Here is a 54515-nt window from a genome sequence, read left to right as displayed (position 1 = left end):
AGGCCGACCTGGTGCGCCGCCAGCTGCCGCGCCTGGCCGAGCAGCTGGATGCGCCCCTGGCGCTGTGCGGCCCGGTGGCGCGGATCCGCCGGGGCGACCTGGAAGGCTCCGGCGTGGAGGTGCTGGGCGACGACCTGCCGAGCGCCATGACCCGCCTGCAGTCCCTGATCCCCGCCTGACGACGGGAGGCCGCCCATGACGCTGACCCTGGTATGGTTTCGCAGCGACCTGCGCGTCCACGACAACACCGCCCTGGCCGAGGCCGCCCGACGCGGCCCGGTGATTGGGGTCTTCCTGCGCTGCCTGACCACCTGGCAGGAACACGGCCACGGCGCCAACAAGCTGGACTTCTGGCGCCGCGGGGTCGAGGCCCTGTCGCACGACCTGGACGGTGTCGGCATCCCCCTGCTGCACCGCGACATCGAGCGCTTCGACGCCGCCCCGGAGACGCTGCTCGCCCTGGCCCGGGAGCTGGGCGCCGACGCCCTGGCCTTCAACCGCGAATACCCCCTGGACGAGACGCGCCGCGACGCGCGGGTGACCGCCGCCTTCGAGGCCGCCGGCCTGAAGGTGCGCGCCCACGATGATGCCGTGGCCTTCGCCCCCGGCGAGCTGCTCACCGGCAAGGGCGATCCCTACAGCGTCTTCACGCCCTTCGCGCGAGCCTGGCACCGCGCCATCACCCCGGAGCGCCTGGCCCTGCGCGAGCCCCCGGCGCCCCAGGCGCGGCCGGCCCGCGCCCCGGACCCGGTGCCGACGCTGCCGCCCCTGACGGACACCCCGGTGGCCGCCGAGCTGTGGCCCGCCGGCGAGGCGGCGGCGGCGGATCGCCTGGAGCGCTTCCTGCGCTTTCGCGGCCGCCACTACGCCGAGCAGCGCGACCTGCCGGCGGTACGCGGCACCAGCGAGCTCTCCCCCTACCTGGCGCTGGGCATGATCTCCCATCGCCAGTGCCTGCAGGCGGCGATGGCCGAGAACGGCGGCGCCCTGGCCGACGGCGACGCCGGCCTTCAGGCCTGGGTCGGCGAGCTGATCTGGCGCGAGTTCTACCAGCACGTGGCCGCGGGCTTCCCCCGGGTATGCCGCCACCGCGCCTTCCAGGCCCACACCGAGGCGCTACCCTGGCGGGACGACGAGGCCGGCTTCCGCGCCTGGTGCAAGGGGCGCACCGGCTATCCCATCGTCGATGCCGCCATGCGCCAGCTGGTCGCCACCGGCTGGATGCACAACCGCCTGCGCATGGTCACCGCCATGTTCCTCTCCAAGCACCTGCTGATCGACTGGCGCCGCGGCGAGGCCTTCTTCCTGCGCCACCTGGTCGACGGCGAGTTCGCCGCCAACAACGGCGGCTGGCAGTGGGCGGCCTCCACCGGCACCGATGCCGCGCCCTACTTCCGCATCTTCAACCCGACCACCCAGTCCCGGCGCTTCGACCCGGACGGGCGCTTCCTGGCCGAGTGGCTGCCCGAGCTGGCCGAGCTGCCGGCCAAGGCCCGCCATGCCCCCGGCCGCGACCTGCTCGGCGGCGCCGACTACCCGGCGCCCATCGTCGAGCACCGGGCCGCCCGCGCCCGGGCGCTCGACGCCTTCAAGGGGCTCGGCGCCTGAGCGAGCCCTCGCCGGCCCAAGCGGGCCGGCGCGCCTTCCCGACCCGCCACGGAGTCCGCCATGCCACGGGATCCCCAGCTGGAGGCCTTCTGCGCCTTCTACAAGAAGCTCGACAAAACCTGTACAAAAAATCTATACGAGATATATACTGAGGACGTGAGGTTCGAGGACCCGCTGCATCGGATTTCGGGCCTGCCGGCGCTCGAGGCGTATTTCGCCGCCTTGTACGAGAACGTGACGGCATGCCGCTTCGACTTCCATGACCGCCAGCGCCAGGACGATATCGCCTTCGTGACCTGGACGATGCGGCTGAGTCATCCGCGGCTGGCGCGGGGCGCGGAGGTCGCCGTGGAGGGCTGCTCGCGACTGGTCTTCGCCGCGGACGGCTCGGGCCGGGTGAGCGCGCATCGCGACTACTTCGATGCCGGCAACCTGCTCTACGAGCGCCTGCCCCTGCTGGGGCCGGTGATCCGACGGATCAAGCGACACGCGGGAGGCTGAAACCGAATCGCCGTCTCCCGCGTAATGGACGGAGGAGAGACCGCCATGTCCCAGGGAGACGCGATGACCGCAAGCGACGCGACCCAGTGCATCTGGCTGACCGGCGCCACCTCCGGCATCGGTCGGGCCCTGGCCGAGCGGCTGCTCGACCGCGGCCACCGGGTGGCGCTCAGCGCGCGCCGCTTCGAGGCCCTCGAGGCCCTGGCCGGCGATCGCGACAACGCCCTGCTGCTGCCGCTGGACGTCACCGACCGGGCGGCGGTGCTCAGCGCCGGCGATCGCCTGGCCGCCCGCTTCGGCCGCCTCGACCTGGCGATCCTCAACGCCGGGACCTGCGAATACCTGGATACCCGGCGCTTCGACAGCGCCCTCTTCGAGCGGGTCTTCGCGCCCAACCTGTTCGGCGCCCTGCACGGCATCGAGGCGGCCCTGCCGCTGCTGCGCCGGGCCCGGGCCGAGGGCCGCCGCCCCCTGCTGGCCGCCACCTCCAGCGCCGCCGCCTACCTGCCGCTGCCCCGCGCCGAGGCCTACGGCGCCTCCAAGGCCGCCCTCAGCCACCTGATGGAGTCGCTGCGGCTCGACCTGGCCGCCGAGGGCATCGACGTCAGCATCATCCACCCGGGGTTCGTGAAGACCCCGCTCACCGACCGCAACGACTTCCCCATGCCGCTGCGGGTCGATGTCGACACCGCCGCCCGGGCGATTCTCGCCGGCCTGGACGCCCATCGCCTGGATATCCACTTCCCGCGGCGCTTCACCCTGGCCCTCAAGCTGCTCGGCAGCCTGCCCCCGGGCCTGCGCTTCCGCCTCGGCCGACGCCTGGCCCGGGCCCCCGAGACCACGGAGACCCCATCATGACGCTGCCCTTCTCGCCCGACGCCCGTTCCGCCCCCCAGCGCATCGCCGTGATCGGCAGCGGCATCGCCGGCATGGCCGCCGGCTGGTACCTGTCCGGTCGCCACGAGGTCACGCTGTTCGAGGCCGACGCCCGGCTCGGCGGCCACACCGCCACCGTGGACGTCGAGCTGGAAGGTGCTGACTACGCCATCGACACCGGCTTCATCGTCTTCAACGACTGGACCTACCCGCACTTCCGCCACCTGCTGGCCGAGCTCGGCGTGGCCAGCCAGCCCACCGAGATGAGCTTCTCGGTCCACGAGACGCGCCGCGACTTCGAGTACAACGGCCACAGCCTGGCCAGCCTGTTCGCCCAGCGCTCGAACCTGCTGCGCCCCCGCTTCCACGGCCTGCTGCGCGACATCCTGCGCTTCAATCGCCAGGCCACCGAGGCGCTGGTCGCCGACCGCCTGCCCGCGTCCCAGACCCTGGGCGACTACCTGGACGCCGGCGGCTACGGCGGCGACTTCCAGCGCCGCTACCTGCTGCCCATGGGCGCGGCCATCTGGTCGGCCAGCATCGACGACCTGCGGGCCTTCCCGGCACGCTTCTTCGTGCGCTTCTTCCACCATCACGGCCTGCTGTCGATCAACGAGCGGCCCCAGTGGTACACCCTGGTGGGCGGCTCGCGGGCCTACATCCCGGCGCTCACCGCGCCCTACGCCGAGCGCCTCCGCCTGGCCACCCCGGTGGCCGGCATCCGCCGCGACGCCGAGGGGGTGCGGGTGCGCAGCGCCGCCGGCGAGGAAGGCTTCGATCAGGTGGTGCTGGCCTGCCATGCCGACCAGGCGCTGGCGCTGCTCGAGGACGCCGACCCGGCGGAACGGGCGATCCTCGGCGCGCTGCCCTACCGGGACAACGAGGTGGTCCTGCATACCGACACCCGGCTGCTGCCCCGCCGGCGCCGCGCCTGGGCGAGCTGGAACTACCGCCTCGACGAGCGCGGCGACGCGGCCCGGGTCTCGGTCACCTACAACATGAACATCCTGCAGCGCCTTCAGGCCCCGCATACCTTCTGCGTGACCCTCAACGACTCGGCGAGCATCGACCCGGCGAAGGTGCTGGGGCGCTTCACCTACGCCCACCCCCAGTTCAGCCTCGCCGGCCAGGCGGCCCAGGCTCGCCACGGCGAGATCTCCGGCCCGCATCGCCGCACCCACTTCTGCGGCGCCTACTGGCGCAACGGCTTCCACGAGGACGGCGTGTGGAGCGCCCTGCGGGTCGCCCGCGCCCTGGGCTGCGAGCCCGGCCGCGCGACCGTCGCGGAGGTGCCGGCATGATCCCGGCCCCGCGCTCGCGCATCTACCGGGGCTGGCTGCGCCACCGGCGCTTCCAGCCCCGCCACCACGCCTTCCGCTATCGGCTGTGGATGGCCTGGCTGGACCTCGACGAGCTGCCGGAGCTGTTCGACGGCGTGCCGGGCTTCAGCGCCCGCCGCCCGGCCCTGATCCGCTACCGTCGCGAGGACTACCTGGCGCCCCACGATCGGCCGCTCAAGGACGCCGTGCGCGCCGAGCTGACCCGCCTGCTGGGCGAGGCCCCCGACGGCCGGATCTGCCTGCTCACCCAGCTGCGCACCCTGGGCGTGGGCTTCAACCCCATCTCGCTGTACTACGCCTACGACGGCCGCGGCGAGCTGCGCGCCCTGCTCGGCGAGGTCGGCAACACCCCCTGGGGCGAGCGCACCACCTACGCCTGCCGGGTGGAACCTCGACGCCACGGCCACCGGGCCGAGTTCGACAAGGCCATGCACGTCTCGCCCTTCAACCCCATGGACATGCGCTATCGCTGGCGCTTCGACACCCCCGGCGAGCACCTGTCGATGCACATGGAGGCCTGGGGCGACGGCGCGCGCCGCCGCGGGGCCCGGCACTTCGACGCCACCCTCAGCCTGAGCGGGCGGCCGGCCACCCGCGGCGTCCTGCTGGCCACCCTGCTGCGCCAGCCCGCCATGGCGATCAAGACCCTGGCCGGCATCCACTTCGAGGCGCTGCGCCTGTGGGCCAAGCGCGTTCCCGTCCACGCCCATCCCCGCCACGAGGAGACATCGCCGTGAACACCCTGCGCACCGCCAATGCCCGCCCGCTGCCGGCCGAGGGCGACCGCCCGTCTCGCTGGCTGAAAGCCCGGCTGCTCGCCCGGCTCGACCGCCTGGAAGGCGGCGAGCTCACCCTGATCGAGGGCCACCAGCGCCATCGCCTGGGGCGCGGGGGGCCGCTCTCGGCCACCGTGATCATCCGCGACGCCAGGACCTGGCGCCGCCTGGCCCTGGGCGGCACCGTGGGGGTCGCCGAGGCCTACATGGACGGCGACTGGGACGTCGACGACCCGGTGGCCCTGGTACGGCTGTTCGCCGCCAACCTGGAGCGGGTCAACGGCGAGCTGGAGCGGGGCTACGCCCGCTTCGGGCGCTGGCTGCTCGACGGCCTGTACCGGCTGCAGCGCAACAGCCTCAAGGGCGCCCGACGCAACATCGCCGCCCACTACGACATCGGCAACGACCTCTTCGCCACCTTCCTGGACCGCCGTCACTGGATGTACTCCAGCGCGGTCTTCCCCCGCGCCGGCGCCAGCCTGGAGGAAGCCTCGACATACAAGCTGGACCTGATGCTCGAGCGCCTGGACGTGCGGCCCCACCACCACCTGCTGGAGATCGGCACCGGCTGGGGCGGGCTGGCCATCCATGCCGCGCGCACCCGCGGCTGCCGGGTCACCACCACCACCATCTCCGACGAGCAGTACGCCTTCGCCGCCCGGCGCCTGGCCGAGGAGGGCCTGGAGGATCGCGTCACCCTGCTCAAGCAGGACTACCGCGAGCTCCAGGGGCGCTACGACCGGCTGATCTCGGTGGAGATGATCGAGGCGGTGGGCCACCACTACCTGGACACCTATCTGGCGACCCTGGACCGGCTGCTCGCCGACGACGGCCTGGCGATGCTGCAGGCCATCACCATCCGCGACCAGCGCTTCGAGGCCGCCAAGCGGGAGATGGACTTCATCAAGCGCTACATCTTCCCCGGGGGCTTCCTGCCCTCGCACCGGGCCATCCTCGACGGCCTGGCCCGGCGGACCTCGCTGAACCTGCTGGACCTCGAGGAGATCGGCCCGCACTACGCCCGCACCCTGCGCGAGTGGCGCCACCGCTTCGAGGCGCGCCTGGATACCGTGCGCAAGCTCGGCTACGACGAGCGCTTCATCCGCATGTGGCGCTACTACCTGTGCTACTGCGAGGGCGGCTTCCTGGAGCGCAGCATCGGCACCGCCCAGCTGCTGCTGGCCAAGCCCGGCGCCCGGCCGGCGCCGCTGACGGGGGCGACGTGACGGCCGGCGCCCTGCGCCTGATCGCCAACCTGGCCGGCTTCCAGCTGGGCTGGCTGGCCTGCGTGCTGGGCGGCAGCCTGGTGGGCCTGGCGGTGGCCGGGGGGATCCTGATGGCCCACCTGCGCTGGCAGGCCCGCCCCGGGGAGTGGCGCTGGCTGGTCGGCTTCGCGGGCCTGGGGCTGACGGTGGACGGCGGCCTGGTCCTGGCCGGCGGCTTCACCTTCCCTGAGGGAGCGCAGCTGGCGCCGCTGCCGCTGTGGCTGTGGCTGCTGTGGCCGCTGTTCGCCACCCTGCTCCACCATTCCCTGGCCTGGCTGTGGCGCCGCCCCTGGCTGGCGGCGGCCGGGGGCGCCACCGGCGCCCCGCTGTCCTACTACGCCGGCGCCCGGCTGGCGGACGTGACGCTGGCTCCCTGGCTGCTGACCGCCGAGGCGCTGGTATGGGCGACGCTGTGCCTGTGGCTAAGCCATCGCCTGGGCGACCGGGCCCGCCTCCCTGGCCGCGCCTGAGGCCAGCTCGCGCCAGCGCCGCTCCAGGGCCTCCACGGTGAGCGGGCGATCGTAGAGGAAGCCCTGGACCAGCTCGCAGCCGCTGTCGCGGAGGAAGTCGCGCTGCGCCCGGGTCTCCACGCCCTCGGCCACCACCTCCAGCTCGAGCCCCCGGGCCATGGCCAGCACCGCCCCGACGATGGCGGCATCCGCGCCATCCTCGGGCAGCGAGCGCACGAAGGCGCGATCCAGCTTGAGCTTGTCCAGCGGCAGGTGCTTGAGGTAGCCCAGCGAGGAGTAGCCGGTGCCGAAGTCGTCGATGGCCACCGGGTGGCCGCGCTGGCGCAGCGCCTCGAGCCGCGGGGCCACGTCGCCGGCCCGCTCGTCGAGCAGCACCGACTCGGTGAGCTCCAGGCCGAGCAGCCTCGCCGGCACGCCGTGGCGCGCCAGGCCGGCGGCCAGGGCCGCCTCCAGGTCGCCCTGGAACAGCTGCATGGCCGAGATGTTGATCCACACCGGCACCTCGGGCATGGACTGCTGCCGCCAGTGGGTCAGCTGCGCCAGGGCCTGGTCGATCACCCAGTTGCCCAGCGACGCCATCAGGCCGTGGCGCTCCGCCAGGGGGATGAAATCGCCGGGCGAGACCATGCCGTCCCGCGGATGGCGCCAGCGCAGCAGCGCCTCGAGCCCGGCCATGGCGCCGTCGTCCAGGCGGTACTGGGGCTGGTAGTGGAGCTCCAGCTGGCCGCCGGTGGCCAGGGCGTTGCGCAGCTCGTTGACCAGCGCCAGCCGCGGGCTGTCCTGGACGTCCAGCGCCGGCCGGAAGCGCAGGCAGAGGTTGCGGCCGTTGCGCTTGGCGGCATACAGCGCCGACTCCAGGCGCTGGAACAGCACCCCCGCATCGCGGCCATCCTCCGGCGCCCGGCAGCTGCCGATGGTCACCCCCAGGCGCAGCGAGTGGCTCTCGATCTCGAAGGGCTCGCCCAGGTGCGCCTGCAGGCCGGCCACCCACTGGTCGTGGTCGTCGAAGGTGGTGGTGCGGATGACCAGGAACTCGTCGCCGCCGAGCCGCCCCACCACGCCGCCGGCCACGTGCCGCGCCAGGCGCTCGCCGACCCGCGCCAGCAGCCGGTCGCCGAGCTCGACGCCCAGGCCGTCGTTGACCTCCTTGAAGCCGTCGATGTCGATCATCGCCATGTCCAGGCTCTCGCCGGCCAGCAGGTGGCGCAGCCGCGAGCCCAGCAGGTCGCCGAGGCGGCGCCGGTTGGGCAGGCCGGTCAGCGGATCCTCGAAGCCGATGCGCCGCAGGTCGCGCTCCCTGGCCTTGCGCAGGGAGATGTCGGAGAACAGGCAGACATAGTGGCGCACCCGCCCCTCGTCGTCGGTCACCGCCTTGGCCTTGAGCCACTCGGGATACTCGTCGCCCTGCTTGCGCCGGTTCCAGATCTCCCCCTCCCAGCGGCCGGTGCTCTGCAGGGTCTGCCAGTAGCGCTCGAAGAAGGCCGTGTCGTGGCGCGGCGCGGAGAGCGAGGAAGCGTTGAGGCCCTGCACCTCCGACTGCTCGTAGCCGGTGATCTGGGTGAAGGCGGGGTTGACCACGAGGATGCGATTGGCGGCATCGGTGACGATCACCCCCTCCTCGGTCATCGCCAGCGCCTCCTGGCCGAGGCGCGCGCGCAGGTGCTCCTGGCGCACCTGGCGCCAGGCGTCCCAGACGCCCAGGCTCGCGATCAGCATGGCCGCCAGGCGCAGGGTGACGCTGGGCAGCCAGACGCTGGCGGACAGGGCCACCAGGGCGACCCACGGCAGGGGTCGGTTGAGCGTAAAGACGGGCCACATGGCATCGGCCTCGGCGCATGAAGATGAATGGGCCCCCGGGAGGGGCGAGACGACCGTGGCTGGGTATATCGGCCAGCCTGCACATAACTGTAACGCCAAGCGGCCCCGGACGGGAGCCGCGACCCCGCCCGGCGTGCATTCGACGGACGCGAACAGTAGACTAGGCAGGGCCGCCTGGGCGGCCGCATGCCGTTCGTTGACGGCAGACCACCATCTCGACACTCGGAACGATTCAGTGACCAAGCAACACTCCTTTGATCGCGAAGCACTGCTGGCATGCAGCCGTGGCGAGCTGTTCGGCCCCGGCAACGCCCAACTGCCGGCACCCAACATGCTGATGCTCGACCGCATCACGCACATCCACGAAGAGGGTGGCGACCACGGCAAGGGCGAACTGATCGCCGAGCTGGATATCCGCCCGGACCTGTGGTTCTTCGACTGCCACTTCCCCGGCGATCCGGTGATGCCGGGCTGTCTCGGCCTGGACGCCATGTGGCAGCTGGTCGGCTTCTACCTGGGCTGGCTGGGCCACCCGGGTCGCGGTCGCGCCCTGGGCTGTGGCGAGGTCAAGTTCTCCGGGCAGATCCTGCCGGATGCCGAGAAGGTCACCTATCGCATCAACATCAAGCGCATCATCACCCGGCGCCTGATCCTGGGCATGGCCGACGGCAACGTGTCCGTCGACGGCCGCGAGATCTACCAGGCCAACGACCTGCGGGTTGGCCTGTTCACCTCCACCGCGAATTTCTGAACAGGAGGCTCCCATGCGACGAGTGGTAGTCACCGGCCTGGGCATCGTGTCCTGCCTGGGCAACGACGCACAACAGGTTCTCGAGGCGCTGCGCACCGGCCGATCAGGCATTCGCTTCAAGGATGACTATGCCGAGCGCGGCTTCCGCAGCCAGGTGGCCGGCGTGGTCGACATCGACCTGGAGGCCCTGGTCGACCGCAAGCTGCGCCGCTTCATGGGCGACGCCGCGGCCTATGCCTATGTCTCCATGGCGCAGGCCATCGAGGACGCCGGGCTGACGCCGGAACAGGTCTCCAGCGAGCGCACCGGCCTGATCGCCGGCTCCGGCGGCGCCTCCAGCGCCAACCAGGTGGAGGCCGCCGACGTGATGCGCGAGAAGGGCCTGCGCCGCGTGGGCCCCTACCGGGTCACCCGCACCATGGGCAGCACCGTCTCCGCCTGCCTGGCCACCCCCTTCCAGATCAAGGGCGTGAACTACTCCATCTCCTCGGCCTGCGCCACCTCGGCGCACTGCATCGGCAGCGCCATGGAGCAGATCCAGATGGGCAAGCAGGACGTGGTCTTCGCCGGCGGCGGCGAGGAGGAGCACTGGACGCTGTCCTGCCTGTTCGACGCCATGGGCGCGCTGTCGACCCAGTACAACGAGACGCCGGACAAGGCCTCCCGCCCCTATGACGAGGGCCGCGACGGCTTCGTCATCGCCGGCGGCGGCGGCATGCTGGTGCTCGAGGACCTGGAGCACGCCCGTGCCCGCGGCGCCAAGATCTACGCCGAGCTGGTGGGCTACGGCGCCACCTCCGACGGCTACGACATGGTGGCCCCGTCCGGCGAGGGCGCGGTGCGCTGCATGCGCCAGGCGCTGGCCACGGTGGACGGCGACGTCGACTACATCAACACCCATGGCACCTCCACGCCGGTGGGGGACGTGGCCGAGCTCAAGGCGGTGCGCGAGGTGTTCGGCGACACCACTCCGGCGATGAGCTCCACCAAGTCGCTGACCGGCCACTCGCTGGGCGCCACCGGCGTGCAGGAGGCCATCTACTCGCTGCTGATGATGGAGCACGGCTTCATCGCCGCCTCCGCCAACGTGGATCAGCTCGACGAGCAGGCCGACGGCTTCGACATCGTCACCGAGACCCGCGACGCCAGTGTCGAGCGGGTGCTGTCCAACAGCTTCGGCTTCGGCGGCACCAACGCCTGCCTGGTGCTGCAGAAGTATCGCGACTGACGCGACCCGGTACCCGGCAGACGAGAGAGGCGCCCCATGGGGCGCCTCTTTTCGTGGTCCTGGTGCATCGCCGCCAGGGGCGGGCTCAGCGGGCCGCCGACTCCCGGGGGCGAGCGGCCTCCGCGGCCTCGGGACGCGGCACCTCGGAGATCTCGGCCAGCCGGGCCTCGATCCAGGCCTCGGTCTCGGCGAGCACCTCCTCGGGGCTGCGACCGACGGTGTCGATGGGCTCGCCCACCTCCAGCACCAGCCGGCCCGGACGCTTGACCCAGTGGCGGCCCGGCCAGCGTTCGCCGGCATTGTGGGCCACCGGCACCACCGGCATCCCGGCGCGGCAGGCGATCACCGCGCCGCTCTTGTTGTAGCGGCGACGCTGCCCCGGCGCCACCCGGGTCCCCTCGGGGAAGATCAGCACCGACAGCCCCTCTTCCAGGCGCCGCTTGCCCTGGGTGAGCACCTGCTTCATGGCCCGGGCCGGCCTGGAGCGATCCAGGGCGATGGGGTGCAGCAGGCGCAGCCCCCAGCCGAAGATCGGGATGCTCAGCAGCTCCTTCTTGAGCACCGTGCACACCGGCGGCTTGAGCAGCTGCAGGTAGACGGTCTCCCATTCGCACTGGTGATTGGCGAGCAGCACGCAGGGCCCGTCGGGCAGGCGCTCGCGCCCGCGGATCTCGTAGCGCACGCCACAGACCAGCCGGAACCAGGCGATGATGAAGTGGTTGTAGAGATTGAGCAGCCGGTAGCGCGAGCGCAGGGGCAGCAGCGGCGCCGGCGGCAGGAAGAGCACGCCGCACACCAGCATGGCCAGGAAGTAGCCGGCATAGAAGACGAGGCTGCGCAGGACGTTCATGTGGCCGGCCCCTCGCCGGCGACGCCGGCGTCATCGTCCCGGGCCAGGCACCAGGCATCCAGCATCCGCCCCACCTCGAGGCGCCAGGGCTTCTGGTGCACGCCGAAGACGTCCAGCACCCGCCGGCAGTTGAGGACCCGGCGCAGCGGCTGGTCGTGATGGTGGCTGAGCGCCTTGGCGCCGCCCAGGACCACCTCCTCGCCGCGCCCCTCCAGCCGGGTGGCCAGCTGGGTGCGCACCATGGACACGAAGGTGTAGGCGCTGACCGGCTCGGTGCCGGCCAGGTGGTAGCTGCCCCAGGCGTCGGCGCCGCAGCCCTGCTGCTGGAGCATGCCGATCAGCGCCATGGCCACGGCATCGGCGGAGGTGGGACAGAAGACCACGTCCGCCTCGGCGCGCAGGTCGCCGCCGTCGACCAGGGTGTCGAGCAGCTCGCCCAGCCAGGCATGGCTGCCCTCCAGGGCGAACAGCGGGCCCAGCCGCACGATCAGGTGGCGAGGCAGCTCGGCGCGGACCCGGTCGCCGGTGGCCACCAGGCGGCGCAGGCCATCGTCCCGCGGTTCGGGGATGACGTGCTCGTCGATGGGGCTCTCGAAGCCGTCCTCGTAGAGCTGGTCGGAGACGCACCAGGCCAGGGGCACGCCCTCCGCCCGGCAGGCCGCCATGCAGGCTTCCACCGCCTCGGCATGGGCGGTGACGGCGGCCGGGTCGGCGGCGAGCGGCCAGGACAGGGGCGGAATGACCAGCGCATCGGGCCGTACCTCGGCCAGGCGCGCCGGGCTCAGCGCCAGCCCGGGCTCGATGACCAGCTCCACGTCACTGCGGCGGTTGGCCTCCCGCGCCAGGGCGAGGCTCAGGCAGTGTCCGGCATCCAGGATCAGCAGCTTCACGGCGATTCCTCGCGACGGGCCGGTGGCCGATTCAGAACGGGATCTCGTCGTCGAAGTCGTCGAAGCTGCCCGGATCCGGCGCCCCGAAGTTGCCGCCCTGCTGCTGGCCGCCGCCCTGGTTGGGCGCGGGCTGAGGCGCCGGGCGCGGCTGGCCGCCACCCTGCTGCGGGCCGCCGAAGCCGCCGCCCTGCTGGGGCTGGCCGCCCTGGGGCTGACCATAGTTGCCGCCCTGCTGCGGACCGCCGAAACCGCCGCCCTGGGGCTGGCCACCGAAGCCGCCACCCTGCTGCTGGCCACCGAAGTTGCCGCCCTGCTGCTGGCCGCCGAAGCCGCCGCCCATGTCGCCGCCGCCGCGGGAGTCGAGCATCTGCATGTCGTTGGCGACGATCTCGGTGGTGTACTTGTCCTGGCCGTTCTGGTCCTGCCACTTGCGGGTCTGCAGGCGGCCCTCGACGTAGACCCGCGAGCCCTTGCGCAGGTACTGCTGGGAGATCTCGGCCAGCTTGTTGAACATCACCACCCGGTGCCACTCGGTGCGCTCCTGGCGCTGGCCGCTCTGTCGGTCGGTCCAGGTGTCGGTGGTCGCCAGGTTGAGGTTGGCCACCGCGGTGCCCGAGGGAGTGAAGCGCACCTCGGGATCCTGGCCGAGGTTGCCGATGAGAATGACCTTGTTGACGCCACGGGCCATGGTTGACTCCTTGATCGTGAGAGGGGCCGGCGGGCGGGGCAGCCTGGCAAGGCCTGCGCCCGGGCCCGGCGCGCCCGGATAACGGTGTAGGGTTGTGCGCCGGGTCGCCCCGACGCCCGGAATCCCGCCACTATACGCGAGATCCCGTCGTCTCGTCGCCGACTCGCCCCGGGGCGAGTGTGGCATGCCCGGCGCACGACGGCACGCCGGGCCGTCGGCTCAGCGCGAGCCGGTCAGCCGCGACAGCGCCTCGCTGTCGAGCCGCTCGCGGTCGACCTTGAGATAGGCCAGGCGCTCCTCCGGCACCACCATCACGTCCTCGACGCCGGCCACGGCGGCGAAGCGCGCCATCAGGGTGTCCAGGGCATCGTCCCGCTGGTCCTCGGCGAGGGGGACCACCTCGCTGGACAGGTGGCGGGGCGGGGTCATGCCGAGCATCAGCGCGAACCAGGCCAGTCCCAGGACGGCGGCGCCGAAGAAGACCGCGGACAGCCCGAGGTGTTGGGACAGGGCGCCCCCCAGCACGCCGCCGAGGAAGGCGCCGAGGAACTGGCTGGTGGAATAGAGCCCCATGGCGGTGCCCTTGGCCCCGGCCGGCGCCAGCTTGCTGATCATCGACGGCAGCGTCGCTTCGAGCAGGTTGAAGGCGGTGAAGAAGGCGAACAGCCAGGCCATCAGCGGCGCCAGCCCCGCCCCGGTGGCACCCAGCCCGACCAGGCTGACGACGATCGCGGCGATGGCCCCGAGGCACATCAGCTTCATCCGGCGGCGCTTCTCGGCGACGATCACCAGCGGCACCATGGCCAGGAAGGACAGCCCCATCACCGCCAGGTAGACCAGGCCGTGGCGCGCCTCGGCGATGCCCGCGTCGACCAGGCGGAAGGGCACGGCGGTGAAGATCGCCATCAGGATCAGGTGCAGGCCGAAGATCGAGGCGTCCAGCCGCCACAGGTCCATGCGCCCCAGGATCGCCCTGAGCTGGCCGCGATCCAGGCCGACGTCGCGATGGCCGCGCCGCCGGGGGGCCGGCGGCACCAGCTTCCACAGCACGACCAGCCCCACGCCGGCCAGGGCGGCGGTGAACCAGAACACGCCGGACAGCCCGAGGCTCGCCGAGACCAGCGGCCCCAGCACCATGGCCACGGCGAAGGCCACGCCGATCGACAACCCGATGGTGGCCATGGCGGCGGTGCGCACCTGCTCGCGTGTCTGATCGGCCAGCAGCGCCATGATCGCGGCCGCCACGGCGCCGCTGCCCTGCAGGCAGCGGCCCAGGATCACCCCGCCGATGCTGTCGGCCTGGGCCGCCACCACGCTGCCGGCCAGGAACAGCGCGAGCCCGCCGGCGATCACCGGCTTGCGGCCGATGCGATCGGAGACCAGCCCGAAGGGGATCTGCAGGGCGGCCTGGGTCAGGCCGTAGATCCCCAGCGCCAGCCCCACCAGCAGCGGCGTGGTGCCGGCGAGGTGATCGGCCTGGAGGGCCAGCACGGGCAACACCATGAACAGCCCGAGCATGCGGGTGGCGTAGAGCCCCGCCAGGCCGACGATGGCCCGCCGCTCGGACGCTAACAGCAATCTGGCCTTGGACATAACGCTTCCGGAAGTCGCAGGAAGGGGCATGCGCCCCGAGGTGGACCGCACATTCTAGCGCCTCGCGCTGTCACAGGAAACGCCGCGCCCGGCGCGACTTTTGCCGGGGCCGCGCCCGGGCTCGTATAATCGCGTTTTTGCCGCGGCCCGCGAGGTGGGAATGGACAGGATTCTGGTCAGGGGTGCCCGCACCCACAACCTCAAGCAGATCGACGTCGAACTGCCCCGGGACAGGCTGATCGTGGTCACCGGCCTGTCGGGCTCGGGCAAGTCCTCGCTGGCCTTCGACACCCTCTACGCCGAGGGCCAGCGGCGCTATGTGGAGTCGCTGTCCACCTATGCCCGGCAGTTCCTGTCGATGATGGAGAAGCCCGACGTGGACCACATCGAGGGCCTGTCGCCGGCGATCTCCATCGAGCAGAAGTCCACCTCCCACAACCCCCGCTCCACCGTCGGCACCATCACCGAGATCTACGACTACTTGCGCCTGCTCTACGCCCGGGCCGGCACCCCGCGTTGCCCCGAGCACGGCGAGGACCTCGAGGCGCAGACCATCTCGCAGATGGTCGACCAGGTGCTGGCCCTGCCCGAGGGCAGCAAGCTGATGCTGCTGGCCCCGGTGGTCAAGGGACGCAAGGGCGAGCACCTGCAGCTGCTGGCCGAGCTGCGCGCCCAGGGCTTCGTGCGCGCCATGGTCGACGGCCAGGTGCTGGAGCTCGACGACATCGCCCCGCTGGACAAGAACCGTAAGCACGACATCAGCGTGGTGGTGGACCGCATCAAGGTCCGCGAGGGCCTGGCCCAGCGCCTGGCGGAGTCCTTCGAGACCGCCCTGGGCCTGGCCGACGGCACCGCGGTGATCCACTTCATGGACGGCGAGGCCGAGGACCTCGCCTTCTCGTCGCGCTTCGCCTGCCCGGTGTGCGGCTACTCCATCGCCGAGCTCGAGCCGCGGATGTTCTCCTTCAACAACCCCGCCGGCGCCTGCGGCACCTGCGACGGCCTGGGCGTCCAGCAGTACTTCGACCCGGACAAGCTGATCAGCCATCCCGAGCTGTCCCTGGCCGAGGGGGTGATCAAGGGCTGGGACCGGCGCAGCGTCTACTACTTCAACCAGCTGCGGGCGGTGGCGGAGCACTACCGCTTCACCCTGGAGACCCCCTGGCAGGACCTGGCCCGCCACGAGCGCGACATCATCCTGCACGGCAGCGGCGACGACGCCATCGCCTTCGCCTACGTCAACGACCGCGGCCGCAAGGTGACCCGCGAGCATCCCTTCGAAGGCGTGCTGCCCAACATGCAGCGGCGCTACCGGGAGACCGAGTCCAGCTCGGTGCGCGAGGAGCTGGCCCGCCACATCGCCGTCCAGCCCTGCCCGACCTGCCAGGGCTCGCGGCTGCGCAAGGAGTCGCGGCACGTCTATATCGACGACCGCACCCTGCCCGAGGTGGTGCACCTGCCGATCGGCGAGGGACTGGCCTACTTCCGGGCCCTGACGCTGCCCGGTCGCAAGGGCGAGATCGCCGAGAAGATCCTCAACGAGATTCGCGCGCGCCTCGAGTTCCTGGTCAACGTCGGGCTCGACTACCTCAACCTGGAGCGCAGCGCCGAGACCCTGTCCGGCGGCGAGGCCCAGCGCATCCGCCTGGCCAGCCAGATCGGCGCCGGCCTGGTGGGGGTGATGTACATCCTCGACGAGCCCTCCATCGGCCTGCACCAGCGCGACAACGACCGCCTGCTCAAGACCCTCGAGCACCTGCGCGACCTGGGCAACACCGTGATCGTGGTGGAACACGACGAGGACGCCATCCGCGCCGCCGACCACGTGCTGGACATCGGCCCCGGGGCCGGGGTCCACGGCGGCCGGGTGGTGGCCCAGGGCCCCCCCGCGCAGATCATGGCCACGCCGGACTCGCTGACCGGCCAGTACCTGGCCGGCGAGCGGCGCATCGAGGTACCGCCCTGGCGGATCCCCGGCAACCCGGAGAAGCAGGTGGTGCTCTCCGGCGCCCGGGGCAACAACCTCCAGGACGTCACCCTGACCCTGCCGCTGGGCCTCTTCGTGTGCGTCACCGGGGTCTCCGGCTCGGGCAAGTCGACGCTGATCAACGCGACCCTGATGCCGATCGCCGCCCGCGAGCTCAACCGCGCCACCGCGCTGAGCCCGGCGGCCCACGACGACATCGAGGGCCTCGAGCACCTGGACAAGGTGATCGACATCGACCAGAGCCCCATCGGCCGCACCCCGCGCTCCAATCCGGCCACCTACACCGGCATCTTCACGCCGATCCGCGAGCTGTTCGCCGGCACCCAGGAGGCGCGCTCCCGGGGCTACAAGCCGGGGCGCTTCTCGTTCAACGTCAAGGGCGGACGCTGCGAAGCCTGCCAGGGCGAGGGCATGATCAAGGTGGAGATGCACTTCCTGCCGGACATCTACGTGCCCTGCGACGTCTGCAAGGGCAAGCGCTACAACCGCGAGACCCTGGAGGTGCAGTACAAGGGCAAGGGCATCGACGAGGTGCTGGAGATGACCGTCGAGGAGGCGCTCGAGTTCTTCGCCCCGGTGCCGGCCATCGCCCGGCGCCTGCAGACCCTGATGGACGTGGGGCTGTCCTACATCCGCCTGGGCCAGAGCGCCACCACCCTGTCCGGGGGCGAGGCCCAACGGGTCAAGCTGGCCCGCGAGCTGGCCAAGCGCGACACCGGCAAGACCCTCTACATCCTCGACGAGCCCACCACCGGTCTGCACTTCGAGGACATCCGCCAGCTGCTGACCGTGCTGCACCGGCTGCGCGACCACGGCAACACCATCGTGGTCATCGAGCACAACCTGGACGTGATCAAGACCGCCGACTGGCTGATCGACCTGGGCCCGGAGGGCGGCTCCGGGGGCGGGCGGATCATCGCCGAGGGCACCCCGGAGCAGGTCGCCCGCCAGGAGGACTCCCATACCGGGCGCTTCCTCAAGCCGCTGCTCGAGCGCCAGGCCCATCCCGCCGAGCCGGCCTAGCCGCCGCCTCGCCCGCGCATGACGATGCCGCCGCCCCGAGGGGCGGCGGCGTCGTTGCGGCAGGGCGAAGGCGACCCTAGAACAGCTGGCCGGGCAGCCAGAGGGCGATCTGGGGGAAGGCCACGATCAGGCCCAGGCCGATCACCTGCAGCACCACGAAGGGCAGCGCCGAACGGTAGATGTCGACGATGGTGATGTGCGAGGGCGCCACCGAGCGCATGTAGAAGAGGTTGTAGCCGAACGGCGGCGTCAGGTAGGCCGACTGCATGCTGAGGATGAACAGCACCGCGAACCAGGTGGTGTCGAAGCCTAGCTCGCTGACGATCGGCACGTAGAGCGGCACGGTGATGAAGATGATCGCGAAGTCGTCGAGGAACATGCCCAGCAGGAAGTAGCTGACCAGCATCACGATGATCACCGCATAGGGCGACAGCGCATAGTCCTCGATCAGGTCGCTGACCACCATGCCGGCGCCCAGGCCCACATAGATCTTGCTGAAGAAGACCGCGGCGATGGCGATCCACAGCAGCATGCCGGTGATCTTGGTGGTGGAGAGCATCGCGTAGCGCAGCAGCTTCCAGTTGGCCCGGCCGCGCAGGGCGGCGATCAGCAGCGCGCCGGCGGCGCCGATGGCCGAGGCCTCCGAGGGCGAGGTGATCCCGCCGATGATGCAGCCCAGCACGGTGACCACCAGGATGCCCGGGGCGATGATGTAACGCAGCGCCTTGAGCCGGTCGACCAGGCCGTAGCGCTCCTCGGGCGGCGCGGGCGGCCCCATCTCGGGGCGGAAGCGGCAGCGCACCAGGATATAGAGGATGTAGATGCCGGCCAGCATCAGCCCCGGCACCAGGCCCGCGGCGAACAGCTTGCCGACGGAGTCCCGGGACAGGAAGGCGTAGATGATCATCAGCACGCTGGGCGGGATCAGGAAGCCCAGCGCCCCGCCGGCCATGATGGTGCCGGTCACCAGGCGCTTGTCGTAGCCGCGCTTGAGCATCGCCGGCAGGGCGATGATCCCCAGGCTGACCGTGGCCGCGCCGGAGACCCCGGCCATGGCGGCGATCAGCGCGCACACCAGCACCGTGCCGACGCCCAGGCCGCCGGGCACCCCGCCCATCAGCTTGTGGATCATCTCGAAGAGGTCGTCGGTGATGCCGGAGCGCTCCAGCACCAGACCCATGAAGATGAACAGCGGCAGGGACACCAGCAAGAAGTTGTCCATGGCGCCGTAGGCCGACGCCAGCAGCAGGTCGAGCCCGCCGGGCCCGAACATCAGGTAGGCGCTGCCCATGCCCGAGATCATCAGGGCGAAGGTCAGGGGCGCGCCCATGGCCATCAGCACCAGCATGGAGGCGAACATGATGGCGGTTATCGTCAGAGGCTCCAATCCAGCCATAAGGGGAAACCTTGTCGGGACATGTCTCGCATGTCGTGGGTAGCGGCGCCGGCCCGCGCCCGGCGGGCGCGACGCCGTCGGGGCGGGTCAGTGGTCGTCGCGCGGATCCTGGTAGGCGACGCCGAACAGCCGCAGCAGGGCGCGCACCAGCTCCGCCAGGGTCTGCAGCATCAGCAGGCCCACCCCGAGGGGAATGGTCGACTTGATGGGATAGAGGGGCGGCTGCCAGACGCTCATGTTGGAGAACTCCCCGGTACGCCAGGACTCGTAGGCGAAGTCCACCGCCAGGCGGAAGAACACCGCCAGCACCACCAGCGCCAGGCCGTACACCACCAGGTCGCAGAAGGCCTTGAGGCGGGGCGGCATCAGCCCGTAGATCACCTCGCTGCGCACATGGCCGTGATGGCGCAGCGTGTAGCTGCCGGCCAGGATGCACAGGGCGCCGTAGAACATGGTGGACAGCTCGTGCCCCCAGATGGTGGGCGAGTTCAGGAAGTAGCGGGAGACGATCTCGAACAGCAGCACGCCGATCAGCGCCAGCGTCAGCCAGGAGACGACCCGCCCGACCGCGTCGGACAGGCCATCCTGGGCCACCAGATAGCGGCTCACCTTGTTCACTACAGACGCCCCTGTTCCTTGGCATTCTCGACCAGGATCTCGATGGCCCGGGCGTTACGCTCGGACTTGTCGGCCTCCTCCTGCCAGACGACCTGGGCCGCCTCGGTCAGGCGCCGGGAATCCTCCTCGGGCAGCGAGGCGAACTCGAACATCTCGCCCTCCTCGATGATCCGCTGGTTGCCCTCCTCGAGCCAGGCGTGGATATCGCGGGCGTACTGGTCCACGGCGTCGCGCAGGATGTCGCGGTGCTCTTCGGACAGCCCCTCCCAGGTGGACTCGTTGACGATGGCGGTCTCGGTCCAGCCGGGATTGAGCATGTTCAGGAAGGTGTAGTGGTCGGCGGCCTCGTTGAGCTTGAGCTGCTCGTACTCCACGGGCCCGCCGTAGATGGCGCCGTCGATCACCCCGGTGGACAGCCCGACGTAGAGCTCCTGGGCGGGCAGGTAGACGGTGGGGATGTCGAAGGCCTGCAGCACCCGGGCCATCTGACCGGTGGCGCGGATCTTCATCGACTGCAGGTCCTCCAGGCTGGAGACCGGCTCCTTGGTCAGCAGGTCGTAGTTGCTGCCGTAGCCATGGCCGAGCAGCACCACATCCTTCTCGGCGTAGGCGTCTTCGAGCAGCTCGTTGAGCCCCTGGTCCTCGAAGATGGCCCGTGCCTCCTCGGTGCTGGTCCAGGCCCCCGGCAGGCCGGCCTCGATGTTGCCCAGGTCGACCTGACCCGGCCAGTAGCTGCCGACGCCGTAGGCGACGTCGATGGAGCCGCGGGACACAGCATCGACGAACTGGTCGCTGTCCACCAGCTCGCCGCCACGGAAGTAGTGGATGCGCAGTTCGCCGTCGCTGGCTTCGCGCACCTGGTCCTGCATCTTCTCGGCTATCTCGTCCATCTCGGTGCCGTAGAAGGTGTGGAAGCGAATCCGGGTGGTGTCGGCCAGGGTCGCGGAACTGGCGACCAGCGCGGCCAGGGAGGCGAACACGGCGGCCTTGGAGGGAGACATCATCTTCATGGAAACCTCACGTCATGCACTTTGTAGGTTGTATTTGCACACGCAACATCTCGGTGCCACTCGACCCTGCATGCGATACACGGCCGGCGAGCGGTCCCGGAGGGGTGCCGCCCGACCGATACGTTGAGTAAATCACACGGATGTTCATCATTCCATGATTTAGCGTAGAACTTTGGTTGATTTTCGATTTTTTGTTTGTTTGTCGACTAAGGGTTGCGCCAGGTCAAGTGGGTGAGGGGCGAGGTGCAAGGTGCAAGGCGCGAGGGGCGAGGGGCGAGGGGCGAGGGGCGAGGGGCGAGGGGCGAGGGGCATACGAGCCTGTGCCGCAGATGACAGGCTGCAAGGGCTTCGCTAGCAGCTTGCAGCTGGACGGAGGCCAGGATCTTCCTTGCTCCTTGAGCCTCGTTCCTCGTGCCTGAAACAAAAAAACCGGCTCCCGCGGGGGGAGCCGGTTCGTGTCGGACCAGAGGTCGCGCGCGAGGATCAGTCCTCGGCGGCTTCCTCGACGACCGGACGGTCGACCAGTTCGACGTAGGCCATGGGGGCGTTGTCGCCGGTGCGGTAGCCGCACTTCAGCACGCGGACGTAACCGCCCGGACGCTCGGCGTAACGCGGACCCAGCTCGTTGAAGAGCTTGCCGACCGCTTCCTTGGAGCGGGTACGGCTGAAGGCCAGGCGACGATTGGCGACGCTGTCCTGCTTGGCCAGGGTGATCAGCGGCTCGATATGACGACGCAGCTCCTTGGCCTTGGGCAGGGTTGTCTTGATCACTTCGTGCTCGACCAGCGACACGCACATGTTCTTGAACATGGCCTGGCGGTGCGAGCTGGTACGATTCAGGTGACGACCACTCTTACGATGACGCATGGTTGTGATTCCTTACCAAACTGGGACTCGAGTCGACGCTCACGCGGAGGCCTTGTCGTCCTTCAGGCTTGCCGGCGGCCAGTTTTCCAGCCGCATGCCCAGGGACAGACCGCGGGCGGCCAACACGTCCTTGATCTCATTCAGGGACTTCTTGCCGAGGTTCGGGGTCTTCAGCAGCTCCACCTCGGTGCGCTGGATCAGGTCCCCGATGTAGTAGATGTTCTCGGCCTTCAGGCAGTTGGCGCTGCGGACGGTCAACTCGAGATCGTCTACGGGGCGCAGCAGGATCGGATCGATATGATCCTCTTCCTCCTCCACTTCCTGTTCCTTGTCGGCTTCCAGGTCGACGAAGGCGGCCAGCTGCTCCTGCAGGATGGTCGCGCTGCGACGGATCGCCTCTTCCGGATCCAGGGTGCCGTCGGTTTCCAGGTTGAGGATCAGCTTATCGAGGTCGGTGCGCTGTTCGACACGCGCGGCCTCGACGGAGTAGGAAACGCGACGCACGGGGCTGAAGGTCGCATCCAGCTGCAGGCGGCCGATGGCACGAGACTCGTCGTCGGCCTCGCTGCGGACGTCGGCCGGCTCGTAGCCGCGGCCACGGGCGATCTTGAGCTGCATCTTCAGCTCGGCGCCCTCGTTGACGTGCGCGATGACGTGCTCGGGGTTGACGATCTCGACGTCGTGGTCGAGAGCGATGTCACCCGCGGTCACGACGGCCGGGCCCTGCTTGTTCAGCGAGAGCACCGCCTCGTCGCGGCTGTGCATCTTGATCGCCACGTCCTTGAGGTTCAGGAGGATTTCGATGACATCTTCCTGGACGCCCTCGATCGCGCTGTACTCGTGGTCGACACCGGCGATCTCGGCTTCCACCACGGCGCAGCCGGGCATGGACGAGAGCAGGATGCGACGCAGAGCATTGCCCAGAGTGTGGCCGAAGCCCCGCTCGAAGGGCTCGAGCACGATCTTCGCGTGATGTGCGCTGATCTCTTCGACCTTGATGTCGCGAGGACGGAGAAACTCTGTCACTGAACGCTGCATGATGAATACCTTTCAGGCTGCCAAACGGATACTCGGTTCTGACGGCCGCTCCCCGGCGACGGGGAGCGGCGCGGCCTGGCCGCTGATTACTTCGAGTACAGCTCGACGATCAGTTGCTCATTGATGTCGGCAGACAGGTCACCGCGTTCAGGCAGAGCCTTGAAAGTGCCTTCCATCTTCTTGGCATCGGTCTCGACCCAGGCCACATCGCCACGGTTGGCGGCGATGCTCAGGGCGTTCTGGATGCGCGCCTGGTTCTTGGCCTTCTCGCGAACGGAGACCACGTCACCCGGCTTGACCTGATAGGACGCCACGTTGACGGTCTTGCCGTTGACGGCGATGGCCTTGTGGCTGACCAGCTGACGCGCCTCGGAACGCGTGGCGCCGAAGCCCATGCGGTAGACGACGTTGTCCAGTCGGGATTCGAGAAGCTGCAGCAACAGCTCGCCGGTCGCGCCCTTCAGGCGGGCCGCTTCCTTGTAGTAGTTGCGGAACTGCTTCTCGAGCACGCCGTACATGCGGCGCACTTTCTGCTTCTCGCGAAGCTGCAAGCCGTAGTCGGAAATCCGCTGACGGCGCTGGCCGTGCACACCCGGGATCTGCTCGGATTTGCACTTCTTCTCGAAGGGAGTGACACCGCTCTTCAGGAAGAGGTCGGTACCTTCACGACGAGACAGTTTGCACTTCGGTCCAATGTAACGAGCCATGAATCTGTCTCCTTAAACGCGGCGTTTCTTCGGCGGACGGCAGCCATTGTGGGGAATGGGCGTCGCGTCGGTGATGCTCTGCACGCGGAAGCCGGCGGCATTCAGTGCACGCACGGCGGATTCACGGCCCGGACCGGGGCCCTTGACCAGCACGTCGACGTTTTTCACACCATACTCGGCTGCAGCGGTCGCTGCACGCTCGCTTGCCACTTGAGCAGCGAACGGGGTGCTCTTGCGAGAACCACGAAAACCCGAACCACCGGCAGTCGCCCAGGAGAGGGCGTTGCCCTGGCGGTCTGTGATCGTAATGATCGTGTTGTTAAAAGAGGCGTGGATATGCGCGACGGCATCCACTACCTGCTTTTTAACCTTCTTACGGTTGCTACGCGGGTTAGCCATGTTGATGTCAATTCCTGTCGTTACGCAGTACGTGCGTGTTATTTGCGAATCGGCTTACGCGGGCCCTTGCGGGTACGCGCATTGGTCTTGGTCCGCTGACCGTTCAGCGGCAGACCACGACGATGACGCAGACCACGGTAGCAACCCAGGTCCATGAGACGCTTGATGTTCAGCGTCACATCACGACGAAGATCGCCTTCTACGGTGTACTTACCGACTTCGGAACGCAGGGTGTCCACTTCCTCAGAGGACAGCTCCTGGATCTTGGTGGTCGGCGCAATGCCGGCCGCGACACAGATTTCCTGAGCGCGAGTGCGGCCAATCCCGAAGATATAGGTCAGCGAGATCGCCGCATGCTTGTTGTCCGGGATATTGACGCCTGCTATACGGGCCATCAGCTTACTCCGAAATTTGAGCGGCTTGCTCGATTGGTCATCTACAAAAGGCGCAACAGCATACCCCTTTACCCGCCTCGGGGCAAGGGGCATGCCGGCACCCGGTTTAGTGCGGCGTCAGGGGATCAGCCCTGGCGCTGCTTGTGCCGCGGCTCGCTGCAGATGACGCGGACGGCGCCATTGCGACGAATGATCTTGCAGTTACGGCACATTTTCTTCACGGAAGCTCGAACTTTCATCGTTCTCTCCAAATCGGCCTGCGGCGCCGTCAGCGCATGATGCCGCCGCTACCGTAGCCTTTCAGGTTGGACTTCTTCATCACCGACTCGTACTGGTGCGACATGAGGTGCGACTGCACCTGGGCCATGAAGTCCATGATGACCACCACCACGATCAGCAGCGAGGTCCCGCCGAAGAAGAACGGCACGTTCCAGGCCACGATCAGGAACTGGGGCATCAGGGAAACCGCAGTGATGTAGAGGGCGCCGAACAGGGTCAGACGGGTCATGACCTTGTCGACGTAGCGAGCGGTCTGTTCACCGGGACGGATGCCCGGCAGGAAGGCGCCCGACTTCTTGAGGTTGTCGGCGACGTCCTTGGGATTGAAGACCAGCGCTGTGTAAAAGAAGCAGAAGAATACCACCGCCGCCGCGAAAAGCAAGATGTACAGCGGCTGGCCCGGGCCCAGGGCCTGGGACGCCCGCTGCAGCCACTCCATGCCGTCGCCGGCGCCGACCCACTGACCCAGCGAGGCCGGGAACAGCAGGATGCTGGAGGCGAAGATCGCCGGAATCACGCCCGCCATGTTGACCTTCAGCGGCAGGTAGCTGCTCTGGCCGGCATACATCTTGTTGCCGACCTGGCGACGCGGATAGTTCACCGTGATGCGACGCTGGCCGCGCTCGATGAACACCACGAAGGCCACGGTGGCGATGCCCAGGATGGACAGGGCCAGCAGCGGCAGCACGTTCCAGGCTCCCTCGTTGCGGGCCAGCTCGAAGGCCTGACCCACGGCGCCCGGCAGCCCGGCGACGATGCCCGAGAAGATCAGCAGCGAGATGCCGTTGCCGATGCCCTTCTCGGTGATCTGCTCGCCGAGCCACATCAGGAACACCGCCCCGCACACGAAGGTGACGATGGCGGTGAAGTAGAAGCTGAAATCGGCCGTGTAGGCGATACCCTGGCTGGCCAGGCCCACCGACATGCCGGTGGCCTGGACCAGGGCCAGGAGCACGGTGCCGTAGCGCGTGTACTGGCTGATCTTGCGGCGGCCGGCCTCACCTTCCTTCTTCAGCTGCTCGAGCTGCGGCGAGACGGCGGTCAGCAGCTGCATGATGATCGACGCCGAGATGTAGGGCATGATGCCCAGGGCGAGGATGCTCATGCGTTCCAGGGCACCGCCCGAGAACATGTTGAACATGCCCAGGATGGTGCCCTGCTGCTCCCTGAACAAGGCAGCAAGCTGGTCAGGATTGATACCGGGAACGGGGATGTGGGCACCGATGCGGTAGACCACGATGGCGAGGAGCACGAAGCGCAGACGCGCCCAGAGTTCACCCAGACCGCTGCCCATCGCCGGCATGTTTCCTGACTTGGCCATTTAGTCCTCTACCTTGCCGCCGGCGGCCTCGATCGCGGCCCGGGCACCCTTGGTGACCTTGAGACCGCGGACGGTGACCGCCTTGTTCAGTTCGCCGGAAAGGATCACCTTGGCATGCTGCGTGGCGTCCTTGAGCACGTTGGCCTGCTTGAGGCTCTCCAGGGTGACCTCGTCGCCCTCGACGCGACCCAGCTCGGCCAGGCGCACCTCTTCGGAGACCAGCGACTTCGCGGAGGTGAAGCCGAACTTCGGCAGCCGACGCTGCAGGGGCATCTGACCGCCCTCGAAGCCGGGCTTCACGCTGCCGCCGCTGCGCGACTTGAGGCCCTTGTGGCCGCGGCCGCCGGTCTTGCCCAGACCGGAGCCGATGCCACGACCGACGCGCTTCTCGGCGTGCTTGGAGCCCGGTGCCGGGCTCAGGCTATTGAGTTTCATGGATTACTCTCCCTCAACACGCACAAGGTAGTTGACCTTGTGGATCATGCCGCGGACGGCAGGGGTGTCTTCCAGTTCGACCGTGTGACCGATGCGGCGCAGGCCGAGGCCCTTCATGGTGGCCTTGTGCTTGGCCAGCACGCCGATGGTGCTGCGGGTCTGGGTAACCTTGATCGTTGCTGCCATGGTACTCACCCCGTGATCGCTTCGACAGGCAGGCCACGCTTGGCGGCCACGTCTTCCGGCGACTGCAGGGAGGCCAGACCGTTGACGGTCGCCCGCACCACGTTCACCGGGTTGGTGGAGCCATAGCACTTGGCCAGGACGTCGTGGACGCCGGCCAGCTCCAGCACGGAGCGCATGGCACCGCCGGCGATGATGCCGGTACCCTCGGAGGCGGGCTGCATGTACACCTTGGAGGCGCCGTGACGGGCCTTCACCGGGTACTGCAGGGTACCACCCTTGAGGTTGACCTTGACCATGTTGCGGCGCGCCTGGTCCATGGCCTTCTGGATCGCCACCGGCACCTCGCGGGCCTTGCCGCGGCCGAAGCCGACACGACCGTTACCGTCGCCCACGACGGTCAGGGCGGTGAAGCCGAAGATCCGGCCACCCTTGACCACCTTGGCGACACGGTTGACCTGCACGAGCTTTTCCTGCAGATCGCCGCTTTGCTGTTCGTTCTTCGCCATCGTAAAACCCTTTAGAATTCCAGGCCGCCTTCACGAGCGGCGTCGGCCAGGGCCTTGACACGACCGTGGTACTTGAAACCGGCACGATCGAAGGCCACCTGGGTGATGCCAGCCTGCTTGGCGCGTTCGGCAATCAGCTCGCCCACCTTGGTGGCGGCGTCGACGTTGCCGGTCGCACCCTCGCGCAGGGCCTTGTCCAGCGTGGAAGCGCTGGCCAGGACCTTGCCACCATCCGGCGAGATGATCTGCGCGTAGATGTGGCGCGGGGTACGGTTCACGCACAGGCGATACACGCCCAGCTCGCGGATCTTGGCGCGAGCGCGGCGGGCACGACGGAGACGAGATTCTTTCTTCGCGTTCATAACCCTGCCTTACTTCTTCTTGGCTTCTTTGCGGCGGACATGCTCGTCGCCGTACCGGATACCCTTGCCCTTGTAGGGCTCGGGCGGACGGAAGGCGCGGATTTCCGCGGCAACCTGGCCGAGCTTCTGCTTGTCAGCGCTCTTCAGCACGACGGTGGTGTTCTTCGGCGTTTCCGCCGTGACACCCTCGGGCAGTTCGTAGTCGACCGGGTGGGAGAAGCCCAGTGTCAGGTTCAGCGTCTGGCCCTTGGCCTGGGCGCGATAACCGACGCCATTGATTTCGAGGGTCTTGGTGAAGCCCTCGGAGACACCGGTGACCAGGTTCTGAACCAGGGCACGGGTGGTGCCGACCATCGCCCAGCTCTTGGCGGTCTCGCTCGGCTGGAAGGTCAGCTGACCCTCCTCCTCGGCGACGACCACGTCGGGGTGCACGGTCATGGACAGCGAGCCCTGGCCGCCCTTGACGGACAGCTGGTCGCCGTCGAGCTTGAACTCGACGCCGGCGGGCAGTTTAACCGGATATTTGGCTACGCGGGACATTCCAGACTCCTAGAATACGGTGCAGATGACTTCACCACCGACACCGGCCTGGCGAGCCGCGCGGTCGGTCATCACACCCTTGGAGGTGGTGACGATCGCGATACCCAGGCCCTCGGCAACCTTGGGCAGGGTGTCCTTGCCCTTGTAGCTGCGCAGTGACGGCTTGGAAGCCCGCTGCAGATGCTCGATGACCGGCTTGCCTTCGAAGTACTTGAGGGTCACGGTCAGCTCGGGCTTGGCCGATTCGCTGACGGCATAGTCGGTGACATAGCCCTCTTCCTTCAGCACGCGGGCCACCTCGACCTTGAGCTTGGAGGACGGCATGGACACCGCCTCCTTGGTGGCCATCTGCGCATTGCGGATACGGGTGAACATATCCGCCAGAGTGTCTTGCATGCTCATTTACGTTGCGCTCCTGATGATTCTACGTGGCGTTACCAGCTGGACTTCTTGAGTCCGGGCACGTCGCCACGCATGGCGGCTTCACGCAGCTTGTTGCGGCCGAGGCCGAACTTGTTGTAGTAGCCGTGCGGACGGCCGGTGACGCGGCAGCGGTTGCGCTGACGCACCGGGCTGGAGTCACGCGGCAGCTGCTGCAGCTTGAGCTGCGCGTCGAAGCGCTCTTCGTCGGAAGCGTTCACGTCCTGGATGATCGCCTTGAGCTCGGCACGCTTGGCGGAGTACTTCTCCACCAGCTTCGCGCGCTTCGCTTCACGCTCTACCATGCTTTTCTTTGCCATGATCCCACCCTTATTTCTTGAACGGGAAGTTCAGCGCGCCAAGCAGCGCACGACCTTCTTCATCGGTGTTGGCGGTGGTGGTGATGGTGACATCCAGACCACGGATCCGATCGATCTTATCATACTCGATCTCCGGGAAGATGATCTGCTCACGCACCCCCATGGAGTAGTTGCCACGACCGTCGAAGGACTTCGGGTTGAGACCACGGAAGTCACGAACGCGGGGGATCGCGATATTCACCAGGCGATCGAGGAAGTCCCACATGCGCTCGGAGCGCAGGGTCACCTTGATCCCGATCGGCCAGCCTTCACGCACCTTGAAGCCCGCGATGGACTTGCGTGCCTTGGTCACCAGCGGCTTCTGACCGGAGAGCTTCTCCAGGTCGCCGATGGCGTTGTCGATCAGCTTCTTGTCGCTGATCGCGTCGCCGATGCCCATGTTCAGGGTCACCTTGGTGATCCGGGGCACCTGCATCACGTTGGCGTAGCTGAACTGCTCTTGGAGTTGAGCCACCACCTCGTTCTGATAACGTTCTTTCAAGTTCGCCATTTTGCTACCCGACTCGCGTTAGGCGTCGATCTGCGCTTGCGTCGACTTGTAGATACGTACCTTGGTACCGTCTTCCTGAACCTGGAAGCCGACGCGATCCGCCTTTCCGGTCTCCTGGTTGAAGATGGCCACGTTGGACGCGTGAATCGGAGCCTCGCGCTCGACGATACCGCCCTGATTACCCGCCATGGGGTTGGGCTTGGTGTGACGCTTGATCATGTTCACACCGGACACGATGTAGCGGTCGTCCTTGAGGACGCGCTTCACGGTGCCGCGCTTGCCCTTGTCCTTGCCGGCGATGACGACGACTTCGTCGTCACGTTTGATCTTTTGCATATCCGCCTCGCTCCTTACAGCACTTCAGGCGCCAAGGAAATGATCTTCATGAACTTCTCGGTACGAAGCTCACGGGTCACCGGACCGAAGATCCGGGTACCGACCGGCTGGTCGTTGGTGTTGTTCAACAGAACCGCCGCATTTCCATCGAAGCGGATCAGCGAACCGTCGTTACGACGGACGCCGCTGCGGGTGCGAACCACCACCGCCTTGAGGACCTGGCCCTTCTTGACCTTGCCACGCGGGATGGCTTCCTTCACCGTGACCTTGATGATGTCGCCGACGCGGGCGTAGCGACGGTGAGAACCGCCCAGCACCTTGATGCACTGCACCCGGCGCGCCCCGCTGTTGTCCGCGACATCCAGCATTGTCTGAGTCTGAATCATCGGTTTTCTCCAAACCTAATCTGACTGCACTGGTTGGACTGGCGTGAGCCGGTCAACCCTTGGCCTGTTCGACGACGTCGACCAGGGACCAGGCCTTCTTCTTGGACAGCGGACGGCATTCCTCGATGGAGACCGTGTCGCCGATCCGGGCCTGGTTCGCCTCGTCATGGGCGTGCAGCTTGGTGGAGCGCTTTACGTACTTGCCGTAGATCGGGTGGCGCTCACGACGCTCGATCATCACGACGATGGACTTGTCCATCTTGTCGCTCACCACCTTGCCGGTGAGCGTACGGGCTTTCTTTTCTTCGGCCATCTCAGACACCTGCCTTCTCGTTGAGCACAGTCTTCACGCGGGCGATATCCCGACGAACCTGCTTGAGCAGATGCGTCTGGCTGAGCTGACCGGTGGCCTTCTGCATGCGCAGGTTGAACTGCTCACGGAGGAGTTCGAAGAGCTGCTCCTGGAGCTGCTCGGCGGACTGTTCACGAATTTCCTGGGCTTTCATCACATCACCGTCCGTTTCACAAAGGTGGTGGAGACCGGGAACTTCTGGGCAGCCAGGGCGAATGCCTCGCGAGCCAGCTCCTCGGAAACGCCTTCGATCTCGTAGAGGACGCGGCCGGGCTGGATCTGCGCGACCCAGTACTCGACGGAGCCCTTACCCTTACCCATCCGGACTTCCAGCGGCTTCTTGGAGATCGGCTTGTCCGGGAAGACGCGGATCCAGATCTTGCCGCCACGCTTGACGTGACGGGTGATGGCACGACGGCCGGCCTCGATCTGGCGGGCGGTGACGCGGCCACGGCCGGTGGCCTTGAGGCCATACTCGCCGAAGCTCACCTTGCTGCCGCGATGCGCCAGGCCACGATTGCGGCCCTTCTGCACCTTGCGGAACTTCAAACGCTTGGGTTGTAACATCGACTCGCTCTCCCCTTACCTGGAACCTTTCTTCTTGGAGGGCGCACCTTGCGACTGCTTGGCCTTGGCGCGGACCTCCTCGATGCCCCCGAGGATTTCACCCTTGAAGACCCAGACCTTGACACCGATGATGCCGTAGGTGGTCTTGGCCTCGTAGGTGGCGTAGTCGATGTCCGCACGCAGGGTGTGCAGCGGAACGCGACCCTCGCGGTACCACTCGGTACGGGCGATCTCGGCGCCGCCGAGGCGACCGGAGAGCTGCACCTTGATACCGCCGGCGCCCAGGCGCATGGCGTTCTGGACGGCGCGCTTCATGGCGCGACGGAACATCACGCGGCGCTCGAGCTGGCCGGCGATGTTCTGCGCGACGAGCTGGGCGTCCAGCTCCGGCTTGCGCACTTCCTCGATGTTGACGTGCACCGGCACGCCCATCATCTGAGTGACGTCGCGACGCAGCTTGTCGACGTCCTCGCCCTTCTTGCCGATCACGATGCCCGGACGGGCGGTGTGAATGGTGATTCGGGCGTTGTTGGCCGGACGCTCGATGGTGATCTTGCTCACGGAGGCGTTCTTCAGACGCTCTTCCAGGAAGCGACGCACCTCGAGGTCGTTGTTCAGCTTGTCGGCATAGGCGCCGCGCTCGGCATACCAGACCGAGCCGTGGTCCTTGACGATACCCAGGCGGATGCCTGTCGGATTGACTTTCTGACCCATCTGGTCGACTCCTACTTCTCGGCTACCTTGACGGTGATGTGGCAGGTGCGCTTCAGAATGCGATCCGCACGGCCCTTGGCGCGCGGACGGATGCGCTTGAGCGTCATGCCCTCATCGACGCAGATGGTCGAGACACGCAGCTCGTCGATATCCATGCCGTTGTTTTCTTCCGCGTTTGCGATGGCGGACTGGAGCACCTTCTTGACCAGCTTGGAGGCCTTCTTCGGGGAGAAGGTCAGCAGGTCGAGTGCATCGGCGACCGGCTTACCGCGCACCTGGTCAGCCACCAAACGGGCCTTCTGGGCGGATAAACGAGCGCCACGCAGCTTTGCTGTGACTTCCATCTCTAATCCTCTCTCGGCTTACCGTTTGGCTTTCTTGTCCGCCGCATGACCGCGATAGGTGCGGGTGGCAGCGAATTCGCCCAGCTTGTGGCCAACCATTTCCTCGGAGACGTGCACCGGGACGTGCTGGCGACCGTTATGGACTGCAATGGTGAGCCCGACCATGTTGGGCAGGATCATGGAACGACGCGACCAGGTCTTGATCGGTTTGCGGTCGTTCTTCTCCACTGCAGTCTCAACCTTCTTCAGCAGATGAAGGTCGATAAAGGGACCTTTCTTCAGTGAACGTGGCACAGCCGTTACCTCTTGATGTCTTGGCTTGGGATCTTACTTCCGGGCCTTGCGGCGACGGACGATCAGCTTGTCGGTGCGCTTGTTCTTGCGGGTCTTGTGGCCCTTGGTGGGCATACCCCACGGAGACACCGGGTGACGACCACCGCTGGTGCGGCCTTCACCACCACCGTGCGGGTGATCCACCGGGTTCATGGCCACGCCGCGAACCGTCGGGCGCACGCCTCTCCAGCGCTTCGCACCGGCCTTGCCAAGCTGACGCAGGCTGTGCTCGGAGTTGCTCACCTCACCCAGGGTCGCGCGGCACTCGGCCAGCACCTTGCGCATCTCGCCGGAGCGCAGACGCAGGGTGGCGTAGTTGCCTTCGCGGGCGACCAACTGGGCGCTGGTGCCGGCGCTGCGTGCGAGCTGGGCGCCCTTGCCGGGCTTGAGCTCGATGCAGTGCACGGTGGAACCCAGCGGGATGTTGCGCAGCGGCAGGGCATTGCCCTTCTTGATCGCTGCGTTCACGCCGGACTCGAGACGGTCGCCGGCCTTCACACCGCGCGGGGCGATGATGTAGCGGCGCTCGCCGTCCAGGTACTTCAGCAGCGCGATGTGAGCGCTGCGGTTCGGGTCATGCTCCAGGCGCTCGACGACGGCGGGAACGCCATCCTTGGTGCGCTTGAAGTCGATGATCCGGTAGTGGTTGCGATGACCACCGCCGACGTGGCGGGTGGTGATGCGACCCTTGTTGTTGCGGCCACCGGACTTGGACTGCTTCTCGAGCAGCGGCGCGTAGGCGCGGCCCTTGTACAGTTCCTCGCCGACGATCTTGATGACGTGGCGACGACCGGCGGAAGTAGGTTTAGTCTTGACGATTGCCATGATCCGTGCTCCTGCCCTTATTCGGCGCCAGAGAAGTCTTCAAGCGTCTCGCCGGCGGCCAGGGTGACGTACGCCTTGCGATAGCCCTTGCGCTGACCGGTGCCATGCGCGGTGCGCTTGGTCTTGCCCTTCACGTTCAGCACCTGAACGCGATCGACCTTCTTGCCGAACAGCTCCTGAACGGCGACCTTGATCTCGGGCTTGGTTGCGTCGCTCGCCACCTTGAACACGTACTGGTTGCGCTCGGCGGCCATGGCGGCCTTCTCGGTCACGTGCGGACCCAGCAGCACCTTGAATACACGTTCCTGGTTCATGCCAGCTTCTCCTCGAATTTGCGCAGGGCGGAGACGGTGGCCAGCACCTTGTCGAAGGCGACCAGGCTCACCGGATCGGCGGCGGCCACGTCCACGACATCCACGTTGGGGATGTTGCGGGCGGCGAGGTACAGGTTCTCGTCGACCTCTTCGGTGACGATCAGCACCTTCTCCAGACCCAGCTCATCGAGCTTGGCGACCAGCTGCTTGGTCTTGGGGGTCTCGACGGCGAAGGCATCCACGGCCACCAGACGCTCCTGACGCACCAGCTCGGAGAGGATGGAGCGCATGGCCGCCCGGTACATCTTGCGGTTGACCTTCTGGGCGTGGTCCTGCGGGCTGGCCGCGAAGGTCACGCCGCCGGCACGCCAGATCGGCGAGCGGATGGTGCCGGCGCGGGCACGACCGGTGCCCTTCTGGCGCCACGGCTTCTTGCCGCCGCCCCGCACGTCGGAACGGTTCTTCTGGGCGCGGGTGCCCTGGCGACCACCGGCCAGATAGGCGGTGACGACCTGGTGCACGAGCGCTTCGTTGAATTCTTTGCCAAAGGTAGCGTCGGCGACTTCGACGGTGCCGCCAGCACCTGCAAGATTCAGATTCATCGGTAAATTCCCCTTCAGCCTGCTTTGACGGCGCTGCGCACGATGACATCACTGCCGGTGGCACCGGGCACGGCACCCTTGACCAGCAGCAGGTTGCGCTCGGCGTCGACACGGACGACTTCCAGGCTCTGGACGGTGCAACGCTCGTTGCCGAGCTGACCGGCCATCTTCTTGCCCTTGAACACGCGGCCCGGCGTCTGGCACATGCCGATGGAACCCGGCGCGCGGTGGGCCAGGGAGTTACCGTGGCTGTTGTCCTGGGTGCGGAAGTTCCAGCGCTTCACGGCGCCCTGGAAACCCTTGCCCTTGGAGGTACCGGTCACGTCGATGCGCTGACCAGCTTCGAAGAGGGATACGGTGAGTTCGCCGCCCACTTCCGGAGCCTCGACGCCTTCGTCCAGGCGGAACTCCATCAGCGAACGACCGGCCTCGATACCGGCCTTGGCGAATTGACCGGCTTCGGCCTTGGAGAGGTGCTTGGCCTTGCGGGAACCGGTGGTCACCTGAACCGCGGCGTAGCCGTCGGACTCGACGGACTTCACGCGAGTGACGCGGTTGGGCTCAACCTCGATCACGGTCACGGGCACGGAGGCGCCGTCTTCGGTAAAGACGCGGGTCATCCCGGCCTTCTTACCGACCAAACCGATAGTCATTACTACGTCTCCTATAGTGTACGGGGCTATCACCCGCTATGGCTGCCCTTTCCAGAGCATTCCACTAGCACGTTGTGTGGCGCCATCCCGGCGCGGCGGCTGCTGGACACCTTCCTCTGGAGCGGGCGAACGCTGGGCCGCGAGTGTCTAGTGTGGTATCAGTCGAGCTTGATCTGCACGTCCACGCCGGCGGCGAGGTCGAGCTTCATCAGGGCATCAACGGTCTTCTCGGTGGGCTCGACGATATCGAGCACCCGCTTGTGCGTACGAATCTCGTACTGATCACGAGCGTCCTTGTTGACGTGCGGGGAAACCAGCACGGTGTAGCGCTCGCGATTGGTCGGCAGAGGGATCGGACCCCGCACCTGGGCGCCGGTACGCTTGGCGGTATCCACGATCTCCGCAGCGGACTGGTCGATCAGGCGGTGGTCGAAGGCCTTCAACCGAATGCGAATCTTCTGGTTCTGCATTTGCCCTAAACTCCAATGGATCTTGACGGCGCGAGCCGTCAACCCACGCATTCAAAGGATGCGCATTATAGGCGCGCCGCCGACGAGAGTCAAACCCCTCGCGACGGTGCGCAGAAAGGGGGCTCCGCGAGGAGCCCCCTTCGATCAGTCGATCAGCGCGATGCTCAATCGATGATCTTGGCCACGACGCCGGCGCCGACGGTACGACCGCCTTCGCGAACGGCGAAGCGCAGACCGTCGTCCATGGCGACCGGGGCGATCAGGCTGACGACCATCTTGACGTTGTCGCCCGGCATGACCATCTCGACGCCTTCCGGCAGCTCGCAGGTACCGGTGATGTCGGTGGTCCGGAAGTAGAACTGCGGACGATAGCCCTTGAAGAACGGAGTGTGACGACCACCCTCGTCCTTGGACAGCACGTACACCTCGGCCTCGAACTTGGTGTGCGGGGTGATGGTGCCCGGCTTGGCCAGGACCTGGCCACGCTCGACGTCGTCACGCTTGGTGCCGCGCAGCAGGGCGCCGATGTTCTCGCCGGCACGACCTTCGTCGAGCAGCTTGCGGAACATCTCGACACCGGTGACGGTGGTCTTGGTGGTGTCCTTGATGCCGACGATCTCGACTTCCTCGCCGGCCTTGATGATGCCGCGCTCGACACGACCGGTGACCACGGTACCGCGACCGGAGATGGAGAACACGTCCTCGATCGGCATCAGGAACGGCTGATCGATGGCACGCTCCGGCTCCGGGATGTAGGCGTCCAGGGCCTTGATCAGGTTGGCAACGGCGGTGGTGCCCATGCCGTTGTCGTCCTTGCCTTCCAGGGCCATCAGGGCGGAACCGGTGATGATCGGGCAGTCGTCGCCCGGGAAGTCGTACTCGTTCAGGAGTTCGCGGACTTCCATCTCGACCAGCTCGAGCAGCTCCTCGTCGTCGACCATGTCGGCCTTGTTCAGGAACACGACGATGTACGGCACGCCGACCTGGCGAGACAGCAGGATGTGCTCCCGAGTCTGCGGCATGGGGCCGTCGGCGGCGGAGCAGACCAGGATGGCACCGTCCATCTGGGCCGCACCGGTGATCATGTTCTTGACGTAGTCGGCGTGACCCGGGCAGTCGACGTGAGCGTAGTGACGCTCCTCGGACTGGTACTCGACGTGAGCGGTGGCGATGGTGATGCCGCGCTCACGCTCTTCCGGGGCGTTGTCGATGGAGTCGAACGCACGGGCGTCGCCACCGAAGACTTCCGCGGACACGCGAGTGAGGGCTGCAGTCAGCGTGGTCTTACCGTGGTCGACGTGACCGATGGTACCGACGTTGACGTGCGTTTTGGAACGTTCGAATTTTTCCTTAGCCACTGCTATGACCTCTTTACGTTAGCTAACGGTTAACCGTTCTGGTTGATGACGGCTTCAACGACGCTGGACGGCGCCTCTTCGTAATCCGCAAACTCCATGGTGTAGCTTGCGCGGCCCTGGGTCTGAGAGCGCAGATCGGTCGCGTAACCGAACATCTCAGCCAGCGGAACGGTGGCGCGGATGACCTTGCCCGCGGGCGAGTCGTCCATGCCCTGGACCAGACCGCGACGGCGGTTCAGGTCGCCCATGACATCCCCCATGAACTCCTCGGGAGTCACGACCTCGACCTTCATCACCGGCTCGAGCAACACGGCCTTGGCCTTGGGTGCGCCTTCCTTGATCGCCATGGAAGAGGCGACCTTGAACGCGGTCTCGTTCGAGTCCACGTCATGGTAGGAACCGTCGAACAGCGTAACCTTGACGTCAATCATCGGGTAGCCCGCGATGACACCGTTCTGGAGCTGCTCATAGGCCCCCTTCTCGACGGCCGGCACGTATTCCTTGGGAACCACGCCGCCGACGATTTCGGACGCGAATTTGAAGTGCATGTCTTCATCTTCGCCCTTGTCTTCGGCCGTCAGCGGTTCGATGCGCATGACGACGTGGCCGTACTGGCCGCGACCACCGGACTGGCGGACGAACTTGCCTTCCTGCTCGACGCTCTTGCGGATGGTCTCGCGGTAGGCGACCTGGGGCTTGCCGATGTTGGCCTCGACCTTGAACTCGCGACGCAGGCGGTCGACGATGATGTCCAGGTGCAGCTCGCCCATGCCGGAGATGATGGTCTGGCCGGTCTCCTCGTCGGTCTTGACCTGGAAGGACGGATCCTCCTGGGCCAGCTTGCCGAGGGCCACGCCCATCTTCTCCTGGTCGGCCTTGGACTTCGGCTCCACGGCCACGGAGATCACCGGGTCCGGGAACTCCATGCGCTCCAGCACGATCTTGTCGGTCAGGTCGCACAGGGTGTCGCCGGTGGTGACGTCCTTCAGGCCGATACAGGCGGCGATGTCGCCGGCCAGCACTTCCTTGATCTCCTCGCGGGAGTTGGAGTGCATCTGGACGATACGGCCGACGCGCTCCTTCTTCTGCTTGACGGAGTTGTAGACGCTGTCACCGGACTTCAGCACGCCGGAGTAGACGCGGATGAAGGTCAGGGTGCCGACGAAGGGGTCGGTGGCGATCTTGAACGCCAGGGCAGCGAAGGGCGCCTTGTCATCCGCCTCGCGGGTGGCGATGGTGCCGTCCTTGTCGTCCAGCTCACCCTCGATGGCCTTGACCTCGGTGGGTGACGGCATGTACTCGATGACGCCATCGAGCACGGCCTGGACGCCCTTGTTTTTGAACGCGGAGCCACAGGTGACCAGCACGATCTCGTTGTCGAGGGTGCGGCGACGCAGACCGGCCTTGATCTCCTCCTCGGACAGGTCCCCTTCCTCGAGGTACTTGTCCATCAGCTCTTCGGAGGCCTCGGCGGCGGACTCGACCATGTGCTCGCGATACTCCTCGGCCTTGGCCTGGAGATCGGCGGGGATGTCGACCAGGTCGTAGTTCATCCCGAAGTTGTCCTCGTCCCACTGGATGGCCTTCATCCGAATGAGATCGATGACACCCTTGAACTCGTCCTCGGCGCCCCAGTTGATCTGGATCGGCACCACGTTGGCGCCCAGCTTGTCCTTGAGCTGGTCGAGGACCATGAAGTAGTCGGCGCCGGCGCGGTCCATCTTGTTGACGAACACCATGCGCGGCACTTCGTACTTGTTGGCCTGGCGCCAGACGGTCTCGGTCTGGGGCTGCACGCCGGAGCTGCCGCAGAGCACCACGACGGCACCGTCGAGCACCCGCAGGGAACGCTCCACCTCGATGGTGAAGTCGACGTGCCCCGGGGTGTCGATGATGTTGATGCGGTGCTCATCGAACTGCTTGTTCATGCCCTGCCAGAAGCAGGTGGTCGCCGCGGAGGTGATCGTGATGCCACGCTCCTGCTCCTGCTGCATCCAGTCCATGGTGGCGGCGCCCTCATGGACCTCGCCGACCTTGTGGGAGAGGCCGGTATAGAACAGGATACGCTCGGTAGTGGTTGTCTTACCGGCGTCGACGTGGGCCACGATACCGATATTGCGGTAACGCTTGAGCGGAGTCTTGCGAGCCACGATGTAACTCCCGTTGGTTGGCGATTCGGGTTAGAAGCGGTAGTGAGAGAAGGCCTTGTTGGCCTCTGCCATGCGATGCACGTCTTCACGCTTCTTGACGGCCGAACCCTTGCCTTCGGCGGCATCCAGCATCTCACCAGACAGACGCTGCACCATGGTCTTCTCACCGCGACGACGAGCGGCGTCGACCAGCCAGCGCATGGCGAGCGCCTGACGGCGGGACGGACGCACCTCGACCGGCACCTGATAGGTCGCACCGCCGACGCGGCGGGACTTGACCTCGACCATGGGCTGGATGGCTTCCAGCGCCTTGTCGAAGATCTCCAGCGGCTCTTCCTTGGAACGCTCGGCAACCCTGTCCAGCGCACCATAGACAATGCGCTCGGCTACGGACTTCTTGCCGCTGATCATCAGGTGGTTCATGAACTTCGCCAGGCGCTCGGATCCGAACTTGGGATCCGGGAGAATCTCGCGCTTGGCCGCAACTCTTCTTCTAGGCATGATAAGCCCTCTTCCGAAGGGTCCTTCAGGTAAAACCGAGACGCGCCCGAGGCGGCTCGACCTTACTCTTATCAGACCGTGTCAATGTCGATGTTCTGTGGCGATCGTCGCCGGTACTGCGCGGGCGCTTAGGCCTTCGGGCGCTTGGTACCGTACTTGGAACGACCCTGCTTACGGTTCTGGACGCCGGAGGTGTCCAGGGCGCCGCGAACGGTGTGGTAGCGGACACCCGGAAGGTCCTTCACCCGGCCGCCGCGGATCAGGACCACGGAGTGCTCCTGGAGGTTGTGGCCTTCACCGCCGATGTAGGAAGACACCTCGTAGCCGTTGGTCAGGCGCACACGGCAGACCTTCCGCAGGGCCGAGTTCGGCTTCTTCGGGGTGGTGGTGTAGACGCGGGTGCAGACGCCGCGCTTCTGCGGGCAGGCCTGCAGCGCCGGCACGTCGCTCTTGGCGGCCTGGCGCTTGCGCGGCTTGCGCACGAGCTGATTGATCGTTGCCATTTATCGCTCCGAAAATGGGTTGCCTTGTGCGGAGGCGAGTAGCCGTTCGCCTCCTGTCTTGCGTTCCTTTCCCAGTGGCGCGGGCGCACCCGCCCCACTGTTAAAGGCTGCGCATTCTAATGGCTGACGCCGCCGACCGTCAAGCACGGCGCCCCGGAGGGCGCCGGTTGGCCGACGTTGGCGTCAGATCTCGTCGTCGTCCGAGTCCAGCGCGGTGAGCTGGGCGCCCAGCTCCTGCTCGACCTCCTGGGCCGACGGCTGGAGCAGCCGGTCGGCGTCCTCGCGCTTGCGGCGACGCTCGGCGTGATGGGTCAGGCCGGTACCGGCCGGGATCAGGCGTCCCACCACCACGTTCTCCTTCAGGCCGCGCAGGTAGTCGCGCTTGCCGGTGACCGCCGCCTCGGTCAGCACCCGTGTGGTCTCCTGGAAGGAGGCCGCGGAGATGAACGACTCGGTGGCCAGGCTGGCCTTGGTGATGCCCAGCAGCAGGCGCTGGTACTTGGCCGGGAACTTGTCCTCGTTGGCCAGGCGGGCGTTCTCCTCGAGCACCCGCACCAGCTCGACCTGATCGCCGGGGATGAACTCGGAGTCGCCGGCATCGGTGATCTCCACCTTGCGCAGCATCTGACGCACGATCACTTCGATGTGCTTGTCGTTGATGCCCACGCCCTGCAGCCGGTAGACGTCCTGCACCTCGGCGACGATGTACTTGGCCAGCTCGGCGATGCCCAGCAGGCGCAGGATGTCGTGCGGGTTGCTCGGGCCGTCGGAGATCACCTCGCCCTTCTCGACGGTCTCGCCCTCGAACACCGCGATCTGCCGCCACTTCGGGATCAGCATCTCGACCGGATCGCCGTCCTCCGGGGTGATCGTCAGGCGACGCTTGCCCTTGGTCTCCTTGCCGAAGCTGATGGTGCCGCTGACCTCGGCCAGGATCGCCGGCTCCTTGGGCTTGCGGGCCTCGAAGAGGTCCGCGACCCGCGGCAGACCGCCGGTGATGTCCTTGTTGCCGGTGGCCTCCACCGGGATCCGCGCCACGACCTCGCCGACGCCGATGCTGGCCCCGTTGTCGACGGTGACGATGGCCTTGCCGGGCAGCAGGTACTGCACCGGGGTGTCGGAGCCGGACACGGTCACCGGCTTGCCGGCCGCGTCGGCCAGCAGGATCATCGGGCGCTTGTCGCGGCCGGCCATGGGCCGGGCCGCCGACTCGATGACCTCGATGGAGGACAGGCCGGTCATCTCGTCCACGCTGCGGTGGATGGTGACGCCCTCGTCCATGTCGGCGTACTGCACCTGGCCCTCGGCCTCGGCGATGATCGGGTGGGTGTGCGGATCCCACTTGGCCACGGTCTGGCCGGCGTCCACCGCGTCGCCGTCCTTGACGGACAGCTCGGCACCGTAGGGCAGCTTGTAGTACTCGCGCTCGCGGCCGTGCTCGTCGGCGACGGCCAGGGCGCTGGAGCGGGAGACCACCACCAGCTTGCCGTCGCCGCGCTCGACGTGCTTGATGTTGTGCAGGCGCACCTTGCCGCCGTGCTTGACCTGGACGCTGTCCACCGCGGAGGCCCGGGAGGCCGCGCCGCCGATGTGGAAGGTCCGCATGGTCAGCTGGGTGCCCGGCTCGCCGATCGACTGGGCGGCGATGACGCCCACCGACTCGCCGACGTTGACCTGGTGACCACGCGCCAGGTCGCGGCCATAGCAGGACGAGCAGACGCCGTGGCTGGTCTCGCAGCTGATGGTCGAGCGCACCACGATCTCGTCGACGCCCATGGTGTCGAGCTCGGCGCACCAGGCCTCGTCGAGCAGGGTGCCGCGGGGGATCAGCACTTCCTCGCTCTCGGGGTCGACCACGTCCTGGGCCACCACCCGGCCGAGCACGCGCTGCGCCAGGGAGACGATGATGTCGCCGCCCTCGATGACCGGGTGCAGGGTCAGGCCGTTCTCGGTGCCGCAATCGGCCTCGGTGACCACCATGTCCTGGGCGACGTCGACCAGGCGGCGGGTCAGGTAACCGGAGTTGGCGGTCTTCAGTGCGGTGTCCGCCAGGCCCTTACGCGCGCCGTGGGTCGAGATGAAGTACTGGAGGACGTTCAGGCCCTCACGGAAGTTGGCGACGATCGGCGTCTCGATGATCGAGCCGTCCGGCTTGGCCATCAGGCCGCGCATGCCGGCCAGCTGACGGATCTGCGCCGCGCTGCCCCGGGCGCCGGAGTCGGCCATGATGAAGACGCTGTTGAAGGAGTCCTGCTCGACCGTGTTGCCCTCGCGGTCGACCACGCTCTCCTTGGAGATACCGGTCATCATCGCCTTGGCGACCTGGTCGTTGGCGCGCGCCCAGATGTCGATGACCTTGTTGTACTTCTCGCCCGCGGTCACCAGGCCCGAGGAGAACTGGTCCTCGATCTCCTTGACCTCTTCCTCGGCGCCCTCGACGATCTCGGCCTTGGCGTCCGGGATGACGAAGTCGTTGACGCCGATCGAGGCGCCGGACCAGGTGGCCATGCGGAAGCCGGTGTACATCAGCTGGTCGGCGAAGATCACCGCGGGCTTGAGGCCGGCGCGACGATAGACCTCGTTGATCAGCGCCGAGATGGCCTTCTTCTTCATCGGCTGGTCGATCAGCTCGAAGGGCACGCCCTCGGGCAGGATGCGGAACAGCAGGGCACGGCCGACGGTGGTGTCGTAGAGCTTGCGGCTATGGGTCTTCTCGCCGGTCTCCTCGTCGATCGCCACCTCGTCGAGGCGCACCTTGACGCGGGCGTGCAGGGCCACGCTCTGGGTGCCGAAGGCGCGCTCGACCTCGTTGAGGTCGGCGAACACCATGCCCTCGCCCTTGTCGTTGATCTTCTCGCGGGTCATGTAGTACAGACCCAGCACCACGTCCTGGGACGGCACGATGATCGGCTCGCCGTTGGCCGGCGACAGCACGTTGTTGGTGGCCATCATCAGCGCCCGGGCCTCGAGCTGGGCCTCCAGGGTCAGCGGCACGTGCACGGCCATCTGGTCGCCGTCGAAGTCGGCGTTGTAGGCGGCACACACCAGCGGGTGCAGCTGGATGGCCTTGCCCTCGATCAGCAGCGGCTCGAAGGCCTGGATGCCCAGGCGGTGCAGGGTCGGGGCGCGGTTGAGCAGCACCGGGTGCTCGCGGATGACATCGGCGAGGATGTCCCACACCTCGGGCAGCTCGCGCTCGACCATCTTCTTGGCGGCCTTGATGGTCGAGGCCTGGCCGCTGGCCTGCAGCTTGGCGTAGATGAACGGCTTGAACAGCTCGAGCGCCATCTTCTTGGGCAGGCCGCACTGGTGCAGGCGCAGGGTCGGGCCGACGGTGATCACCGAGCGGCCGGAGTAATCGACGCGCTTGCCCAGCAGGTTCTGACGGAAGCGACCCTGCTTGCCCTTGATCATGTCGGCCAGCGACTTCAGCGGCCGCTTGTTCGAGCCGGTGATGGCCCGGCCGCGACGGCCGTTGTCGAGCAGGGCGTCGACCGCCTCCTGCAGCATGCGCTTCTCGTTGCGCACGATGATGTCCGGCGCGTTGAGATCCAGCAACCGCTTCAGGCGGTTGTTGCGGTTGATCACCCGGCGGTACAGGTCGTTCAGGTCGGAGGTCGCGAAGCGGCCGCCGTCCAGCGGCACCAGCGGACGCAGGTCCGGCGGCAGCACCGGCAGCACTTCCATGACCATCCACGCCGGATCGTTGCCGGAGCCCTGGAAGGCCTCCAGCAGCTTGAGGCGCTTGGACAGCTTCTTGATCTTGGTCTCGGAGTTGGTCTGCGGGATCTCCTCGCGCAGACGCTCGATCTCCTCCTCGAGATCGATGTCCTTGAGCATGGCCTGGACGGCCTCGGCGCCCATGCGGGCGTCGAAGTCGTCACCGAACTCCTCGAGGGCCTCGAAGTACTGCTCGTCGTTGAGCAGCTGGCCGCGCTCGAGGGTGGTCATGCCCGGGTCGACGACCATGAAGCTCTCGAAGTACAGCACCCGCTCGATGTCGCGCAGGGTCATGTCCAGGAACATGCCGATGCGTGACGGCAGCGACTTCAAAAACCAGATGTGGGCGACCGGGCTGGCCAGCTCGATGTGGCCCATCCGCTCGCGGCGCACGGCGGCCTTGGTGACCTCCACGCCGCACTTCTCGCAGATGATGCCGCGGTGCTTCATGCGCTTGTACTTGCCGCACAGGCACTCGTAGTCCTTCACCGGGCCGAAGATCTTGGCGCAGAACAGGCCGTCGCGCTCCGGCTTGAAGGTCCGGTAGTTGATGGTCTCGGGCTTCTTGACCTCGCCGAAGGACCAGGAACGAATCATGTCCGGCGACGCCAGGGTAATCTTGATCGCGTCGAACTCGTCGGACTGAGACTGCGATTTGAGGACTTTCACCAAATCTTTCATGGGTCGGCTCCGCTGCGGAGTTGTCATGGGCGGGGGCGCGCTGGCCCCCGCGGACCGTCATTCTGTGAAGCGCCGTAGCGGCAGCCTCAGCTCTCCAGTTCGATATCGATGCCCAGCGAACGGATCTCCTTCACCAGCACGTTGAAGGATTCCGGCATGCCCGCCTGCATGGTGTGATCGCCGTCCACGATGCTCTTGTACATCTTGGTGCGACCCTCCACGTCGTCGGACTTGACGGTGAGCATCTCCTGGAGGGTGTAGGCCGCGCCGTAGGCTTCCAGGGCCCAGACCTCCATTTCCCCGAAGCGCTGACCACCGAACTGCGCCTTGCCGCCCAGCGGCTGCTGGGTGACCAGGGAGTAGGAGCCGGTGGAACGCGCGTGCATCTTGTCATCCACCAGGTGGTTGAGCTTCAGCATGTACATGTAGCCCACGGTGACCGGCCGGTCGAAGGCGTCGCCGGTACGGCCGTCGTAGAGCGTCATCTGGCCGGAATCCGGCAGGTCGGCCAGGGTCAGCAGGTGCTTGATCTCGTGCTCCCGGGCGCCGTCGAAGACCGGCGTGGCCATGGGCACGCCCGCCTTGAGGTTCTTCGCCAGGGCGATGACCTCGTCGTCGGACAGCGAGTCCAGGTCTTCGACCCGGGTGCTGGAGGCGGTGTTGTAGACCTGCCCCAGGAACTCGCGGATCTGGGCGACCTGCTGCTCGCGGGCGTCGCGCAGCATGTGCTCGATCTTCACCCCGAGGCCGCGGGCGGCCATGCCCAGGTGAGTCTCGAGGATCTGGCCGACGTTCATCCGCGACGGCACGCCCAGCGGGTTCAGGACCACGTCGATCGGCTCGCCGTTGTCGTCGAACGGCATGTCCTCGATCGGCATGATCGCCGAGATCACGCCCTTGTTACCGTGGCGACCGGCCATCTTGTCGCCCGGCTGCAGGCGGCGCTTGATGGCCAGGTAGACCTTGACGATCTTCAGCACGCCCGGCGCCAGGTCGTCGCCCTGGGTGAGCTTGCGCTTCTTGTCCTCGAAGCGCTCGTCCATCTCGCGGCGACGTTGCTCCAGCTGCTCGTCGGCCTGGGCCAGCAGCTCGTTGAGGGCCTCGTCCTGCAGGCGCAGCTTGAACCACTGCTGACGCGGCAGCTCCTCGAGGTACTCGTCAGTGAGCACGTCGCCCTTCTTGAGCTTGGGCCCGCCGTTGACCGCCTGGCCGGACAGGGTCCGCTGCAGGCGCTCGAAGGTGGCATCCTCGGCGATGCGGTAGGTCTCCTGGAGATCCTTGCGCACCTCGTCGAGCTGCATCTGCTCGATGGACAGCGCCCGGGAGTCCTTCTCGACGCCGTCGCGGGTGAACACCTGGACGTCGATGACGGTGCCCTTCATGCCGGTGGGGGCCCGCAGCGAGGTGTCCTTCACGTCGGAGGCCTTCTCGCCGAAGATGGCGCGCAGCAGCTTCTCCTCGGGGGTCAGCTGGGTCTCGCCCTTGGGCGTGACCTTGCCCACCAGGATGTCGCCCGGGCCGACCTCGGCGCCGATGTAGACCACGCCCGCCTCGTCCAGCTTGGCCAGCGCCGACTCACCGACGTTGGGGATGTCCGAGGTGATCTCCTCGGCGCCCAGCTTGGTGTCGCGGGAGACGCAGGTCAGTTCCTGGATGTGGATGGTGGTGAAACGGTCTTCCTGGACGGCCCGCTCGGAGAGCAGGATGGAGTCCTCGAAGTTGTAGCCGTTCCACGGCATGAAGGCGATGCGCATGTTCTGGCCCAGGGCCAGGTCGCCCATGTCCACGGACGGGCCGTCGGCCAGGATGTCGCCCCGCGCCACGCTGTCACCCGGACGCACGATCGGGCGCTGGTTCTGGCAGGTGTTCTGGTTGGAGCGCAGGTACTTGGTCAGGTTGTAGATGTCGACGCCGGCCTCGCCGCCGATGATCTCGTCCTCGTTGACCCGCACCACGATGCGCTTGGCATCCACCGAGTCGATGGTGCCGCCGCGGCGCGCCACGGCGCAGACGCCGGAGTCGCGGGCCACGAAGCGCTCCATGCCGGTGCCCACCAGGGGCTTCTCGGCGCGCAGGGTGGGCACGGCCTGACGCTGCATGTTCGCCCCCATCAGGGCGCGGTTGGCGTCGTCGTGCTCGAGGAAGGGGATCAGGGCCGCGGCCACGGACACCACCTGGCGCGGCGAGACGTCCATCAGGGTGACCTGCTCCGGGCGCATGAAGGTGGTCTCGCCCTTGTGGCGGACCTGCACCAGGTCGTCGACCAGCTTGCCGCCCTCGTCCACGGTGGCCGAGGCCTGGGCGATGACGAAGTCGCCCTCCTCGATCGCGGAGAGGTGCACCACCTCGTCGGTCACCTGGCCGTCGGCCACCTTGCGGTACGGCGTCTCGAGGAAGCCGTAGCTGTTGGTGTGGCTGTAGGTGGCCAGGGAGTTGATCAGGCCGATGTTCGGACCTTCCGGTGTCTCGATCGGGCACAGCCGGCCGTAGTGGGTGGCGTGGACGTCGCGCACCTCGAAGCCGGCCCGCTCGCGAGTCAGGCCGCCCGGGCCGAGCGCGGAGACGCGGCGCTTGTGGGTGACCTCGGACAGCGGGTTGTTCTGGTCCATGAACTGGGACAGCTGCGAGGAGCCGAAGAACTCCTTGACCGCCGCGGCCACCGGCTTGGCGTTGATCAGGTCCTGGGGCATCAGGCCTTCGCTTTCGGCCATGGACAGGCGTTCCTTGACCGCGCGCTCGACGCGCACCAGGCCCACGCGGAACTGGTTCTCGGCCATCTCGCCGACGCAGCGAATGCGGCGGTTGCCCAGGTGGTCGATGTCGTCGACATCGCCGAAGCCGTTACGGATGCTGATCAGCTCGCCGAGCACGTCGAGGATGTCGCGCCGGTCGAGCACGCCCGGCCCCTCGTCGCTGTCGCGACGCAGGCGGCGGTTGAACTTCATGCGACCGACGCCGGACAGGTCGTAGCGGTCCTCGGTGAAGAACAGGTTGTTGAACAGCGTCTCGGCGGCCTCCTTGGTGGGCGGCTCGCCGGGGCGCATCATGCGGTAGATCTCGACCAGGGCCTCGAGCTGGGAACCGGTGGTGTCCAGCTTGAGGGTGTCGGAGATGAAGGGCCCGCAGTCGAGGTCGTTGGTGTACAGGGTCTCGAGGCGGGTCAGCCCGGCCTGGCCCAGGGACTCCAGCAGCTCCGGGGTGATGGCGGTGTTGCAGGGGCAGATCAGCTCGCCGGTGGCGGGGTTGACCTGGTCCTTGGCCAGCACCTTGCCGAACAGGTAGTCCATCGGCACCTCGAGGCGCTCGAGGCCGGCCTTCTCCAGCTGGCGGATGTGCTTCTGGGTGACGCGGCGACCTTCCTCGACGATGACATTGCCGTCACCGTCCTTGATGTCGAAGGTCGCGGTCTCGCCGCGCAGACGCGACGGCACCAGCTCCACGGAGAAGCCGCTCTTCTCGATGTGGAAGGTGCTGGTCTCGAAGAACTCGTCGAGGATCTCCTCGGCGCTCATGCCCAGGGCGCGCAGCAGCACGGACGCCGGCAGCTTGCGGCGACGGTCGATGCGCACGAAGACGTTGTCCTTCGGGTCGAACTCGAAGTCCAGCCAGGAACCGCGGTAGGGGATCACCCGGGCGGAATACAGGAGCTTGCCGGAGGAGTGGCTCTTGCCCTTGTCGTGATCGAAGAACACGCCCGGGGAGCGGTGCAGCTGGGAGACGATGACGCGCTCGGTCCCGTTCACCACGAAGGTGCCGTTCTCGGTCATCAGGGGGATCTCCCCCATGTAGACTTCCTGCTCCTTGATGTCCTTGATCGCCTTGTTGGCCGAGTCCTTGTCGTAGATGATCAGACGGACCTTGACGCGCAGGGGAGCCGAGTAGGTGACGCCACGCAGCTGGCACTCCTTGACGTCGAACGCCGGGGTGCCGAAACGGTAGCTGACGTATTCCAGGGCGGCGTTGCCGGAGAAGCTCTCGATCGGGAAGACCGAGCGGAAGGCGGCATGCAGACCGAGGTCGAGCCGTTCTTCGGGTGAGCGATCCTGCTGGAGAAAGTCGTAGTAGGAATCAAGCTGGATGGCCAGCAGGTAAGGCACATCCATCACTTGGGGCAGTTTGCCGAAATCCTTGCGGATGCGTTTTTTCTCAGTGTATGAGTAAGCCATCTGTATTCCCCAGCTTGTTCACCATGGGTGACCGATGCGTGTCGGCGCCACCCGACGGGCGCGGCTCCGTCAGGCGCTGACGGCAAGCCCCCACCCGGAGGCTCGCCGTCGGAATTCGGCTAGCGGTGGCCCGGAGGGCGACCGGCTAGTGACAACAGAAAAAGGCCGGCAGCGGGTGTCCCGCCACCAGCCGTGGAAGCTTACGCAGCGCGTGAAGCCGTGGGCACAAGGATTACTTGAGCTCCACGCTCGCGCCGGCTTCTTCCAGCTTCGCCTTGGCTTCTTCGGCGTCTTCCTTGGACATGCCTTCCTTGAGGGTCGCCGGAGCGCCGTCGACGGCACCCTTGGCTTCCTTCAGGCCCAGGCCGGTGATCTCGCGGACGGCCTTGATGACGTTGACCTTCTTGTCGCCGGCACCGGTCAGCACCAGGTCGAACTCGGTCTGCTCTTCCTCGGCGGCGGCTTCACCGCCACCCGGGCCGGCGACGACGGCGGCGGCGGCGGTGACGCCGAACTTCTCTTCCATCGCCTCGATCAGCTCGGCGACCTCCATGACGGACATGTCGGCGACGGCGTTGATGATGTCTTCTTTGGTCAGTGCCATTTTCACGTTCCTAACTTTGCGGGAGCCTCGGCGGGCCGACGGCTCGGTGATTCAATATTCGATTCGCGCAGCGGGGCAGAGTTCGCCGATCAGGCGGCCTCGCCTTCCTTCTGGTCGCGCAGCGCGGCGAGGGTACGGACCAGCTTGCCGGCGGACGCTTCCTTCATGACGGACATCAGCTTGGCGATGGCCTCGTCATAGGTCGGCAGGCTTGCCAGGCGATCCAGATCGCTGGCCGGGATGAACTCGCCTTCGTATGCCAGCGCCTTGACCTCGAAGTCCTTCTCTTCCTTGCCGAACTCCTTGAACAGACGGGCGGCGGCGCCCGGGTGCTCGGTGGAGAAGGCCAGGAGGGTCGGACCCACGAAGGACTCGTTCAGGCACTCCCACTGGGTGCCTTCCAGGGCGCGGCGAGCCAGGGTGTTGCGGACAACACGCAGCTGGACGCCATTCTCGCGGGCCTGCTTGCGCAGGTCGGTCATCTTGCTGACCGAGACGCCACGAGAGTCGGCAACGACGACGGAGAGAGCATCCTTGGCCGCTTCACTGACCTCGGCAACAATGGCCTTCTTGCCTTCGAGTGCTAGTGGCACGGTGATCACTCCTACGTGCCGGAATCTCCGCAGAGGATTCCGGTGGTTACCATCTCTCCCGGCGGGGCGCGACGGCGCCGCGCCGGGAGTCCTGGGTGATGGTGCTCACCAGAGATCTGGCGGCCACACCATCTGCGCAGGCCTCCCGAGGGACGATTAAGCCGCCTCTGCGCGAGGCGGCACCTGCGGTCTTTGACGGTGCCCCGCCGGCGAAGCCGTGCACGGGGACCGCAAAGTGTCTTGCTCTTGTCTCGACCTCGGCGTTACACGAACGCGGAATGGTCGATGGTCAGGCCCGGCCCCATGGTGGTGGACAGGGAGACCTTCTTGAAATACACACCCTTGGAAGTGCTCGGCTTGAGCTTCTTCAGGTCGGCGATCAGCGCCTCGAGGTTGCCGCGGATGGCGGCGGCGTCGAAGTCGACCTTGCCCAGGGTGGCATGGATGATGCCGTTCTTGTCGGTACGGAAGCGCACCTGGCCGGCCTTGGCGTTCTTGACCGCGGTGGCGACGTCCGGGGTCACGGTGCCGACCTTGGGGTTCGGCATCAGGCCGCGCGGGCCGAGGATCTGGCCCAGCTGGCCGACGACGCGCATGGCGTCCGGCGAGGCGATGACCACGTCGAAGTCGAGCTGGCCCTTCTTGACCTGCTCGGCAAGGTCGTCCATGCCGACGATGTCGGCGCCGGCTTCCTTGGCCGCCTCGGCGTTGGCGCCCTGGGTGAAGACGGCGACGCGCACGTCCTTGCCGGTACCGTTGGGCATGACGGTGGCGCCACGCACGACCTGGTCGGATTTGCGCGGATCGACGCCCAGGTTGACGGCGACGTCCAGGGACTCCTTGAACTTGACGGTGGACAGCTCGGAGAGCAGGGCCACGGCCTCGTCCAGGCTGTACGCCTTGTTCGGGTCGACTTTCTCGCGAATCTGCTGCGCGCGCTTGCTGAGCTTAGCCATGATCAGAGACCCTCCACGTTCAGGCCCATGCTGCGGGCACTACCGGCAATGGTACGCACCGCGGCATCGAGATCGGCAGCCGTCAGGTCCGGCTCCTTGGTCTTGGCGATCTCTTCGAGCTGTTCACGGGTCACGGTACCGACCTTGGTCTTGTTCGGCTCGCCGGAGCCGGACTTGATGCCAGCCGCCTTCTTCAGCAGGACCGCCGCGGGCGGGGTCTTGGTGATGAAGGTGAAGCTGCGGTCGGAGTACACGGTGATGACGACGGGAGTCGGCAGACCCGGCTCGATGTCCTGGGTCTCGGCGTTGAACGCCTTGCAGAACTCCATGATGTTGACGCCGTGCTGACCCAGCGCGGGGCCCACGGGGGGACTCGGATTGGCTTTACCGGCTGCGACCTGCAGCTTGATGTAAGCCTGGACTTTCTTGGCCATGATTTACTCCAGATGGGTGATAGCGCCTTGCGGCTCCCCGGTTAAGACGGCCGTCGCAACGGCCGCCGCGAACAGTCGGCAGGGGCGAGAGGTTATTCCTTCTCGACCTGGGAAAACTCGAGCTCGACCGGCGTGGCGCGCCCGAAGATCAGCACGCTGACCTGCAGCCGGCTCTTGTCGTAGTTGACTTCCTCGACCACGCCATTGAAGTCGGCGAAGGGGCCGTCGATGACGCGCACGGACTGACCCGGCTCGAACAGGGTCTTGGGGCGCGGCTTCTCGGTACCGTCCTTGACGCGACTGAGGATTGCGTCGGCCTCGCGCTGGGTGATGGGGGCCGGCTTCTCCTTGGTACCGCCGATGAACCCCATGACGCGGGGGGTCTCGTTGACCAGGTGCCAGGTCTCGTCGTCCATCTCCATCTCGACCAGCACATAGCCGGGATAGAACTTGCGCTCGCTCTTGCGGCGCTTGCCGTCACGCATCTCGACGACTTCCTCGGTGGGCACCAGGATCTCGCCGAAGCGGTCCTCCATGCCGTACATCCTCACGCGCTCCCTGAGGGAGCGCATGACATGCTTCTCGAAGCCGGAGTAGGCGTGAACGACGTACCAACGCATGGACATGAAGACTCCTAACCGATGACGCCGGACATCGCCCAGCCAAGCAGCGTGTCGATCAGCCACAGCATCAGCCCCACCACCAGCACGGCCACCAGCACGATGGCGGTGGTCTGAATGGTTTCGGGGCGAGTCGGCCAGACGACACGCTGAATTTCCTTCTTCGCGCTGCGAGCCAGCTCGACCAGCTCGCGACCCTTGGTGGTGGTCAGGGCCACCAGCGCCGCCACCACGCTCAGGGCGACGACGCCGAGCACGCGATAGAGCAGTGCCTGGTCGGCGAAATAGGTATTGCCGACCACGGCCAGAACCAGCAGAGTGACGACAACCGCCCACTTGAGCCCGTCGTGGCGCGAACCCTGCACCTCGGCGCTATGTTTCATGAAAACGAGACTCCTCAGGGTGCGGCAATCGAATCGTGAAAATACGGAGATAACGCCAGCCTGGGGAAGACTGGCAGGCCAGGAGGGAATCGAACCCCCAACCTGCGGTTTTGGAGACCGCTGCTCTGCCAATTGAGCTACTGGCCTGTATCTGCTTCCGCGACCGCCCTTTGCGAGCGACCTGAGCGACAGCGGGCGCCATCTTAACGGATACCTCCGCCTGTGGCAACCCCTCTCCCGACATCCGATCGCGCCGGAAGAGAAAGAGAAAAGGCGAGCCACGGCTCGCCTTTTCCTTGTTGGAGCTCATGGGCGGATTTGAACCGCCGACCTCACCCTTACCAAGGGTGTGCTCTACCCCTGAGCTACATGAGCGAAACAACCGACTGGAGCGGGCAGCGGGGATCGAACCCGCATCATCAGCTTGGAAGGCTGAGGTTCTACCATTGAACTATGCCCGCCTACCCACTCTTGTTGCCGCCACCCGCCTCGACGAATGGGGCGAAACCTGGTGGAGGGGGAAGGATTCGAACCTTCGAAGCTTTCGCGGCAGATTTACAGTCTGCTCCCTTTGGCCACTCGGGAACCCCTCCAACTGGCGATGTATTCTACCGCCTCTGTTCTCGGTGTCAAGTGATTGTTTTTCCAATCATCCTGACCGGCCACGGGCGCCGAAACACCCTTCCTCTCCGGAACGCGACGCATTGTGTCAAAGCAGCATGGAGAACGCAAGCCCCGCGCGAATCTTTTCCAGCGCCACCGGCTCGGGCACCGCCGGCGCCCCCGCCATGCGCCCCGCGCGCTCCGCGGCGGTCAGCGGGAAGCAGGCCTCCAGCCCCCCGTAGACCATGTCCGGCCAGACCGCATGGGGCACCTCGACGCCCCGTGAGACGACCCGGGCATCGCCGCCGGTCAGCAGCAGCGGCAGGGTCACGCCCTCGCGATCGCAGACCTCGCTGTAGATGCGGTTCACCGCGCTGACGGCGGCCATGTAGATGCCGTGATTGACGGCCTCGACCGTGCGCACGCCCGGCGCCGGGAGCTCGTCGGCCTCGCTGTCGGGATCGATGGCCACGTTGCGCGTCCCGAGCTTGAGGCTTTCCTTCATCAGGCGCAGCCCCGGGAGGATATAGCCGCCCAGGTGACGCCCGCCGGGCAGCACGAAGTCCACGGTGATGGCGCTGCCGCAATCGACGCTGCAGCAGCCGCCGGCCAGCTGATAGCCGGCCAGCACGCCCATCCAGCGGTCCACCCCGAGTCGCCCGGGCTCCCGATAGCCGTTGCTGACGCCCAGCGCCTCGGGCTCGGAGCGCGCCACGTGGACATCCCGCACCTGGCGCCGCAGCAGGGCCACCGTCCTGGCCAGCACCGCCTTGCGGGCCACGCTGGAGATGCGCACCGCCTCGACCACGTCCAGGTCCGGAATGTCGGCCCCCGGGCGCCACTCCTCCCGGGTCCAGACCGCACCCCGGGAGCGGATCTCGCTGCTTTCGGCATCCTTGAGGCGCCACTTCGACAGGGTATTGCCGATGTCGAGATCCAGGATCATGCGCGCCCCCGTACGCTGATCTCCCCGCCCGACAGGCGGGTCCGCCCGGCCTCGCCGTCCACCCAGAGGTTGCCGGACGCATCCACCTCCCCGGCGATCGCCGGCTCGCGCCGTTCGCCGCGCAGGATGTCCACCTCGCGGCCGGCGTAGGCGTGACGCGCGTTCCAGTCGGCCTGCCAGGCGACGAAGCCGTCGCGCTCGAAGTCGGCCAGGGCCGGCATCAGGGCATCCAGCAACTCGATGGCCAGACGATTGCGCCCGAGCTCGGGCGCCTGGTCGCGAACCGCCGCCACCGGCTGCTCGATGTCCCGGCGGAAGGCCTCGGGCAGGTCGAGATTGATGCCCATGCCCACCACGACCTCGCAGGGGCCGGCGGCATCGCCGCTCAGCTCGACCAGGATGCCGGCCAGCTTGCCGAGCTCCCCGCCCTCTCCTTCCAGCAGCACGTCATTGGGCCACTTGAGGCGCGGACGGACGCCGTGCGCCTCCAGCACCCTGGCCAACACGACACCCACCGCGAGGCTGAGCCCCTCCAGCGCGGCGACGCCGGACTCGACTCGCCAGCCCACCGAGAGCATCAGGGTCCGCCCCCAGGGCGTCACCCAGGCGCGTCCGCGGCGTCCCTTGCCGGCGCTCTGCTGCTCGACCAGACAGATCTCGCCATGCCCCGCCCCCTGCGCGAACCGTTCGCGCAGGAACTGGTTGCTCGACGGCAGGGTTTCCTCGACGAAGAGGCGGCTGATGTACTGGCGAGCCTCCCGGGACAGCCCGGCGACGATGCGGGCACCGTCGAGCAGCTCGAGCGGTTCGGCCAGGCGATAGCCCTGCCCCTTCACCGCCTCCATGGGAATCCCCAGCGCCTCCAGCTTGCGAAGCTGCTTCCAGACCGCGGCCCGGGACACGCCCAGCCGTTCGCCCAACTGCTCGCCGGAATGAAACTCGCCGTCGCTCAACAGGCGAATCAGGTCACCAATGGTCATGCGCATGCCCCAGACGGGAAAAGTCCACATTCTATCGGAACAGGCGCAGCCCCGGAAATCCAGGCTCCCTCGCCGGAGCGCCGCTGCCTGCCGGCACGCCCCCGCCGGGGCAGCCATGGCGAGTGCCGTCTCTGGCATGGCCGCCCCCAGGGCGGCGCACGGACCTCCCTGTCGCGAGCCCCGAACGTGAAAAGGCCCCGGACCGGGGCCTTTCCCGACTCAGTGCCTGACGAGGTTCGGGCCGACCCTCCGGGGCTCTCCATGGGAACTCCCTCGCCCAATACGGCGCCTGTCGGACCGACATGAAAAACCCCGACTCGATGAGCCGGGGTTTTCTCGGGATAAGTGCCCGACGATGACCGGGCCGGCCCTCCGGCGGTCGGCGCCCGAGGCTCTCCATGGGAATTC

General features: G+C 67.1%; 61 protein-coding genes and 4 tRNA genes (1 of these 65 running past the window's edge). 11 read left to right on the top strand and 54 right to left on the bottom strand.

Annotation, left to right across the window (positions count from 1 at the left end):
• The 8 genes from QC818_RS13740 to QC818_RS13705 form a co-directional block, all read left to right on the top strand.
• A protein-coding gene (locus QC818_RS13740; RefSeq protein ID WP_309653426.1) for a MerR family transcriptional regulator crosses the window boundary here: on the top strand, positions 1 to 179 show its 3' portion. It extends 730 nt beyond the left edge of the window; the window shows 179 of its 909 coding nt (coding positions 731–909); its start codon lies beyond the left edge, outside the window; the stop codon is at positions 177 to 179.
• 16 nt (positions 180 to 195) lie between these two features.
• Positions 196 to 1608, top strand: a complete 1413-nt coding sequence (gene phrB / locus QC818_RS13735) for a deoxyribodipyrimidine photo-lyase (RefSeq protein WP_309653425.1) — start codon at positions 196 to 198, stop codon at positions 1606 to 1608.
• Between the two features lie 60 nt (positions 1609 to 1668).
• Positions 1669 to 2109, top strand: coding sequence for a nuclear transport factor 2 family protein (locus QC818_RS13730; protein ID WP_309653424.1), 441 nt, complete (start codon positions 1669 to 1671; stop codon positions 2107 to 2109).
• A 63-nt stretch (positions 2110 to 2172) separates the two neighbouring features.
• Positions 2173 to 2967, top strand: a complete 795-nt coding sequence (locus tag QC818_RS13725; RefSeq protein ID WP_374710092.1) for an SDR family NAD(P)-dependent oxidoreductase — start codon at positions 2173 to 2175, stop codon at positions 2965 to 2967.
• A complete protein-coding gene (locus tag QC818_RS13720; protein ID WP_309653422.1) occupies positions 2964 to 4286 on the top strand; it encodes an NAD(P)/FAD-dependent oxidoreductase in 1323 nt (440 codons plus the stop codon). Before QC818_RS13725 ends, QC818_RS13720 begins: the two co-directional genes overlap by 4 nt.
• Positions 4283 to 5062, top strand: coding sequence for a DUF1365 domain-containing protein (locus QC818_RS13715; RefSeq protein WP_309653421.1), 780 nt, complete (start codon positions 4283 to 4285; stop codon positions 5060 to 5062). The genes QC818_RS13720 and QC818_RS13715 overlap by 4 nt, the downstream gene beginning before the upstream one ends.
• Complete coding sequence (locus QC818_RS13710; RefSeq protein WP_309653420.1) at positions 5059 to 6327, top strand: cyclopropane-fatty-acyl-phospholipid synthase family protein; 1269 nt, start codon at positions 5059 to 5061, stop codon at positions 6325 to 6327. Before QC818_RS13715 ends, QC818_RS13710 begins: the two co-directional genes overlap by 4 nt.
• Positions 6324 to 6836, top strand: a complete 513-nt coding sequence (locus QC818_RS13705; protein WP_309653419.1) for a DUF2878 domain-containing protein — start codon at positions 6324 to 6326, stop codon at positions 6834 to 6836. Before QC818_RS13710 ends, QC818_RS13705 begins: the two co-directional genes overlap by 4 nt.
• On the opposite strand, the gene QC818_RS13700 is transcribed toward QC818_RS13705, so the two are convergent.
• Entirely contained in the window at positions 6789 to 8654 is a 1866-nt protein-coding gene (locus QC818_RS13700) for a putative bifunctional diguanylate cyclase/phosphodiesterase (protein WP_309653418.1), read from the bottom strand. The genes QC818_RS13705 and QC818_RS13700 overlap by 48 nt on opposite strands.
• A gap of 235 nt (positions 8655 to 8889) precedes the next feature.
• Here QC818_RS13700 and fabA point away from each other — a divergent pair, with 235 nt between their 5' ends.
• Positions 8890 to 9405, top strand: coding sequence for a 3-hydroxyacyl-[acyl-carrier-protein] dehydratase FabA (gene fabA, locus QC818_RS13695; RefSeq protein ID WP_309653417.1), 516 nt, complete (start codon positions 8890 to 8892; stop codon positions 9403 to 9405).
• Positions 9406 to 9418: 13 nt separating this feature from the next.
• Positions 9419 to 10633, top strand: a complete 1215-nt coding sequence (gene fabB, locus QC818_RS13690; protein WP_309653416.1) for a beta-ketoacyl-ACP synthase I — start codon at positions 9419 to 9421, stop codon at positions 10631 to 10633.
• An 85-nt stretch (positions 10634 to 10718) separates the two neighbouring features.
• On the opposite strand, the gene QC818_RS13685 is transcribed toward fabB, so the two are convergent.
• The 4 genes from QC818_RS13685 to QC818_RS13670 all read right to left on the bottom strand — a co-directional run bounded on the left by QC818_RS13685 (position 10719) and on the right by QC818_RS13670 (position 14654).
• A complete protein-coding gene (locus QC818_RS13685) occupies positions 10719 to 11483 on the bottom strand; it encodes a lysophospholipid acyltransferase family protein (RefSeq protein ID WP_309653415.1) in 765 nt (254 codons plus the stop codon).
• Positions 11480 to 12373, bottom strand: coding sequence for a sugar nucleotide-binding protein (locus QC818_RS13680; RefSeq protein ID WP_309653414.1), 894 nt, complete (start codon positions 12371 to 12373; stop codon positions 11480 to 11482). Before QC818_RS13680 ends, QC818_RS13685 begins: the two co-directional genes overlap by 4 nt.
• Before the next feature lie 31 nt (positions 12374 to 12404).
• Positions 12405 to 13061, bottom strand: coding sequence for a single-stranded DNA-binding protein (ssb, locus tag QC818_RS13675; RefSeq protein WP_309653413.1), 657 nt, complete (start codon positions 13059 to 13061; stop codon positions 12405 to 12407).
• 219 nt (positions 13062 to 13280) lie between these two features.
• Entirely contained in the window at positions 13281 to 14654 is a 1374-nt protein-coding gene (locus QC818_RS13670; RefSeq protein WP_309653412.1) for an MFS transporter, read from the bottom strand.
• A gap of 160 nt (positions 14655 to 14814) precedes the next feature.
• Here QC818_RS13670 and uvrA point away from each other — a divergent pair, with 160 nt between their 5' ends.
• On the top strand, positions 14815 to 17664 hold the full coding sequence (gene uvrA, locus QC818_RS13665) for an excinuclease ABC subunit UvrA (RefSeq protein WP_309653411.1): 2850 nt from the start codon (positions 14815 to 14817) through the stop codon (positions 17662 to 17664).
• Between the two features lie 76 nt (positions 17665 to 17740).
• Here uvrA and QC818_RS13660 read toward each other — a convergent pair whose 3' ends face one another.
• The 49 genes from QC818_RS13660 to QC818_RS13420 form a co-directional block, all read right to left on the bottom strand.
• Complete coding sequence (locus tag QC818_RS13660) at positions 17741 to 19024, bottom strand: TRAP transporter large permease (RefSeq protein ID WP_309653410.1); 1284 nt, start codon at positions 19022 to 19024, stop codon at positions 17741 to 17743.
• Between the two features lie 123 nt (positions 19025 to 19147).
• Positions 19148 to 19678: a TRAP transporter small permease subunit gene (locus QC818_RS13655; protein WP_309653409.1), complete on the bottom strand. Its 531-nt coding sequence runs from the start codon at positions 19676 to 19678 to the stop codon at positions 19148 to 19150.
• The gene (dctP, locus tag QC818_RS13650) at positions 19678 to 20688 is read right to left on the bottom strand and encodes a TRAP transporter substrate-binding protein DctP (RefSeq protein ID WP_309653408.1); all 1011 of its coding nucleotides are present in this window, start codon (positions 20686 to 20688) and stop codon (positions 19678 to 19680) included. The genes QC818_RS13655 and dctP overlap by 1 nt, the downstream gene beginning before the upstream one ends.
• Positions 20689 to 21171: 483 nt before the next feature.
• On the bottom strand, positions 21172 to 21555 hold the full coding sequence (rplQ, locus tag QC818_RS13645) for a 50S ribosomal protein L17 (protein WP_097790602.1): 384 nt from the start codon (positions 21553 to 21555) through the stop codon (positions 21172 to 21174).
• A gap of 39 nt (positions 21556 to 21594) precedes the next feature.
• Entirely contained in the window at positions 21595 to 22593 is a 999-nt protein-coding gene (locus tag QC818_RS13640; RefSeq protein WP_309653407.1) for a DNA-directed RNA polymerase subunit alpha, read from the bottom strand.
• An 86-nt stretch (positions 22594 to 22679) separates the two neighbouring features.
• On the bottom strand, positions 22680 to 23300 hold the full coding sequence (rpsD, locus tag QC818_RS13635; protein WP_309653406.1) for a 30S ribosomal protein S4: 621 nt from the start codon (positions 23298 to 23300) through the stop codon (positions 22680 to 22682).
• Positions 23301 to 23312: 12 nt separating this feature from the next.
• Complete coding sequence (rpsK, locus tag QC818_RS13630) at positions 23313 to 23699, bottom strand: 30S ribosomal protein S11 (RefSeq protein ID WP_013331014.1); 387 nt, start codon at positions 23697 to 23699, stop codon at positions 23313 to 23315.
• Between the two features lie 38 nt (positions 23700 to 23737).
• Positions 23738 to 24094 carry a 30S ribosomal protein S13 gene (rpsM, locus tag QC818_RS13625; RefSeq protein WP_309653405.1) on the bottom strand — a complete coding sequence of 119 codons (357 nt, stop codon included), beginning with the start codon at positions 24092 to 24094 and terminating at the stop codon, positions 23738 to 23740.
• A gap of 125 nt (positions 24095 to 24219) precedes the next feature.
• Complete coding sequence (gene rpmJ / locus QC818_RS13620) at positions 24220 to 24333, bottom strand: 50S ribosomal protein L36 (RefSeq protein ID WP_008959154.1); 114 nt, start codon at positions 24331 to 24333, stop codon at positions 24220 to 24222.
• A gap of 29 nt (positions 24334 to 24362) precedes the next feature.
• The gene (secY, locus tag QC818_RS13615) at positions 24363 to 25694 is read right to left on the bottom strand and encodes a preprotein translocase subunit SecY (protein ID WP_309653404.1); all 1332 of its coding nucleotides are present in this window, start codon (positions 25692 to 25694) and stop codon (positions 24363 to 24365) included.
• Positions 25695 to 26129 (bottom strand): 50S ribosomal protein L15, encoded by a 435-nt coding sequence (gene rplO, locus QC818_RS13610; RefSeq protein WP_309653403.1) that lies wholly within the window; start codon positions 26127 to 26129, stop codon positions 25695 to 25697.
• Between the two features lie 3 nt (positions 26130 to 26132).
• On the bottom strand, positions 26133 to 26315 hold the full coding sequence (rpmD, locus tag QC818_RS13605; protein WP_016419098.1) for a 50S ribosomal protein L30: 183 nt from the start codon (positions 26313 to 26315) through the stop codon (positions 26133 to 26135).
• A gap of 5 nt (positions 26316 to 26320) precedes the next feature.
• A complete protein-coding gene (gene rpsE, locus QC818_RS13600) occupies positions 26321 to 26821 on the bottom strand; it encodes a 30S ribosomal protein S5 (RefSeq protein ID WP_097790608.1) in 501 nt (166 codons plus the stop codon).
• Between the two features lie 11 nt (positions 26822 to 26832).
• Positions 26833 to 27183, bottom strand: coding sequence for a 50S ribosomal protein L18 (gene rplR, locus QC818_RS13595; protein ID WP_309653402.1), 351 nt, complete (start codon positions 27181 to 27183; stop codon positions 26833 to 26835).
• A 9-nt stretch (positions 27184 to 27192) separates the two neighbouring features.
• Complete coding sequence (rplF, locus tag QC818_RS13590; protein ID WP_309653401.1) at positions 27193 to 27723, bottom strand: 50S ribosomal protein L6; 531 nt, start codon at positions 27721 to 27723, stop codon at positions 27193 to 27195.
• Between the two features lie 9 nt (positions 27724 to 27732).
• On the bottom strand, positions 27733 to 28125 hold the full coding sequence (rpsH, locus tag QC818_RS13585) for a 30S ribosomal protein S8 (RefSeq protein ID WP_309653400.1): 393 nt from the start codon (positions 28123 to 28125) through the stop codon (positions 27733 to 27735).
• A 32-nt stretch (positions 28126 to 28157) separates the two neighbouring features.
• The gene (gene rpsN / locus QC818_RS13580) at positions 28158 to 28463 is read right to left on the bottom strand and encodes a 30S ribosomal protein S14 (RefSeq protein ID WP_309653399.1); all 306 of its coding nucleotides are present in this window, start codon (positions 28461 to 28463) and stop codon (positions 28158 to 28160) included.
• Between the two features lie 10 nt (positions 28464 to 28473).
• The gene (rplE, locus tag QC818_RS13575) at positions 28474 to 29013 is read right to left on the bottom strand and encodes a 50S ribosomal protein L5 (RefSeq protein ID WP_309653398.1); all 540 of its coding nucleotides are present in this window, start codon (positions 29011 to 29013) and stop codon (positions 28474 to 28476) included.
• An 18-nt stretch (positions 29014 to 29031) separates the two neighbouring features.
• The gene (gene rplX, locus QC818_RS13570; protein WP_183389493.1) at positions 29032 to 29349 is read right to left on the bottom strand and encodes a 50S ribosomal protein L24; all 318 of its coding nucleotides are present in this window, start codon (positions 29347 to 29349) and stop codon (positions 29032 to 29034) included.
• A gap of 14 nt (positions 29350 to 29363) precedes the next feature.
• Entirely contained in the window at positions 29364 to 29735 is a 372-nt protein-coding gene (rplN, locus tag QC818_RS13565) for a 50S ribosomal protein L14 (RefSeq protein ID WP_309653397.1), read from the bottom strand.
• Between the two features lie 52 nt (positions 29736 to 29787).
• The gene (rpsQ, locus tag QC818_RS13560; RefSeq protein WP_309653396.1) at positions 29788 to 30048 is read right to left on the bottom strand and encodes a 30S ribosomal protein S17; all 261 of its coding nucleotides are present in this window, start codon (positions 30046 to 30048) and stop codon (positions 29788 to 29790) included.
• A gap of 1 nt (position 30049) precedes the next feature.
• On the bottom strand, positions 30050 to 30241 hold the full coding sequence (gene rpmC / locus QC818_RS13555) for a 50S ribosomal protein L29 (RefSeq protein ID WP_309653395.1): 192 nt from the start codon (positions 30239 to 30241) through the stop codon (positions 30050 to 30052).
• Positions 30241 to 30654 carry a 50S ribosomal protein L16 gene (rplP, locus tag QC818_RS13550; protein ID WP_035596358.1) on the bottom strand — a complete coding sequence of 138 codons (414 nt, stop codon included), beginning with the start codon at positions 30652 to 30654 and terminating at the stop codon, positions 30241 to 30243. Before rplP ends, rpmC begins: the two co-directional genes overlap by 1 nt.
• 15 nt (positions 30655 to 30669) lie before the next feature.
• Positions 30670 to 31368: a 30S ribosomal protein S3 gene (rpsC, locus tag QC818_RS13545; protein ID WP_309653394.1), complete on the bottom strand. Its 699-nt coding sequence runs from the start codon at positions 31366 to 31368 to the stop codon at positions 30670 to 30672.
• Between the two features lie 11 nt (positions 31369 to 31379).
• Positions 31380 to 31712, bottom strand: a complete 333-nt coding sequence (gene rplV / locus QC818_RS13540; RefSeq protein WP_290312033.1) for a 50S ribosomal protein L22 — start codon at positions 31710 to 31712, stop codon at positions 31380 to 31382.
• Positions 31713 to 31730: 18 nt separating this feature from the next.
• Positions 31731 to 32006, bottom strand: coding sequence for a 30S ribosomal protein S19 (gene rpsS / locus QC818_RS13535; protein ID WP_072824351.1), 276 nt, complete (start codon positions 32004 to 32006; stop codon positions 31731 to 31733).
• A 33-nt stretch (positions 32007 to 32039) separates the two neighbouring features.
• Positions 32040 to 32870, bottom strand: a complete 831-nt coding sequence (gene rplB, locus QC818_RS13530; RefSeq protein ID WP_309653393.1) for a 50S ribosomal protein L2 — start codon at positions 32868 to 32870, stop codon at positions 32040 to 32042.
• Between the two features lie 17 nt (positions 32871 to 32887).
• Positions 32888 to 33184, bottom strand: coding sequence for a 50S ribosomal protein L23 (gene rplW / locus QC818_RS13525; protein WP_309653392.1), 297 nt, complete (start codon positions 33182 to 33184; stop codon positions 32888 to 32890).
• Positions 33181 to 33786 (bottom strand): 50S ribosomal protein L4, encoded by a 606-nt coding sequence (rplD, locus tag QC818_RS13520; RefSeq protein WP_309653391.1) that lies wholly within the window; start codon positions 33784 to 33786, stop codon positions 33181 to 33183. The genes rplW and rplD overlap by 4 nt, the downstream gene beginning before the upstream one ends.
• A gap of 14 nt (positions 33787 to 33800) precedes the next feature.
• Positions 33801 to 34439 carry a 50S ribosomal protein L3 gene (rplC, locus tag QC818_RS13515; RefSeq protein WP_309653390.1) on the bottom strand — a complete coding sequence of 213 codons (639 nt, stop codon included), beginning with the start codon at positions 34437 to 34439 and terminating at the stop codon, positions 33801 to 33803.
• A gap of 158 nt (positions 34440 to 34597) precedes the next feature.
• Positions 34598 to 34909, bottom strand: coding sequence for a 30S ribosomal protein S10 (gene rpsJ / locus QC818_RS13510; RefSeq protein WP_089848256.1), 312 nt, complete (start codon positions 34907 to 34909; stop codon positions 34598 to 34600).
• 164 nt (positions 34910 to 35073) lie between these two features.
• A complete protein-coding gene (tuf, locus tag QC818_RS13505) occupies positions 35074 to 36267 on the bottom strand; it encodes an elongation factor Tu (RefSeq protein ID WP_309653389.1) in 1194 nt (397 codons plus the stop codon).
• A 29-nt stretch (positions 36268 to 36296) separates the two neighbouring features.
• The gene (gene fusA / locus QC818_RS13500) at positions 36297 to 38417 is read right to left on the bottom strand and encodes an elongation factor G (protein WP_309653388.1); all 2121 of its coding nucleotides are present in this window, start codon (positions 38415 to 38417) and stop codon (positions 36297 to 36299) included.
• A gap of 30 nt (positions 38418 to 38447) precedes the next feature.
• Positions 38448 to 38918, bottom strand: coding sequence for a 30S ribosomal protein S7 (gene rpsG, locus QC818_RS13495; RefSeq protein WP_309653387.1), 471 nt, complete (start codon positions 38916 to 38918; stop codon positions 38448 to 38450).
• Positions 38919 to 39046: 128 nt separating this feature from the next.
• Complete coding sequence (gene rpsL, locus QC818_RS13490; protein WP_040183144.1) at positions 39047 to 39421, bottom strand: 30S ribosomal protein S12; 375 nt, start codon at positions 39419 to 39421, stop codon at positions 39047 to 39049.
• 183 nt (positions 39422 to 39604) lie between these two features.
• Positions 39605 to 43822, bottom strand: coding sequence for a DNA-directed RNA polymerase subunit beta' (rpoC, locus tag QC818_RS13485; RefSeq protein WP_309653386.1), 4218 nt, complete (start codon positions 43820 to 43822; stop codon positions 39605 to 39607).
• An 86-nt stretch (positions 43823 to 43908) separates the two neighbouring features.
• Entirely contained in the window at positions 43909 to 47988 is a 4080-nt protein-coding gene (gene rpoB, locus QC818_RS13480; protein ID WP_309653385.1) for a DNA-directed RNA polymerase subunit beta, read from the bottom strand.
• A gap of 232 nt (positions 47989 to 48220) precedes the next feature.
• Positions 48221 to 48592: a 50S ribosomal protein L7/L12 gene (gene rplL / locus QC818_RS13475; protein WP_309653486.1), complete on the bottom strand. Its 372-nt coding sequence runs from the start codon at positions 48590 to 48592 to the stop codon at positions 48221 to 48223.
• An 89-nt stretch (positions 48593 to 48681) separates the two neighbouring features.
• Positions 48682 to 49185: a 50S ribosomal protein L10 gene (gene rplJ, locus QC818_RS13470; protein WP_309653384.1), complete on the bottom strand. Its 504-nt coding sequence runs from the start codon at positions 49183 to 49185 to the stop codon at positions 48682 to 48684.
• Positions 49186 to 49448: 263 nt separating this feature from the next.
• Positions 49449 to 50141, bottom strand: a complete 693-nt coding sequence (rplA, locus tag QC818_RS13465) for a 50S ribosomal protein L1 (RefSeq protein ID WP_309653383.1) — start codon at positions 50139 to 50141, stop codon at positions 49449 to 49451.
• 2 nt (positions 50142 to 50143) lie between these two features.
• Positions 50144 to 50575, bottom strand: coding sequence for a 50S ribosomal protein L11 (gene rplK, locus QC818_RS13460; RefSeq protein WP_092845433.1), 432 nt, complete (start codon positions 50573 to 50575; stop codon positions 50144 to 50146).
• Between the two features lie 92 nt (positions 50576 to 50667).
• Positions 50668 to 51201 carry a transcription termination/antitermination protein NusG gene (gene nusG, locus QC818_RS13455; RefSeq protein ID WP_309653382.1) on the bottom strand — a complete coding sequence of 178 codons (534 nt, stop codon included), beginning with the start codon at positions 51199 to 51201 and terminating at the stop codon, positions 50668 to 50670.
• 8 nt (positions 51202 to 51209) lie between these two features.
• Positions 51210 to 51578 (bottom strand): preprotein translocase subunit SecE, encoded by a 369-nt coding sequence (gene secE, locus QC818_RS13450; protein WP_309653381.1) that lies wholly within the window; start codon positions 51576 to 51578, stop codon positions 51210 to 51212.
• 71 nt (positions 51579 to 51649) lie between these two features.
• Positions 51650 to 51725: transfer RNA gene (locus QC818_RS13445), tRNA-Trp, on the bottom strand.
• Between the two features lie 153 nt (positions 51726 to 51878).
• A tRNA-Thr gene (locus QC818_RS13440) sits at positions 51879 to 51953 on the bottom strand.
• 12 nt (positions 51954 to 51965) lie between these two features.
• Positions 51966 to 52039 (bottom strand) — tRNA-Gly (locus QC818_RS13435).
• A gap of 48 nt (positions 52040 to 52087) precedes the next feature.
• Positions 52088 to 52171, bottom strand: a tRNA-Tyr gene (locus QC818_RS13430).
• A gap of 116 nt (positions 52172 to 52287) precedes the next feature.
• Entirely contained in the window at positions 52288 to 53127 is an 840-nt protein-coding gene (locus QC818_RS13425; protein WP_309653380.1) for a type III pantothenate kinase, read from the bottom strand.
• Entirely contained in the window at positions 53124 to 54107 is a 984-nt protein-coding gene (locus tag QC818_RS13420; protein WP_309653379.1) for a biotin--[acetyl-CoA-carboxylase] ligase, read from the bottom strand. Before QC818_RS13420 ends, QC818_RS13425 begins: the two co-directional genes overlap by 4 nt.
• Between the last annotated feature and the right edge of the window lie 408 nt (positions 54108 to 54515).

It is taken from the genome of Halomonas koreensis, assembly GCF_031451675.1.
GTDB classification, from domain to species: Bacteria; Pseudomonadota; Gammaproteobacteria; order Pseudomonadales; family Halomonadaceae; genus Halomonas; species Halomonas koreensis.
Note: the sequence above shows the minus strand (reverse complement) of the source record. Positions and strands in the feature narration are given on the sequence as shown.

What these genes read in the sequence shown, in the direction of transcription:
- fabB (WP_309653416.1), top strand. Translation starts at nt 9,419, where the DNA reads ATGCGACGAGTGGTAGTCACCGGCCTGGGCATCGTGTCCTGCCTGGGC.
- secE (WP_309653381.1), bottom strand. Translation starts at nt 51,578, where the DNA reads ATGAAACATAGCGCCGAGGTGCAGGGTTCGCGCCACGACGGGCTCAAG.
- rpsK (WP_013331014.1), bottom strand. Translation starts at nt 23,699, where the DNA reads ATGGCTAACCCGCGTAGCAACCGTAAGAAGGTTAAAAAGCAGGTAGTG.
- rpoB (WP_309653385.1), bottom strand. Translation starts at nt 47,988, where the DNA reads ATGGCTTACTCATACACTGAGAAAAAACGCATCCGCAAGGATTTCGGC.
- rpmC (WP_309653395.1), bottom strand. Translation starts at nt 30,241, where the DNA reads ATGAAAGCCCAGGAAATTCGTGAACAGTCCGCCGAGCAGCTCCAGGAG.
- rpsQ (WP_309653396.1), bottom strand. Translation starts at nt 30,048, where the DNA reads ATGGCCGAAGAAAAGAAAGCCCGTACGCTCACCGGCAAGGTGGTGAGC.
- rplX (WP_183389493.1), bottom strand. Translation starts at nt 29,349, where the DNA reads ATGCAAAAGATCAAACGTGACGACGAAGTCGTCGTCATCGCCGGCAAG.
- QC818_RS13730 (WP_309653424.1), top strand. Translation starts at nt 1,669, where the DNA reads ATGCCACGGGATCCCCAGCTGGAGGCCTTCTGCGCCTTCTACAAGAAG.
- rplC (WP_309653390.1), bottom strand. Translation starts at nt 34,439, where the DNA reads ATGACTATCGGTTTGGTCGGTAAGAAGGCCGGGATGACCCGCGTCTTT.
- rplA (WP_309653383.1), bottom strand. Translation starts at nt 50,141, where the DNA reads ATGGCTAAGCTCAGCAAGCGCGCGCAGCAGATTCGCGAGAAAGTCGAC.
- QC818_RS13660 (WP_309653410.1), bottom strand. Translation starts at nt 19,024, where the DNA reads ATGTTCGCCTCCATGCTGGTGCTGATGGCCATGGGCGCGCCCCTGACC.
- rplP (WP_035596358.1), bottom strand. Translation starts at nt 30,654, where the DNA reads ATGTTACAACCCAAGCGTTTGAAGTTCCGCAAGGTGCAGAAGGGCCGC.
- rpsD (WP_309653406.1), bottom strand. Translation starts at nt 23,300, where the DNA reads ATGGCTCGTTACATTGGACCGAAGTGCAAACTGTCTCGTCGTGAAGGT.
- phrB (WP_309653425.1), top strand. Translation starts at nt 196, where the DNA reads ATGACGCTGACCCTGGTATGGTTTCGCAGCGACCTGCGCGTCCACGAC.
- rplE (WP_309653398.1), bottom strand. Translation starts at nt 29,013, where the DNA reads ATGGCGAACTTGAAAGAACGTTATCAGAACGAGGTGGTGGCTCAACTC.
- rpsJ (WP_089848256.1), bottom strand. Translation starts at nt 34,909, where the DNA reads ATGCAGAACCAGAAGATTCGCATTCGGTTGAAGGCCTTCGACCACCGC.
- dctP (WP_309653408.1), bottom strand. Translation starts at nt 20,688, where the DNA reads ATGAAGATGATGTCTCCCTCCAAGGCCGCCGTGTTCGCCTCCCTGGCC.
- QC818_RS13670 (WP_309653412.1), bottom strand. Translation starts at nt 14,654, where the DNA reads ATGTCCAAGGCCAGATTGCTGTTAGCGTCCGAGCGGCGGGCCATCGTC.
- QC818_RS13725 (WP_374710092.1), top strand. Translation starts at nt 2,173, where the DNA reads ATGACCGCAAGCGACGCGACCCAGTGCATCTGGCTGACCGGCGCCACC.
- rplB (WP_309653393.1), bottom strand. Translation starts at nt 32,870, where the DNA reads ATGGCAATCGTCAAGACTAAACCTACTTCCGCCGGTCGTCGCCACGTC.
- ssb (WP_309653413.1), bottom strand. Translation starts at nt 13,061, where the DNA reads ATGGCCCGTGGCGTCAACAAGGTCATTCTCATCGGCAACCTCGGCCAG.
- rpsE (WP_097790608.1), bottom strand. Translation starts at nt 26,821, where the DNA reads ATGGCGAAGAACGAACAGCAAAGCGGCGATCTGCAGGAAAAGCTCGTG.
- QC818_RS13425 (WP_309653380.1), bottom strand. Translation starts at nt 53,127, where the DNA reads ATGATCCTGGATCTCGACATCGGCAATACCCTGTCGAAGTGGCGCCTC.
- secY (WP_309653404.1), bottom strand. Translation starts at nt 25,694, where the DNA reads ATGGCCAAGTCAGGAAACATGCCGGCGATGGGCAGCGGTCTGGGTGAA.
- rpsL (WP_040183144.1), bottom strand. Translation starts at nt 39,421, where the DNA reads ATGGCAACGATCAATCAGCTCGTGCGCAAGCCGCGCAAGCGCCAGGCC.
- rpsC (WP_309653394.1), bottom strand. Translation starts at nt 31,368, where the DNA reads ATGGGTCAGAAAGTCAATCCGACAGGCATCCGCCTGGGTATCGTCAAG.
- rplN (WP_309653397.1), bottom strand. Translation starts at nt 29,735, where the DNA reads ATGATTCAGACTCAGACAATGCTGGATGTCGCGGACAACAGCGGGGCG.
- rplR (WP_309653402.1), bottom strand. Translation starts at nt 27,183, where the DNA reads ATGAACGCGAAGAAAGAATCTCGTCTCCGTCGTGCCCGCCGCGCTCGC.
- rpmJ (WP_008959154.1), bottom strand. Translation starts at nt 24,333, where the DNA reads ATGAAAGTTCGAGCTTCCGTGAAGAAAATGTGCCGTAACTGCAAGATC.
- rplF (WP_309653401.1), bottom strand. Translation starts at nt 27,723, where the DNA reads ATGTCCCGCGTAGCCAAATATCCGGTTAAACTGCCCGCCGGCGTCGAG.
- QC818_RS13700 (WP_309653418.1), bottom strand. Translation starts at nt 8,654, where the DNA reads ATGTGGCCCGTCTTTACGCTCAACCGACCCCTGCCGTGGGTCGCCCTG.
- uvrA (WP_309653411.1), top strand. Translation starts at nt 14,815, where the DNA reads ATGGACAGGATTCTGGTCAGGGGTGCCCGCACCCACAACCTCAAGCAG.
- rpsN (WP_309653399.1), bottom strand. Translation starts at nt 28,463, where the DNA reads ATGGCAAAGAAAAGCATGGTAGAGCGTGAAGCGAAGCGCGCGAAGCTG.
- rpmD (WP_016419098.1), bottom strand. Translation starts at nt 26,315, where the DNA reads ATGGCAGCAACGATCAAGGTTACCCAGACCCGCAGCACCATCGGCGTG.
- rpsH (WP_309653400.1), bottom strand. Translation starts at nt 28,125, where the DNA reads ATGAGCATGCAAGACACTCTGGCGGATATGTTCACCCGTATCCGCAAT.
- QC818_RS13420 (WP_309653379.1), bottom strand. Translation starts at nt 54,107, where the DNA reads ATGACCATTGGTGACCTGATTCGCCTGTTGAGCGACGGCGAGTTTCAT.
- rplV (WP_290312033.1), bottom strand. Translation starts at nt 31,712, where the DNA reads ATGGAAGTCACAGCAAAGCTGCGTGGCGCTCGTTTATCCGCCCAGAAG.
- rplW (WP_309653392.1), bottom strand. Translation starts at nt 33,184, where the DNA reads ATGAACCAGGAACGTGTATTCAAGGTGCTGCTGGGTCCGCACGTGACC.
- nusG (WP_309653382.1), bottom strand. Translation starts at nt 51,201, where the DNA reads ATGTCCATGCGTTGGTACGTCGTTCACGCCTACTCCGGCTTCGAGAAG.
- QC818_RS13720 (WP_309653422.1), top strand. Translation starts at nt 2,964, where the DNA reads ATGACGCTGCCCTTCTCGCCCGACGCCCGTTCCGCCCCCCAGCGCATC.
- rplD (WP_309653391.1), bottom strand. Translation starts at nt 33,786, where the DNA reads ATGAATCTGAATCTTGCAGGTGCTGGCGGCACCGTCGAAGTCGCCGAC.
- rpsM (WP_309653405.1), bottom strand. Translation starts at nt 24,094, where the DNA reads ATGGCCCGTATAGCAGGCGTCAATATCCCGGACAACAAGCATGCGGCG.
- QC818_RS13715 (WP_309653421.1), top strand. Translation starts at nt 4,283, where the DNA reads ATGATCCCGGCCCCGCGCTCGCGCATCTACCGGGGCTGGCTGCGCCAC.
- QC818_RS13685 (WP_309653415.1), bottom strand. Translation starts at nt 11,483, where the DNA reads ATGAACGTCCTGCGCAGCCTCGTCTTCTATGCCGGCTACTTCCTGGCC.
- rpsG (WP_309653387.1), bottom strand. Translation starts at nt 38,918, where the DNA reads ATGCCTAGAAGAAGAGTTGCGGCCAAGCGCGAGATTCTCCCGGATCCC.
- rplL (WP_309653486.1), bottom strand. Translation starts at nt 48,592, where the DNA reads ATGGCACTGACCAAAGAAGACATCATCAACGCCGTCGCCGACATGTCC.
- rplQ (WP_097790602.1), bottom strand. Translation starts at nt 21,555, where the DNA reads ATGCGTCATCGTAAGAGTGGTCGTCACCTGAATCGTACCAGCTCGCAC.
- rplO (WP_309653403.1), bottom strand. Translation starts at nt 26,129, where the DNA reads ATGAAACTCAATAGCCTGAGCCCGGCACCGGGCTCCAAGCACGCCGAG.
- QC818_RS13640 (WP_309653407.1), bottom strand. Translation starts at nt 22,593, where the DNA reads ATGCAGCGTTCAGTGACAGAGTTTCTCCGTCCTCGCGACATCAAGGTC.
- rplK (WP_092845433.1), bottom strand. Translation starts at nt 50,575, where the DNA reads ATGGCCAAGAAAGTCCAGGCTTACATCAAGCTGCAGGTCGCAGCCGGT.
- rpoC (WP_309653386.1), bottom strand. Translation starts at nt 43,822, where the DNA reads ATGAAAGATTTGGTGAAAGTCCTCAAATCGCAGTCTCAGTCCGACGAG.